Annotated in this window: 55 protein-coding genes and 2 tRNA genes (1 of these 57 running past the window's edge); 21 read left to right on the top strand and 36 right to left on the bottom strand. The window is 42.3% G+C overall.

Annotation, left to right across the window (positions count from 1 at the left end):
* The first annotated feature begins 8 nt into the window (after positions 1-8).
* The 5 genes from JWG45_RS01870 (at position 9) to JWG45_RS01850 (ending at position 4,660) form a co-directional block, all read left to right on the top strand.
* Positions 9-620, top strand: a complete 612-nt coding sequence (locus tag JWG45_RS01870) for a DUF1326 domain-containing protein (RefSeq protein WP_205278086.1) — start codon at positions 9-11, stop codon at positions 618-620.
* Positions 556-1,407, top strand: a complete 852-nt coding sequence (locus JWG45_RS01865; RefSeq protein WP_205278085.1) for a DUF2182 domain-containing protein — start codon at positions 556-558, stop codon at positions 1,405-1,407. Before JWG45_RS01870 ends, JWG45_RS01865 begins: the two co-directional genes overlap by 65 nt.
* Positions 1,408-1,773: 366 nt before the next feature.
* The gene (locus JWG45_RS01860; RefSeq protein ID WP_205278084.1) at positions 1,774-2,829 is read left to right on the top strand and encodes a class I SAM-dependent methyltransferase; all 1,056 of its coding nucleotides are present in this window, start codon (positions 1,774-1,776) and stop codon (positions 2,827-2,829) included.
* 808 nt (positions 2,830-3,637) lie between these two features.
* Positions 3,638-4,114: a hypothetical protein gene (locus JWG45_RS01855; protein ID WP_205278083.1), complete on the top strand. Its 477-nt coding sequence runs from the start codon at positions 3,638-3,640 to the stop codon at positions 4,112-4,114.
* Positions 4,115-4,294: 180 nt separating this feature from the next.
* A complete protein-coding gene (locus JWG45_RS01850; protein ID WP_232380463.1) occupies positions 4,295-4,660 on the top strand; it encodes a DoxX family protein in 366 nt (121 codons plus the stop codon).
* A 392-nt stretch (positions 4,661-5,052) separates the two neighbouring features.
* Here the strand turns inward: JWG45_RS01850 and JWG45_RS01845 are convergent, their stop codons facing one another.
* A complete protein-coding gene (locus JWG45_RS01845; protein WP_205278082.1) occupies positions 5,053-5,262 on the bottom strand; it encodes a hypothetical protein in 210 nt (69 codons plus the stop codon).
* A gap of 242 nt (positions 5,263-5,504) precedes the next feature.
* On the opposite strand from JWG45_RS01845, the gene JWG45_RS01840 reads away from it, so the two are divergent.
* A complete protein-coding gene (locus JWG45_RS01840; protein ID WP_205278081.1) occupies positions 5,505-7,001 on the top strand; it encodes an ABC-F family ATP-binding cassette domain-containing protein in 1,497 nt (498 codons plus the stop codon).
* 181 nt (positions 7,002-7,182) lie between these two features.
* On the opposite strand, the gene JWG45_RS01835 is transcribed toward JWG45_RS01840, so the two are convergent.
* Both JWG45_RS01835 and JWG45_RS01830 read right to left on the bottom strand, forming a co-directional pair.
* Positions 7,183-7,620 carry a carboxymuconolactone decarboxylase family protein gene (locus JWG45_RS01835; protein WP_205278080.1) on the bottom strand — a complete coding sequence of 146 codons (438 nt, stop codon included), beginning with the start codon at positions 7,618-7,620 and terminating at the stop codon, positions 7,183-7,185.
* A gap of 134 nt (positions 7,621-7,754) precedes the next feature.
* Positions 7,755-8,414: a TetR/AcrR family transcriptional regulator gene (locus JWG45_RS01830; protein ID WP_205278079.1), complete on the bottom strand. Its 660-nt coding sequence runs from the start codon at positions 8,412-8,414 to the stop codon at positions 7,755-7,757.
* Positions 8,415-8,554: 140 nt separating this feature from the next.
* Here JWG45_RS01830 and JWG45_RS01825 point away from each other — a divergent pair, with 140 nt between their 5' ends.
* Positions 8,555-9,943 (top strand): flavin-containing monooxygenase, encoded by a 1,389-nt coding sequence (locus tag JWG45_RS01825; RefSeq protein ID WP_205278078.1) that lies wholly within the window; start codon positions 8,555-8,557, stop codon positions 9,941-9,943.
* Between the two features lie 43 nt (positions 9,944-9,986).
* Here JWG45_RS01825 and JWG45_RS01820 read toward each other — a convergent pair whose 3' ends face one another.
* Complete coding sequence (locus tag JWG45_RS01820; protein ID WP_205278077.1) at positions 9,987-10,343, bottom strand: MerR family transcriptional regulator; 357 nt, start codon at positions 10,341-10,343, stop codon at positions 9,987-9,989.
* A gap of 180 nt (positions 10,344-10,523) precedes the next feature.
* Between JWG45_RS01820 and JWG45_RS01815 the strand changes: the two genes are divergently transcribed.
* Positions 10,524-10,955 carry a nuclear transport factor 2 family protein gene (locus JWG45_RS01815; protein ID WP_205278076.1) on the top strand — a complete coding sequence of 144 codons (432 nt, stop codon included), beginning with the start codon at positions 10,524-10,526 and terminating at the stop codon, positions 10,953-10,955.
* 320 nt (positions 10,956-11,275) lie between these two features.
* Here the strand turns inward: JWG45_RS01815 and JWG45_RS01810 are convergent, their stop codons facing one another.
* The 7 genes from JWG45_RS01810 to JWG45_RS01780 all read right to left on the bottom strand — a co-directional run bounded on the left by JWG45_RS01810 (position 11,276) and on the right by JWG45_RS01780 (position 25,019).
* Entirely contained in the window at positions 11,276-12,142 is an 867-nt protein-coding gene (locus JWG45_RS01810) for an SDR family NAD(P)-dependent oxidoreductase (protein ID WP_205278075.1), read from the bottom strand.
* A gap of 158 nt (positions 12,143-12,300) precedes the next feature.
* On the bottom strand, positions 12,301-13,062 hold the full coding sequence (locus JWG45_RS01805; RefSeq protein WP_205278074.1) for an ABC transporter permease: 762 nt from the start codon (positions 13,060-13,062) through the stop codon (positions 12,301-12,303).
* Positions 13,059-13,994 carry an ABC transporter ATP-binding protein gene (locus JWG45_RS01800; RefSeq protein ID WP_205278073.1) on the bottom strand — a complete coding sequence of 312 codons (936 nt, stop codon included), beginning with the start codon at positions 13,992-13,994 and terminating at the stop codon, positions 13,059-13,061. Before JWG45_RS01800 ends, JWG45_RS01805 begins: the two co-directional genes overlap by 4 nt.
* A gap of 114 nt (positions 13,995-14,108) precedes the next feature.
* The gene (locus JWG45_RS01795) at positions 14,109-16,481 is read right to left on the bottom strand and encodes a SpoIIE family protein phosphatase (protein ID WP_205278072.1); all 2,373 of its coding nucleotides are present in this window, start codon (positions 16,479-16,481) and stop codon (positions 14,109-14,111) included.
* Positions 16,482-16,573: 92 nt separating this feature from the next.
* Positions 16,574-18,433 (bottom strand): exodeoxyribonuclease V subunit alpha, encoded by a 1,860-nt coding sequence (gene recD, locus JWG45_RS01790; RefSeq protein WP_205278101.1) that lies wholly within the window; start codon positions 18,431-18,433, stop codon positions 16,574-16,576.
* Positions 18,433-21,609 carry a UvrD-helicase domain-containing protein gene (locus JWG45_RS01785; RefSeq protein ID WP_205278071.1) on the bottom strand — a complete coding sequence of 1,059 codons (3,177 nt, stop codon included), beginning with the start codon at positions 21,607-21,609 and terminating at the stop codon, positions 18,433-18,435. Before JWG45_RS01785 ends, recD begins: the two co-directional genes overlap by 1 nt.
* Complete coding sequence (locus JWG45_RS01780) at positions 21,606-25,019, bottom strand: exodeoxyribonuclease V subunit gamma (RefSeq protein ID WP_205278070.1); 3,414 nt, start codon at positions 25,017-25,019, stop codon at positions 21,606-21,608. The genes JWG45_RS01785 and JWG45_RS01780 overlap by 4 nt, the downstream gene beginning before the upstream one ends.
* A 109-nt stretch (positions 25,020-25,128) precedes the next feature.
* Between JWG45_RS01780 and JWG45_RS01775 the strand changes: the two genes are divergently transcribed.
* The 3 genes from JWG45_RS01775 (at position 25,129) to JWG45_RS01765 (ending at position 28,685) form a co-directional block, all read left to right on the top strand.
* Entirely contained in the window at positions 25,129-26,568 is a 1,440-nt protein-coding gene (locus JWG45_RS01775; protein WP_205278069.1) for a RecQ family ATP-dependent DNA helicase, read from the top strand.
* Between the two features lie 233 nt (positions 26,569-26,801).
* Complete coding sequence (locus JWG45_RS01770) at positions 26,802-27,806, top strand: hypothetical protein (protein WP_205278068.1); 1,005 nt, start codon at positions 26,802-26,804, stop codon at positions 27,804-27,806.
* Between the two features lie 336 nt (positions 27,807-28,142).
* Positions 28,143-28,685, top strand: coding sequence for an SRPBCC family protein (locus JWG45_RS01765; RefSeq protein ID WP_205278067.1), 543 nt, complete (start codon positions 28,143-28,145; stop codon positions 28,683-28,685).
* A 95-nt stretch (positions 28,686-28,780) separates the two neighbouring features.
* On the opposite strand, the gene JWG45_RS01760 is transcribed toward JWG45_RS01765, so the two are convergent.
* The 12 genes from JWG45_RS01760 to JWG45_RS01705 all read right to left on the bottom strand — a co-directional run bounded on the left by JWG45_RS01760 (position 28,781) and on the right by JWG45_RS01705 (position 35,443).
* On the bottom strand, positions 28,781-29,197 hold the full coding sequence (locus JWG45_RS01760) for a DoxX family protein (protein WP_205278066.1): 417 nt from the start codon (positions 29,195-29,197) through the stop codon (positions 28,781-28,783).
* Between the two features lie 26 nt (positions 29,198-29,223).
* Complete coding sequence (locus JWG45_RS01755; RefSeq protein ID WP_205278065.1) at positions 29,224-29,409, bottom strand: hypothetical protein; 186 nt, start codon at positions 29,407-29,409, stop codon at positions 29,224-29,226.
* 72 nt (positions 29,410-29,481) lie between these two features.
* Positions 29,482-29,679: a hypothetical protein gene (locus JWG45_RS01750; protein ID WP_205278064.1), complete on the bottom strand. Its 198-nt coding sequence runs from the start codon at positions 29,677-29,679 to the stop codon at positions 29,482-29,484.
* Positions 29,680-29,797: 118 nt separating this feature from the next.
* Positions 29,798-31,330, bottom strand: coding sequence for an MFS transporter (locus JWG45_RS01745; RefSeq protein WP_205278063.1), 1,533 nt, complete (start codon positions 31,328-31,330; stop codon positions 29,798-29,800).
* 8 nt (positions 31,331-31,338) lie between these two features.
* The gene (locus JWG45_RS01740; RefSeq protein ID WP_408611586.1) at positions 31,339-31,893 is read right to left on the bottom strand and encodes a dihydrofolate reductase family protein; all 555 of its coding nucleotides are present in this window, start codon (positions 31,891-31,893) and stop codon (positions 31,339-31,341) included.
* Between the two features lie 90 nt (positions 31,894-31,983).
* Positions 31,984-32,448, bottom strand: a complete 465-nt coding sequence (locus JWG45_RS01735; RefSeq protein WP_205278062.1) for an SRPBCC family protein — start codon at positions 32,446-32,448, stop codon at positions 31,984-31,986.
* A 68-nt stretch (positions 32,449-32,516) separates the two neighbouring features.
* On the bottom strand, positions 32,517-33,023 hold the full coding sequence (locus JWG45_RS01730; protein ID WP_205278061.1) for an SRPBCC family protein: 507 nt from the start codon (positions 33,021-33,023) through the stop codon (positions 32,517-32,519).
* Positions 33,024-33,572 carry an SRPBCC family protein gene (locus JWG45_RS01725; protein WP_205278060.1) on the bottom strand — a complete coding sequence of 183 codons (549 nt, stop codon included), beginning with the start codon at positions 33,570-33,572 and terminating at the stop codon, positions 33,024-33,026. It abuts the gene before it with no gap.
* A 15-nt stretch (positions 33,573-33,587) separates the two neighbouring features.
* Entirely contained in the window at positions 33,588-34,073 is a 486-nt protein-coding gene (locus JWG45_RS01720) for an SRPBCC family protein (protein ID WP_205278059.1), read from the bottom strand.
* Between the two features lie 47 nt (positions 34,074-34,120).
* Positions 34,121-34,606 (bottom strand): SRPBCC family protein, encoded by a 486-nt coding sequence (locus JWG45_RS01715; RefSeq protein WP_205278058.1) that lies wholly within the window; start codon positions 34,604-34,606, stop codon positions 34,121-34,123.
* Positions 34,607-34,674: 68 nt separating this feature from the next.
* The gene (locus JWG45_RS01710) at positions 34,675-35,067 is read right to left on the bottom strand and encodes a DoxX family protein (protein WP_205278057.1); all 393 of its coding nucleotides are present in this window, start codon (positions 35,065-35,067) and stop codon (positions 34,675-34,677) included.
* Positions 35,048-35,443 carry an ArsR/SmtB family transcription factor gene (locus JWG45_RS01705; protein WP_205278056.1) on the bottom strand — a complete coding sequence of 132 codons (396 nt, stop codon included), beginning with the start codon at positions 35,441-35,443 and terminating at the stop codon, positions 35,048-35,050. Before JWG45_RS01705 ends, JWG45_RS01710 begins: the two co-directional genes overlap by 20 nt.
* A 247-nt stretch (positions 35,444-35,690) precedes the next feature.
* Here JWG45_RS01705 and JWG45_RS01700 point away from each other — a divergent pair, with 247 nt between their 5' ends.
* The 3 genes from JWG45_RS01700 to JWG45_RS01690 all read left to right on the top strand — a co-directional run bounded on the left by JWG45_RS01700 (position 35,691) and on the right by JWG45_RS01690 (position 39,296).
* On the top strand, positions 35,691-36,122 hold the full coding sequence (locus JWG45_RS01700) for an acyl-CoA thioesterase (protein ID WP_205278055.1): 432 nt from the start codon (positions 35,691-35,693) through the stop codon (positions 36,120-36,122).
* Positions 36,123-36,771: 649 nt separating this feature from the next.
* Complete coding sequence (locus JWG45_RS01695) at positions 36,772-37,587, top strand: class I SAM-dependent methyltransferase (protein WP_205278054.1); 816 nt, start codon at positions 36,772-36,774, stop codon at positions 37,585-37,587.
* Positions 37,588-37,916: 329 nt separating this feature from the next.
* Positions 37,917-39,296: a PP2C family protein-serine/threonine phosphatase gene (locus JWG45_RS01690; RefSeq protein ID WP_205278053.1), complete on the top strand. Its 1,380-nt coding sequence runs from the start codon at positions 37,917-37,919 to the stop codon at positions 39,294-39,296.
* Here JWG45_RS01690 and JWG45_RS01685 read toward each other — a convergent pair.
* The 4 genes from JWG45_RS01685 to JWG45_RS01670 all read right to left on the bottom strand — a co-directional run bounded on the left by JWG45_RS01685 (position 39,274) and on the right by JWG45_RS01670 (position 44,188).
* Positions 39,274-40,851, bottom strand: coding sequence for an aldehyde dehydrogenase family protein (locus JWG45_RS01685; RefSeq protein WP_205278052.1), 1,578 nt, complete (start codon positions 40,849-40,851; stop codon positions 39,274-39,276). The two genes, JWG45_RS01690 and JWG45_RS01685, sit on opposite strands and share 23 nt — an antisense overlap.
* A complete protein-coding gene (locus JWG45_RS01680) occupies positions 40,835-42,202 on the bottom strand; it encodes a proline dehydrogenase family protein (protein WP_205278051.1) in 1,368 nt (455 codons plus the stop codon). Before JWG45_RS01680 ends, JWG45_RS01685 begins: the two co-directional genes overlap by 17 nt.
* 110 nt (positions 42,203-42,312) lie before the next feature.
* A complete protein-coding gene (locus JWG45_RS01675) occupies positions 42,313-43,554 on the bottom strand; it encodes a M48 family metallopeptidase (RefSeq protein WP_205278050.1) in 1,242 nt (413 codons plus the stop codon).
* Between the two features lie 256 nt (positions 43,555-43,810).
* Entirely contained in the window at positions 43,811-44,188 is a 378-nt protein-coding gene (locus JWG45_RS01670) for a hypothetical protein (protein WP_205278049.1), read from the bottom strand.
* A gap of 290 nt (positions 44,189-44,478) precedes the next feature.
* Between JWG45_RS01670 and thiM the strand changes: the two genes are divergently transcribed.
* The 7 genes from thiM to JWG45_RS01635 all read left to right on the top strand — a co-directional run bounded on the left by thiM (position 44,479) and on the right by JWG45_RS01635 (position 50,833).
* Complete coding sequence (gene thiM / locus JWG45_RS01665) at positions 44,479-45,264, top strand: hydroxyethylthiazole kinase (protein WP_205278048.1); 786 nt, start codon at positions 44,479-44,481, stop codon at positions 45,262-45,264.
* A 240-nt stretch (positions 45,265-45,504) separates the two neighbouring features.
* Positions 45,505-46,641: a sensor histidine kinase gene (locus tag JWG45_RS01660; protein ID WP_205278047.1), complete on the top strand. Its 1,137-nt coding sequence runs from the start codon at positions 45,505-45,507 to the stop codon at positions 46,639-46,641.
* Between the two features lie 87 nt (positions 46,642-46,728).
* Positions 46,729-47,475, top strand: a complete 747-nt coding sequence (locus tag JWG45_RS01655; RefSeq protein WP_205278046.1) for an enoyl-CoA hydratase/isomerase family protein — start codon at positions 46,729-46,731, stop codon at positions 47,473-47,475.
* A gap of 53 nt (positions 47,476-47,528) precedes the next feature.
* Positions 47,529-48,422: a fatty acid desaturase family protein gene (locus JWG45_RS01650; RefSeq protein ID WP_205278045.1), complete on the top strand. Its 894-nt coding sequence runs from the start codon at positions 47,529-47,531 to the stop codon at positions 48,420-48,422.
* Between the two features lie 230 nt (positions 48,423-48,652).
* Positions 48,653-49,243 (top strand): CDP-alcohol phosphatidyltransferase family protein, encoded by a 591-nt coding sequence (locus JWG45_RS01645; RefSeq protein ID WP_205278044.1) that lies wholly within the window; start codon positions 48,653-48,655, stop codon positions 49,241-49,243.
* Positions 49,210-50,097 (top strand): diacylglycerol/lipid kinase family protein, encoded by an 888-nt coding sequence (locus JWG45_RS01640; protein WP_205278043.1) that lies wholly within the window; start codon positions 49,210-49,212, stop codon positions 50,095-50,097. Before JWG45_RS01645 ends, JWG45_RS01640 begins: the two co-directional genes overlap by 34 nt.
* Entirely contained in the window at positions 50,090-50,833 is a 744-nt protein-coding gene (locus JWG45_RS01635) for a phosphatidate cytidylyltransferase (RefSeq protein WP_205278042.1), read from the top strand. The genes JWG45_RS01640 and JWG45_RS01635 overlap by 8 nt, the downstream gene beginning before the upstream one ends.
* A gap of 35 nt (positions 50,834-50,868) precedes the next feature.
* Here JWG45_RS01635 and JWG45_RS01630 read toward each other — a convergent pair whose 3' ends face one another.
* From JWG45_RS01630 to JWG45_RS01595, 9 genes are all read right to left on the bottom strand, one after another.
* Positions 50,869-51,297 (bottom strand): cupin domain-containing protein, encoded by a 429-nt coding sequence (locus tag JWG45_RS01630; RefSeq protein ID WP_205278041.1) that lies wholly within the window; start codon positions 51,295-51,297, stop codon positions 50,869-50,871.
* Positions 51,298-51,376: 79 nt separating this feature from the next.
* Positions 51,377-51,598, bottom strand: a complete 222-nt coding sequence (locus JWG45_RS01625) for a hypothetical protein (RefSeq protein ID WP_205278040.1) — start codon at positions 51,596-51,598, stop codon at positions 51,377-51,379.
* Positions 51,599-51,614: 16 nt separating this feature from the next.
* Positions 51,615-51,893, bottom strand: coding sequence for a hypothetical protein (locus JWG45_RS22070; RefSeq protein WP_232380462.1), 279 nt, complete (start codon positions 51,891-51,893; stop codon positions 51,615-51,617).
* Position 51,894: 1 nt separating this feature from the next.
* The gene (locus tag JWG45_RS01620) at positions 51,895-52,128 is read right to left on the bottom strand and encodes a hypothetical protein (protein ID WP_205278039.1); all 234 of its coding nucleotides are present in this window, start codon (positions 52,126-52,128) and stop codon (positions 51,895-51,897) included.
* 160 nt (positions 52,129-52,288) lie between these two features.
* The gene (locus JWG45_RS01615) at positions 52,289-54,580 is read right to left on the bottom strand and encodes an NAD(P)-binding domain-containing protein (protein WP_205278038.1); all 2,292 of its coding nucleotides are present in this window, start codon (positions 54,578-54,580) and stop codon (positions 52,289-52,291) included.
* A gap of 517 nt (positions 54,581-55,097) precedes the next feature.
* Positions 55,098-55,170, bottom strand: a tRNA-Ala gene (locus tag JWG45_RS01610).
* A gap of 15 nt (positions 55,171-55,185) precedes the next feature.
* Positions 55,186-55,259, bottom strand: a tRNA-Ile gene (locus JWG45_RS01605).
* 73 nt (positions 55,260-55,332) lie between these two features.
* A complete protein-coding gene (locus JWG45_RS01600) occupies positions 55,333-56,688 on the bottom strand; it encodes a YncE family protein (protein WP_205278037.1) in 1,356 nt (451 codons plus the stop codon).
* Positions 56,672-57,376, bottom strand: the 3' portion of a protein-coding gene (locus JWG45_RS01595; protein ID WP_408611585.1) for an acyltransferase family protein. It continues 483 nt past the right edge of the window; only the last 705 of its 1,188 coding nucleotides appear in the window; the start codon falls outside the window, past its right edge; the stop codon is at positions 56,672-56,674. Before JWG45_RS01595 ends, JWG45_RS01600 begins: the two co-directional genes overlap by 17 nt.

The raw sequence follows: 57,376 nt of genomic DNA, 5'->3' as shown, positions 1-57,376 counted from the left end.
AGGATTGTATGGGTCAGGAAAGAAGATGGTTTTTGGAAGGGGATTATTTCGAGCACTGTAGTTGTGAAAGTTTTTGCCCTTGTCTCTTGAGCGGTTTCAAAGCGGAGCCTACGTACGGTCATTGTCAGAGTGTGCTAGCGTTTCATATTAAAGAAGGTGAATGTTACGGAGTTCAGTTAAAGGATCTGAACGTCGCGATGCTCGTTCTTACTCCGGGGCCGATGGCGGACGTATCTTGGACTACGGGCCTTTATATAGACGAACGTGCAAACGAAGAACAGTTCGATTCTCTCTTTCGCATTTTTTCGGGAGAGATGGGCGGGGCTCCGGAGTATATGAAATCCCTTACTACAAAATTCTTAGGCGCGAAAAGAGTTCCGATTCAATACGAACTCAAAGGGGATAAGACGAGAGAACTGAAGATTCCGAATCTCGTGGACGTTCGACTCGAGTCGATCCGCGGACATCGAGGGAGAACCGTCTGGATCGACAACGTCGCTCACGTAGCGCAAAAGATTGCACCTGGAATCACAGCAAAAGCGACGGTGAAAGATTATGAATTCGATTGGGAAAATTCCGGTAAGAACGGATTCTTGGGACCCTTCCAATGGAAGGGTTAAGAAAATGAAAGCCTTTGGTAGAGTATTTCAGTATCGTTTGAATTTGGAGCAGATTGTTCTTTTGGGGCTGATGCTCGTGCTTCTCTTTGTTGCTTGGATGGCGATGTATGATATGTCCTGGATGCACTGGGGAGGAAACTATCACTGCGGAAAACATTCTAACACTTTCTCATTTATCTCGGGGATTCTCAATTTTTGCATGTGGGTTCTAATGATGGTTGCGATGATGCTTCCTTCCTTTTTGAAATCGGTCCTTTTGTTTACGAAGATGGATCAAAGTAAAAACCGGAGGATTTCTTTTTTCGGAATCGGAAATGGAATTTATATCGTCCTGGGTTATCTTTCTGCTTGGGCGGGATATAGCCTTTTGGGAACGTCGCTTCAGTTTCTTCTTTTGAGGTTGAACTTACTTTCTTCCAATCTTTCTTTTTACTCGATGGAATGGAGCGGGGGACTTCTCATTACGACGGGAATTTTTCAGTTTAGCGGTCTCAAAGACAAATGTCTTTCTCAGTGTAAATCTCCTCTTGGTTTTTTTCTCACCTCTTGGAAGGAAGGTGCGTTAGGCGCATTTCAGATGGGTTGGTCTCAAGGGGTTTACTGCGTGGGATGTTGTCTCCTTTTGATGGCTCTTATGTTCGTCGGAGGGGTGATGAGTCTTTCCTGGATGATCGGTCTTACCGTTTTGGTCTTGGCGGAAAAGTGGATCGACGGTAAATTTTCGATTCGAAAAACGACTGGAATCGCCTTGATCGGTTGGGGTTTGTTCTTATGGATATCCAAGTGATTCTGCAAGGAACACTTGGGATATTCGGAAAGAATCGAGCGTTCCTTAGTATTCGCGGCCTTCTTTTATCCTTATTGCCGTTTTAAATTCTAAACTCGGTATCGACTTTCATTCCTTGTGAGATATGTTTAATTCCGAATATTCTAAAAATTGAATTTATCTGATTTGTGTATAAATTGTTTGGATATTGAACTAAATTCAGGTCGTTTCCATTTTTGTTACGTTTGTTCCCTATATGGTTTTCATTTCGAAAAGCAATCAACGAAAAGAAATTGGGAAGATAGTCTGCCAAAATACTTAAGTAGAGGATACTACTTTGAGTTTTCACGTAACCAATATTGAATTAGAATTTAAGGACAGATGATTATGACATTTGATCAAACGAAATTAGAGCAAATCGTTGGAAAAATTTTCGGCGAAATTTCCGCCGGATATAGCGGTGCGCTTGTGCTCATGGGAGAGAAGTTAGGTTATTATAGAGCTCTTGCAAAAGGTCCTCTAACCTCGTCTGAATTGGCTCAGGCTACCAATACAAACGAACGTTATGCGCGCGAGTGGTTGTCTGCTCAGGCTGCCGCGGAATATCTTCAGTATGATCCGGCGGAGAAAAAATTTTCCATCTCACCGGAGCAAGCCATGATCTTTAATAATGAGGACAGTCCCGCTTATTTGATGGGAGGATTTTACGGTATCTCCGCGATGTATGCCGCCGTTCCCAAGTTGGCGGAAGCATTTCGAACCGGAGAGGGTGTTCCTTGGGGTGATCAGCACGAACATATTTTCTGTGCAACCGCTAAGTTTTTTAGACCTACCTATCTTTCTCAGCTCATTCAAGTATGGCTTCCCTCTCTTGAAAATGGTATGGTGGATAAGTTGAAGAAGGGTGCAAAAGCCGCGGATGTTGGCTGTGGTTTCGGTACTTCCACGATCATTTTGGCTCAAGAATTTCCGAATTCTCATTTTTACGGTTTCGACGCTCACGCTCCTTCCATTGAAAAGGCGCGCGAAGCAGCGCGTAACGCGGGTATTCAGAATGTAACCTTCGAAGTTGCGACCGCTAAGGATTATCCGGTTGGAGGGTATGATTTAGTTGCGATGTTTGATTGTCTTCACGATATGGGAGATCCGGTTGGGGCTGTCACACACGCGCGGAAATCCTTGAACAAAGACGGTTCCGTCATTATCGTAGAGCCTTTTGCACACGATCAACTCGAACAAAATTTGAATCCTATCGGAAGAGTCTACTATGCGGCATCGACTATGTTTTGTACACCTAGCTCCTTAAGTCAAGAAGTGGCTTTAGGTCTGGGTGCGCAGGCCGGTGAAGCTCGTCTACGAGAAGTTGTTACCAAGGGTGGTTTTAGCCGATTCCGTAGAGCCTCTGAATCTCCTTTTAACATCGTCTACGAAGCCCGTAATTAGAAGGATTGATTAGCCTAGCCATCCGGAACGTTAGTCGAAATTTGCCGGCTTGGCTCAGGTTTCTCTTTAGACAACTAAGAGCGAAGTCATCTCCTCTTTCGAATCTTCCGCATTTGAACGATAAGCGTCGTTGGATGAGGGCATAACCTTACTCACAAGTTGAGAGGGGATATAGCGAGAATCGTCCCGAGGAAAAGAATTTGTCGGAGTTCCTACACAGGGATTTGTGCTTGCAAGATTAAAATTTTGTGATATAGGAAAGTCCGCCGTGGTTTTTTCCACCACCCGCCCCTCCACCCGAAAATCGGGCGGGGCGCGCGACTTTCATGGGGGACGTCGTAGTTCCGACAGATTTTCTTCCGATCCAGATAACTTCTTGGTAAGGTTATGGATGGAGTGGAAGGGCCTTTTTTTTATTCGGATTTTAGCATCTCGATTTTATTTCAACGCGAGTTTTGTAAGAATCGATCCTCGAGGCTCCGGTCTTATCTTGAGCCGCTTCGAGGATCGAATAAACTCCGTCCGATATATTTTCTATTTTCGATCTCTTGATCGATGCGGCGAATCTGAAAAATTCTTTCGATTCAATCTTTAGGCTCCATTATTAAGGTTTGTTTCTGTATCAGGCGGCACTGATTCCAAAAGGATTTTAAATGTGAAAAAGTTGTGTCTTTATTCTTGAATCGAATTCGATTTGGTCTCTAAAAAATACAAAACGATTTTTGAATATAATAAAAACAAGTAATGTTCGTTCTATAAAATAACGGACTGCGCGAGTAATGATGAAAAACATCGTAAGGATAAATCTATGAATGTAGATCGAAAAAAGAAGTATTTAGCCGTGCTGATCGCGTTATCAGTTTTGGTCGGTTGCGAATCGAGAGCCTCCGGAGAATTGGGCCGGGAAGGAAATTCTATCCTTGCCTTGGTTTTAGAACCTTCCAAAGAAACGCCCAAGGAGTCTGTCGCTAAAGAAAACAAGCTGAGCGGAGCCGAAAAGAAAACGGTCGATAACAACCGCACAAAGCTAAACGTTCTTTCTGAAGAGCCTTCTCCACAAGCGGATTGTGTTACTAGTTGTGTCGTGTTCCGGCCAATGTTGTGTGATGCAGGTTATCAGCCTTTGATATGCGAGGTAACTTATTTTCCGGATAATGGTCCCCCGGTAAAAAAATATCCTCCGGCCGATTGTTTTAGGGGTAATAATCTTATCGAAGCATCAAAGAGCGCAAAATCGTATTATGCGTATGTTTTCTGTCGTGGTGACGGAGGAAAGGTTCCGTAAGATATTTTTTTGAGGTTGTGGCGGATTCATAGATTCTCTCTGGATCCGCTCCGACGTTTTCTTGGTTTCCGGGTTACGAGGTTTTTAGAAATTTTCCATCGGAATGTATTTATCGATAAGTCTGTAAAATATATTTCCTTTTTTAGCTTAACATACGATCCTTCCTCAATCGGAGATTTTATGAAAAAAATTCTTTTGTTTGCGATGGCTGTTTTTTACGTTTTTGCGGGCCTCAATCATTTTCTCAATCCGCCTTTTTATTTGAGAATGATTCCGCCCTATCTTCCTTACCATTCTCTTTTGAACTACGTGAGTGGAATTGCCGAGATCGTATTGGGCTTGGCACTCTTCTTACAACCGCTTCGAAGATTGGCAAGTTTTGGAATCATCGCGCTTTTGATCGCGGTCCTTCCGGCAAACGTCTACATGCTCCAAGCCGCGCTTTCGGGAACCGACTTTGGAGTTCCCGTCTGGGCTCTTTACGCACGTCTTCCATTTCAACTTGTTTTTATCTTTTGGGCTTGGAGCGTCAAAGACGTAGAATGATCCATTGCTCGGATGTTTGTCTTTACGGAAGAAAGGTTAAACGACGCTATGGCCGTCCCTTTTCGATTTGTTGAAACTTTTTTTGGGAAGTCATAGATGGTCTCTTTCCGCGATTCTTCCCGGTTTATTTAACCTTTCTCTCTTTCTTCCCCCGCGTTAGGGATTCGGAAGGCGCGTTAGCGGCCCGTGAAGGGCCGGAGCGAAGCGGAGCCTGGAGAAAGCCCGACCCACACGAATCGAAAATGTGGCGCCTTTTCTTTTTCGGACCGATTCTTTTATCATTAGAATTCGTGTGGGGAACGCCCAAACCTTATAAGGATAAAGGATTGCATTATAATATTAGAATATTTAAATCTTTATGAATCCCTTGAACGGCATTTTTGAGAACGAAATTATCTCCACGTAAGGAGAAAGCCGGAGATGTTAAGATTTTTATAGCGACTCAAATGTAAAAATTTTCCGCTTCTTTTTGTTATCTTCTCGCTTCCGTCAAACTCGTAGATCTTTTGTATATCATCGAAAGATAGCAAGGCTCTCGATGCGATCAATCTGTCATCCTGATCATTTTTATTTATCGTATTGTATTTTTGTTTGTTTTCCATTCTGAAAATCCTTTCCTTTTTTTCGAGTTCCGCAATCAAGTATTCATTTTCCTTTCTTTGAAAAGGGGGAAAGGGACTATTTTTGAGTGAAATACAGGGCTTCTCTATAAATTTGGCTAGAAAGGGCCTTCTCGGTAGGTTTCTTTTTTGTTTTTTCTTTCTCTTTGTTTTTCTTCGATCTTGTTTTCAGAAACTCGATCGGACGCGGTAAATTTTTTTGTTTCTTTGCGAGTATTCTTAAGATGATTAAAATTACAGGCCTGAATAAGGCGTTTACTTCGAAAGTTCTCTTTGACGATCTCAGTCTCACGATCAATCGCGGAGAAAGGGTCGGCCTGGTCGGCCGCAACGGTCACGGAAAATCGACTCTCTTTCAGATGATTCTTGGGACTGTGGAGGCCGATTCCGGTACGATTTCCGTTCCCAAAGGTTATAAGATCGGGCATCTCCAGCAGCATCTTCATTTTACAAAACCGACCGTTTTGGAAGAATGTGCCCTCGGTCTTCCGGAAGGGGAAGAATACGAAACCTGGCAGGTGGAGAAAATTCTTTCCGGTCTTGGTTTTTCCGAAGCGGATATGGAACGGAATCCCTCCGAGTTTTCGGGAGGTTATCAGATTCGGATGAATCTCGCAAAACTTCTCGTCTCAGCTCCCGATATGCTCATGCTCGACGAGCCGAACAACTATCTCGATATCGTTACGATTCGTTGGCTGGAAGAATTCCTTAGAGAATGGGAAGGCGAAATCATATTAGTAACTCATGATAGAAGTTTTATGGACGCAGTCGTAACTCACACCGTTGCGATTCACAGAACAAAGGCGATCAAAGTTCAGGGTGATACGGAAAAACTCTACAGCCAGATCAATCAGTCCGAAGAAATCTACGAGAAAACTCGTCTGAATGAGGCTAAAAAAAGGAAGCAGGAAGAAATTTTTATCGCGAAGTTCAAAGCAAAAGCAAGCTTTGCGAGCCGCGCTCAGTCTCGTGTGAAGAAGTTGGAAAAACAAGGAGAGATGAAGGCCCTTGAACAGATCCAGGATATGGAATTGTATTTCAACAGCGCCCCCTTTGCCGCGAGTCAGATGCTTTCCGCAGAGGATCTTTCTTTTTCTTACGACGGCAAAGAACCTTTTTTGATCGAGAATTTTTCGATCAGCGTTGGAAATCGGGATCGTATTTGTATCATCGGTAAGAATGGAAAAGGTAAATCTACGCTTCTAAAGATGTTCGCGGGTGAAAACGTTCCCTCTTCTGGAACGGTCAAAAAACATCCTATCTTAAAAGAAGGATATTTCGGACAGACGAACAAACTCAATCTAAACGAGAATGCGACCGTCGTGGAAGAGATTATGAGTTCGGATAAGTCCTGCACGGAATGGCAAGCGAGAAATATCGCTGGCGGTCTTATGTTTTCCGAAGATCAAGCCCTCAAAAAGATTAAGGTTTTATCCGGTGGTGAAAAAAGTCGAGTTCTTCTGGGTAAAATTCTTGTAACTCCTTGTCATCTCCTCTATCTGGATGAACCTACCAACCACTTGGACATGCAATCTTGCGATTCTCTCATCGAAGCCATAGACGAGTTTGAAGGTTCCGTGATCATGGTGACTCACAACGAGATGCACCTCCGCGCCGTTGCGACGAAACTGATTGTTTTCGATAACGATACGATTCGGATCTTCGACGGTTCTTATGAGGATTTTTTAAACAACGTAGGCTGGTCCGACGAAGACTATTGATGAGGAGTTCCCACTTTCGTTCGGTTCTGCAACGATGTCTTTGTTTTAAAAAAGAGGGAGTTCCCACAAACCGGAAAATCCAATTTTTATGAGTCGTCTTTGCAGACGGAGAATTATTTCTAACGTCGGCAAAGTCTTCTTATCACATTCTAAAAAACAAAAGTTCTCACATAAAAAAACTTCAGTTTGCGTGCATTCTCGTGGCGATCGCGAGTCGATTCCAAGAGTTGATCGTGTTGATCACAAGGATGAGCGCTACGAATTCTTTTTCTCCGAAATGTTTTCTCACTCTCTCATAGGTTTCATCCGGAACTCCGACCTCCGAAATTTTCGTAATCTTTTCGGTTAATTCGAGAGCGGCCTTTTCTTTTTCGGAATAGAAAGTTGCTTCTCTCCATGCATCCAAAAGGTAGATCCTTTTTTCGGCTTCCCCCATGGCTCTCAGATCTTTGGTATGCATATCGATACAATAAGCGCAACCGTTGATCTGAGAAGAACGGATCTTAATCAATTCATAAAGAACGGGCTCGATTCCACCTTGTTTTGCAAAGTTTTCCATCTTCAACATAGCCTGTAACGACTCAGGATAAACCTTCGCGTAATTCAATCTGGTTTCCATAATATCTCCTTTTCTAAAAAAGAAGACGGGTCTCTTTCGGTTCTGTGACAAAAAAGAAGAATGTTTTGAAAATCGCAAAAACACTCAGATCAAAACGGAATCATAGAATAAGAATTTCGAAACAAGCGATGACGCTACTTCGACCAATTATGAAAATAAGAGATCACGGCGTTTGCGGCTTGGGCCCTCATCATCTTTGAAATTTTATTCTCTTGATAATAACCCCTTTTCATACACGCAAAAGCGATTTCCACTCCGAGCGTCGCAACGTCCGGCTTCTTGGGAAGAATCAAGGGAGAATCCAGATTTGCCAGTTGAACGCGAACTCCCTCACCGATATGGTCGATCGTAATCTCCTGAGCGAGATAGGCGTTTCTGCTAAAAGGACCGCCTAACACAAGCATGCTGGCGACCGGCGTAGAATCGTAATAATCCGAGGCCGCGTTTACCAAAACGCCGACCAATTTCTCCCATTGAACTTTCGGATTTTTCGCGCCCTTGGTCGCGAGAATCTCTCCGACTTTTGCGAGATGTCTTTCGGCGAGATATGTAAAAAGCGCATACTTGTCCGGAAAAAATTGATATATGCTCGCCCTTGGAATTCCGGAAACCTTTGCAATTTCCGGGATCGAAGTCTCTTCGGGGCCAATCTTTTCTAAAATTCTCTCTGCGGTTTCTAAAACGATCGCAACCCTTTGTTGGGAACGCTCCTGCAGAGGAACTCTCGACTTTGTCTGAGATTTTAGATTCTTAGAATTCGGATGTTTTTTTGTTTTTGATTTAAGGTCTAACATCTGTTATTTATAGTTTCTTTCCAAGGTTCAAAAAATTCTTGCGCTCAAATGAGAATTCACTAAGGTCTTTCGAAAATGTAACATTTGTTGGATTTGAGAATTCGTCAACGAATGTTCTCGGGAAAGTAAAGGAGAATTGGATGAAGCCGAATATCAAAGTTTGCGTAGTGGGAGCGGGTCCGAGCGGAATCGCCGCCGCAAAGAATTGCGTTCAATACGGATTGGAAGTGGTCGTTTTCGAAAAGAACGATAAGGTCGGCGGAAACTGGGTATTCAATTCTAAAACCGGACATTCCAGCGTTTATGAAAACACACATATCATCAGCTCCAAAGCTTGGTCCGAATACGAAGACTATCCGATGCCCGAAGACTATCCCGAATATCCGAATCATAAACAACTCCAAGCTTATTTCGAATCGTATTCGAAACATTTCGGAGTGTATAAAAAAATTCGATTCAATCATACGATCCAAAAGATTACAAGAATGGAGGATGGAAAGTGGAAGGTCGATTATTTGGACGCTTCCAAAAAGAAGAAGGTTGAGATCTTTGACGTTCTTATGGTCGCGAACGGACATCACTGGAATCCGAAATATCCGGAGTATCCGGGAAAGTTTACCGGAAAATTTATACATTCTCACGATTTCAAAGGAGTTACAAACGAGTGGAAGGGAAAAGACGTTTTAGTCATAGGTGCGGGGAATTCCGCGTGCGACGTCGCCGTAGAATCCGCGCGTGTCGCCAATACAGTAAAGTTATCGATGAGAAGTCCACAGTGGTTCTTTCCAAAGTTTCTCTTCGGAATGCCTTCCGATGTTTTTGCCGCGTTGACTCCGAGCTGGATTCCGTCCAAGATAAAACAATTCGCTCTGACCAAGCTTCTTCATATTCTCCAAGGACCTTATAAGAATTACGGTCTTCCGGAAAACACAACTTTGGCTTTGAGCCATCACCCGACCTTAAACTCAGATCTTTTGGATTTTATACGTCATGGAAGAATCAAACCGCGACCTGCGATCAAAGCTCTTCACGGAAAGGAAGTCGAGTTTGTAAACGGAGATAGAGAACACTTTGATATCATCTGCGCTTGTACCGGGTTTTGGACCACGTTTCCTTTTTTTGATAAGTCTTTCATCGATTTTCAACATGTGGAAAAAATTCCGCTTTTTAGAAAAATGATGCACAACGATTATAAGAATCTTTATTTTATCGGACTCTTTCAGCCCGTCGGTTGTATTTGGCCGATGGCGGATTATCAGGCCAAACTTGCTTGTATGGAAATATTAGGAAAGTATGAAAGACCAAAAGATCTAAAAGCCGCGATTCAAAACGAGATCGAACATCCGCATTTTTCATTCGGAGGAGGGCAACGTCACGCGGTGGAGGTCGACTACCACGCGTTTCGAAAGGAATTGAAAACCGAACTTTTGAAAGCCGGGATCGATATAGGCAAACCGCCCGGAGGAAATAAATCGCTCTACAAGGTTTATTCCAAGGTGGTTTCCCGGGAACCGGCTGCTTCTAAATAGGTTTTAAAAAACTCGTCTTCCACTTTTGAGGACGAGTTTTGTTCTAAATTTTCGGCTTTTTAGATTGTGTGAGCCGTTCAAATACCGAATTGACGGTTGCGATTCGATTTTCCACTTTAGTAGCCGCCGCCTCGAGAGTAAAACCCTCGTCCAAAAGTTCCTTAATCAATAATATTTTCTTTATATTCAAATAATCGTATCTTCTATTTTTTCCCTCTTCTTCCGTGACGGAACTGATAATTCCTTTTTCTTCCCAGTAGCGAATCTTTCGAATCGGGATTTGAGTGATTTCCGAAACTTCTCCGATCCCGACCACAAGTTTCCCGAGGATTTCTAAATCGATGTCCAAATCCTTCCGATCGGAATTGTTTTTATCTTTCAAATTGGAACTCTTTTTCATCCTTATCTACCTTCCGTCTCTGAATCGAGGTTTCTTTAGTCATCGGATCGCACTTTCCAGGTTTTTTAAAGAACAAAAAATTGAAGATTTAATGAAATAATTGTAGATTATCTGCAATTATTTAAACGGAAATAGTCTATATAATTGTAGATAATCTACAATTAAGGAGAATTAAATACAATGGAAAACACAAAAAAAAGCGCCGAGGTTGTGAAGAGCTTTTTCAACGCATTCGGAAAGGGGGATTTTGAGGGAATTTTAAGCCTTTTTCACGACGACGTTTCTGTCGTCGCGGTAAGAAATGATCCGGCCAGATCTGGTTTACACGGCTCCTACAACGGGAAAGAAGGACTTCAAAAATTTCTTACCAACTTAGGAACGTTTTTTGAAACAAAGGCGTTTTCGGTCGATTCGGTAATAGGAGAAGGAGACGTCGCATTCGCGAGCGGAAGTTTCGTCCACAAGTTGAAGACAACCGGAAATTTATTCAGCAGTGATTGGGCTTTGAAATGTATTATCAGAGACAACCGTATTTTGGGTTATCACTTTTACGAAGATTCCGCGGCTTTCGAAAAGGCTAACTTCTCTGAATCGAGGATGACTGAAGTTTGAATTTATTTTCGGTTCTTCCCAAAGGAAACGGACTCGTTGATCGATTGAGATCCGAATAAAAACATCCTTTTCTAATATTCAATCTTTCCAGAGAAGGGAAGGGCGGCAGGTTCGTTTTGAGACTTTATATGCATTGAACGAACCGTAGAAACGGAATTGAAGAAAAACGAGTGAGTTCGTTCCCTTGGTCGCACATTGGAAGGGATCCGATCAGTGGTCCCTTTTTTTGGGCAACGGAAATGTTCCGAACAAATTTAGGAGACAAAATCCATTTCAATTTTACGAGAACGATAATAGATTTTAAAAATAGAATCTATTATCTATTGCAAGTCGTCCGCCTTTCTACGATCCAATCTTTTTTGAGCCGATTTCAATTCTCCATCCGCAAGAAGTAGGGTCCATTCCGGAAAATGTCTCACTAGAAAATACTGAAGCCAAGAATCCCAAGTGGCGTAACCGATAAAACGTTTTTTGGGAAACCAGGAGAGGAACGCTTTGGAAACCTTCTCTACGGAATGTGTGGCGTTGAGAGCTGAACCCATTTCGATTTCTTTTACGAGGTCGGGTTTATCCCGGTTTTCCTTTACGAGCCCCGGCGTTTCAGTAGTAGGAGGAAGAAAAATTTTCACTCGAACGTTGTGAAGCATCATTTCTTGACGCAAAGACTGCGCGAATCCGGTAATCGCAAATTTGCTCGCGGAATAGGCTCCGTACCCGTAGATCGAAAATGTGGCGAGCATGGAAGAAATCAAAACGATATCTCCGGAATTTTGTTTTATAAAGTGATCCTGAAACGCTCGGATCACGTTTACGTGACCGAAAAAATTAATATCCATCAGATTTCGAAAATCGGACTCTTCGAGATCGTTTACCTTTCCCACCTTCGCATAACCGCTGTTACAAACCAACAGATCCAAACCGTTCAGAGTTCGGAGTGTTTTTTGGGCGGCCATGTTTACTTGCGAAATATCGGAGACGTCCGCCACTGCAAAATCGTAGATCGCGTCTTGAGGTCCGACCGTTCTAAGTTCCTTCACGGTTTCTTCGAGAGTTTTTTTACTTCTTGCCAAAATTACGATGCTGGCCCCATTCTTTGCGAACTCAAGGGCAAGACCTTTCCCTATTCCGGTCGAACCGCCGGAAATGAATATCTTTTTGCCCGAGAACGAAGTTTGATTTGCTTTCATAACGGCCACTTTTGAATTTAAACTTGGAAGCAAAAGCGACGAGATCGATCCCGCTCACTTTTGAGGACGTAGGAAAGCGAGAATTATAAAATCGATCAAGGCTTTTATTACATTCCCAGAAAAAAAAGAGAACGTAATAAAAATTGAATATTCTAAGATTATTTTTTGATCTTATAACCGGTTTTGAAAATCCACCAAACCAAAAGCAGACAAACGCTTAAAAAGATGGAGACCATTCCTAAACTTACGCCGACGCTCACGTCCGCAATTTCATAAAAACTCCAACGAAAGCCGCTCACAAGATAAAGCACCGGATTGAAAAGTGTAACCTTTTGCCAAAAAGGAGGGAGCATGCTAGCTGAATAAAAACTTCCACCGAGAAATACGAGCGGGGTAATAATCAACATCGGGATGATCTGAAGTTTTTCGAAACTGTCGGCCCAGATCCCGATGATAAAACCGAAAAGACTAAAAGAAATCGAAGTAAGAAGAAGAAAAAGAATCATCACAAAAGGATGTGCGATTCTCACGGGAACAAACAAGGATGCGGTCGCGAGCATAATCGTACCTAGAATTACGGATTTCGTAGCCGCGGCGCCGACAAAGCCTATCACAATTTCAATCATAGAAATCGGAGCTGCGAGAATCTCATAGATCGTTCCGGTGAATTTTGGAAAATAAATTCCGAAGGAAGAATTCGAAATACTTTCAGTCAATAAGGATAACATGATCAGACCAGGAACTATGAAAGATCCGTAATCGACTCCGTCCACTTTTTGGATTCGAGAGCCGATCGCGGAACCGAAGACGATAAAATACAAGGAAGTCGAAAGGACGGGAGAAGCGATACTCTGGAACAGGGTTCTCCAGGTTCTGGACATTTCAAAGATATAAATGGATTTGATTGCGTGCAGATTCATTCTGACTCCTTTACCAATTGGACAAAAATTTCTTCCAGAGAACTCTGAGTCGTATTCAGATCCTGAAACTCTATCTTAGCTTTTTTTAATTCTTGAAGAAGGGCGGAGATTCCGGTTTGTTTCGCGTGAGAATCGTAAGTATAAACGAGTTGTTTTCCGTTTTTAGAAAGCTCCAACCCTTTTGTCTTTAGAGTGGAAGGTAATTTTTTTAAACTCTGGCTGAGGTCGAGGATGATCTGTTTTTTTCCCAGTTTTTGCATTAGAATTTTCTTATCTTCCACTAAGATCAATTCTCCTTTGTTCATCACGCCGATTCTGTCCGCGATCTCTTCAGCTTCCTCGATATAATGCGTGGTTAGAATGATCGTAACTCCGTTTTCCCGCAGATTACGGACGATGTTCCACATATCTTTTCGAAGTTCGACGTCGACGCCGGCCGTGGGCTCGTCCAAAAAAAGAACGGCGGGTTCGTGCGAGAGGGCTTTTGCGATCAGAACTCTTCGTTTCATTCCGCCTGAAAGTGTAATGATCGTACTGTCTTTTTTATCCCAAAGAGAAAGCGATTTTAGAAGTTTTTCGATATAACTCGGGTTAGGCGCTTTTCCGTACAGACCGCGCGTAAAACTTACCGTCGCCCAAACGGATTCAAACGCGTGAACGCTCAGTTCCTGAGGAACCAGTCCGATCTTCGAGCGCGTAAATCGAAAATCAGTCAGAATATCCTTTCCGGCCACGTGAACAAAACCGTCGCTCGGATTTACGATTCCGCAGATGATTGAGATGAGCGTCGTCTTTCCGGCGCCGTTGGGTCCAAGTAAGGCTATAATTTCGCCTTCCTGAATTTCCAAAGAAACATTTTTCAACGCTTGGAAACCGTTCGAATACGACTTCGAAAGATTATTGATGGAAACAATGGAGGATTGCCGTTTCATACTTTTAATTCTTCTCTGACCTTGTTTAATACAATGGATAGAATGCCAAAAATAGCGGAACCTATTTTTCAGCCCAGCAGGATTTCGAAAAACTCATTAAGAAAGAAATTGCATTCATTCCCCTAACGTGATCGCAAGGAGAGTAAGATCGTCCGTTAATTCTCGAGATTCCCTAAAATGATAAAGACTTTTCAAATGAGAATCCAGAATTTCGGAGATCGGAGTCCGCGAGTTCTCGTGTAGATAAGAATGAAATCGTTCTTCTCCATAGAGCTGCATTAGATTCTTATCAAATACTTCGAAGGCTCCGTCCGAAAAAAGAAAAAGCCGAAATGGAGAATCGAATCGATACGATCGAGTCTGAAACTTCGCCGAAGACTTCAGGCCTAGGATTGGACCCGTTTTCGGCAATACAACCTTTGTGTTATCGGCAAGAATGATTTGTTCCGGATGTCCTCCGGAAGCGTAATGAATTCTTCCCGAATCCGGATCCCAGTCAAGAATAAAGGCGGTAAAAAGAGAATTCAGATTATGAAACATAGGATGGATCTTTTGATTCAATTGTTCTAATATAATTCCGGGTTGAGAATCCGTTTCCTCGACCGTATCGTAGTCTGCCTTGATCGCCATCGTCAAAAGGGCCGCTTGCGTTCCGTGTCCGGTTGCATCCGCTATAAAAAATCTCCAAGAGCCGTTCTTGGTTTTTCGAATGTCGTAGAGATCGCCTCCGATTGGTCCCATAGGAAGATATAAAACCGACCAAACAAACGGCCAATCCTGTGTATGAGGACTGGGAAACATGGACTTCTGCAATTTTTCAGCGGTATGAAGATCCGATTGAAGAAGGTTGAGAGCCCTGTCTCTCTGAGATTCCAGATTCTTTCTCTGAGTTACGTCTCGGATGATCAGTCCGATATACCGTTCTTTTTCGAGGATCCAGTGTGTGAGCGAAAGTTCTAAGGAAAATTCAGTATTATCTTTTTTTAAACCGATCAATTCTATCGTTTGGGAAGGATTGTTTTTTCTTCCGGATGCAAAAAATCTTCGAAATGCTTTCTTATGTTTATTCCGAATCCTCTCGGGAAGAATTCTTTCCAACGGAGAATCGAGTATTTCCTCTCCTTCCCATCCGAAAATTTTCACGGCTCCTTCGTTCCAAAAAAGAATTTTTCCGGATACGTCCGATACGAGTATCGCCTCCTGGATCGAAGCGGAAATTGCTCTGAATTTAACTTGAAGTTCTCGATTAAGAGAATCGGTAAACTTTAAAAGACTTCGATAGCGAATCGAAATCAAAACCGATTGGAACGCGATAAATAATAAGAAGGTGTAAGGTACGATGTAGGGAGTGGGGATCAATCCCAAACGAGAGAGGGTATCGTTCAAAGCTCCGATTAAAAGAAGAAGACAGGATATTAAGAACACGACGGAGCCGGTTCTTCTACGCAATGCCGCTTGTATCATTACAACAAAAACGACTAGGATAAGAAGGAACATAAAGATCAGATACGCTTCAAAAAGAGTTTCCAATGGTTTTCCCTGGAACATCCAAAAAATTCCGAGCATGAAAAAATTAGGAATAACGAATATACGATACGGTAAAGTTTTAAATTCTTTAGGAAATAATGAATGGATATAACTTAAAAAAACGGCCGCGAGAAAAAATAGACTTCCTTGATCGATTCTGAATTCGAGCAAGGGGGGGAAATCCGGGAAAGCTTCGAAGATATAATGTTCTTCGGTAAAAAAGATCCTTAAACCCAAGGTCGCGCAAACAAGGGAAAGATAAATGGAGGACGATTCCTCCTTTGTCAAAAGATAGAAAAAAAAACTCGAAAATCCGAAAAAAAGCAAGGCTCCAAACGTAAGAAAGTCCAGTTTTCTTTTTGTTTTATCAGTGTTCAGGATGGTTTCAAAATTTCCGAGCTCCGGGGTTCTTCGAATCCCGCCGACCGCCTCAAACCAATTCGAAATTTGTAATATGATTTCAAGAGGAGCGTTTTGGTTTTCAACGCGAAAGTGAACGATCGGTTTTCCTATTCTTCTTACTTCCGTTTCCGGATTTTGGGAAGGTCTTCCGAATTCCAGAAGCAATTTTCCGTTGATAAAAACCCGATACGCGTTGTGGATCTCATGAAACTTGATCGCGTATTCTCCAGGATCGAGGCCGACAACTTTGAGTTTGTAAGTCGCCGTACCGAACGCCTTGTTTTTGAAAGCAGGAAATCCGCTATTTCCCCAAAAACCGGGAACCGATATATAACCTGCGGCTTCCTTTTTTTCAAAACCTTCCTGAAATTCCCATTCTCCTTCCAGCGGAACGACCGTATTTTTTGCCAGCAGATCTTTTGAAAGAATCAAAACTCCTTCTTTCGCGGTCGGGCCCGATTCCTGGATCGGCTTGCAGTGGACCTGCCCAAGAATCCATCCGGAAATGGAAATCCAAAAAAAGAAATGTGGAATCTTTCCACTTATGAGCCGATTCATGACGGTCCTTCATAATATAAAAAGAGGGAATTCGCAATCTTTTTATAAATGAAATCTATTTTCTTGTAATCGGATGTTTCGTAAAAAAGCGCTTATCGATTCTGATTCCAACGAAACCCCGTGTTTCTCTTTTGGACGTTTTCGATTCCGAGTTCCCATGTCTTCGGGTTTCCAGCAAGGATAACTTGATTTTTTGCACGAGTGATTCCGGTATAAAGGATTTGCCGGTTGAGTAATTTTTGAGAATTGGACTCGGCGGACTCCGCTCTATCCGGAAGGTAAATTAGAATTGTGTCATATTCGGATCCTTGACTTTTGTGAATGCTCATCACGAAAGCCGGTTCGTGTTCCGGAAGTGTATCCAAGGCAAAAGAATAAAGTCGATTTTCGATCGGAAAGACGGCCCTTAATTCTCCGGTGTCACCTATTCTGAGAACGAGTCCGATATCTCCGTTAAATAGTTTTCTGCTTTTGTCGTTTTGTGTGATCAAGACAGGGAGTCCTACAAAGTAGAGTCGTTTTGCGAGCCTTTTCGGAAATAAATTTTGAGAAGGGGAAGACGTAATTCTTCCATAAAGATCCTGCGCCGCAAGATTTATGATCTTGGATTGAATCGATTCCACTCCCCAATATCCGTTTCGAAAAACGGTGAGACAGCGAAATCTTCCGAGTTCTCTTTGGAATGTTCGGATAAAATCAAAGTCGGTAAACTCGGTTCCATCCTTGACTTTCCAAAGTCCAATCCGTGAAATTTGCGGTAAAAAAATTTTTTCCCAAAGTAGTTCTACAACCTCGTCCCTTGTTAAAACATCCTGATCGGGGGCCGAGGTCTTTTGCAGCCACACGACCTGGCTTTCGTAGACGACTTCTTCTCCGATGCTTTTCGTCTTTGGAAACGTATCGTTTATTTTTGTCCCAAGATTCAAATTTTCAGGGGCATACTTTAAAATTTCCTCCGCTAAGGTGACGATCTGTGAAACTTCCCCTTGGGCGTTTTTCTTTTGACGGTTACTTTCTTCGAGTTTGGAGATATAAGTCCCTTTTTCGGATTCTAAGATAGATAGGAAGTCGCTTAACACGGCGCCTTTTTCAACCGAAGGAAGTTGATTCGGATCTCCTATGAGAATCAGGCGGAACGATGAATTTTTCGGTAAGGCCTGAAACAAGGAAAGCATTAGATTCAAATCCACCATGGAAACTTCGTCTACGATAATCAGTCGATGGGGAAGGTATCGTTCTTGATTGTAGTAAAAGCCGCCTAACGAATGTTTGTAGGAAAGAAGTCCATGAATGGTTTGTCCTCTCAGAAGTGAATTCTCTTCCGTGTTCGAAATTTTTTTGAGATTTTCCTGAATGGACTCCGTCAATCTTTGAGCGGCTCTGCCCGTCGGCGCCACGAGGGCAATCTCGTCCGGCGGCGGGAGTTCGCCCAGTTCATTCAAAATTTGTAATAAGAATGCGACTACGGTCGTTTTTCCGGTTCCTGGCCCGCCGCTTATGATTTGAAACGAGGAGGAAAGACAGGAGCAGATCGATCGAACCTGGCCTTTTTTGAGAGGAAAACTTTTGGATTCCAGGGTTTTGAGAATTCGGTCGGCCTTTTCTAAATCGGTTTCGAGTCGGACGGTTTCGCTAATGATTTCGTGAAGGCGAGTTTCAAGTTCAGTTTTGGTGCGGAACGTCTTTTCAAAAAAAATCCATTCGGTATTTCCGATCTTTTCGACGATCAAAGCCGGAGGTTTTGTTCTGAGAAAATTTTTCCATTCTTTCCGGACAGGAATACACAAATTTCCGTCTTCACCGGCTTTCCAGAGTTCATTCAGAATTTCTAATAAACTATCCGGAGTCTCCTCGGAAAATTTCGAATTAGTTTTCTTTTTGGATTCGAGCTCGGTAAGCGCAAGGATGTCTTCTTTTAACTTCGTAGTCCAGGACGGGAACAATTCTTCCATCATAGAAAATTCTCCCAATTCTGACTTGTCAAAAGACGTAAGTCGTCCTTGATTTCGTTTAATCTTTCCAAGGACCAATCGAAGTCGGAATAAATTCCTTTGTCTTCTCCGGGTTTCATTCCTCGGAGATAGAAGTAAAAAACTCCTCCGAGTTTTTGAAACGCCTCCTTTTCCCCGAAAATATTCTTTAGATATTGGAAAAGGATCATCGCGTAGATATCCCTTTGAAGATTGTATCTGCTTTCCGGACTTTCGATACTTTTTTTCAACGAGGATAGGGAATAGTCCTGAAGAAGATTGGATTTATAATCTGCGAGATAAAATTTATTCTCAAATTCGAAGACGAGATCGATGGAACCTTTTAGATAATTGCCGGGGCCGTTTCTTTCCGGATCCAAGTCCAAGTGAAAATCCATCTCTGAAACTCTTTTCGTTTTTGGAATGTCCAAAAGACGAAACGAGGTTTGATTCAAAGCCGGGACTTTTGCATTCAAAGAGTTCCAGAGAATTTCGCAGGCTCTTCTTTTGTAGACATCCTTTTCCGGTTCGGTATCTTTCTGTTTCGTTTTAGAAAGTTGAAAATAGTCGAGATGAAAGTTCATCCTAGAAACGATAAGTTCGTTGTTGAGAAGTTCTTTCGAAGTTTTTGTTCCAAAAAGCGAGAAGTCTAATTCCTCCAAAAGGAGATGTAAAAAAGAACCCGTCGCAGCGGACGACGGAAGTTCGTCTTCCATTTCCAAATGAGAATCTTCGATTTCGTCCGACTTTAAAAAACTTCCTCCTTCCAAAACGGAAAGAGCCTCATCGTTTAAAGCGACATTCGCCTTGGATTTTAAGGAAGAATAACTGTGGATCCATACCGTCTTTGGAGAATTCGATTCCTGCAGGATCAACGGAGTAAAACGAACTTCCGTCGGCACGGTTCGTTTATGAATGATTTGTTCGCTTCGTTCCAAATTCCGCGGAGTCCAAGATACGAGTTGAAAAAACTCCGGATTCGGTTCGTTCTCCAGAATCGCCTGGAGTCTCGGATAAAGAATCTTGAAATAGGCGGAGTCTCTCGTCTTCCAGTTGTTAAGCGGAGTGAAAAAAGGAAGATACAATCTAATCTTGGGACGTGTAATACCCACATAGAGAAGTCGCTTGTTTTCGTTGAGATTTTGATAAGAATATTCTTCTTTACTAATTTTCAATTCTTCTTCGGTATCCCAAAGACTCAACTTCCAAGTCCTACCGTTTTCAGGCTCCGCAAAAGGATAGTCGTAGACCTCTGGCGTGAAATTTCCGGAAAGATTGAATAAGAATACGACAGGCCATTCCAAACCCTTGGATGCGTGTAAGGTAAGAATTTGAACGGCGTCTTTTTCGGTTTCCCTTTCGAATAGGGGAAGTTCCTCTTCGTTTCTTTTTTCAGACTGAAGTTGTTTCAATTCTTCTAATACTTCTTCGAGCCCGGCTTGGTTTGCTATTTGAAACTGAAGAAGTTTTCGAAAGATCTGTCTGTAGTTGGTTCTTTTTCTTTCCCATGCTATGTCGGCTTCTTCTTCGGTCAGAAAGATTCTGCTGTCCTCTTCGATGGATCGAAAAAGTTCCGCGAACTTACGATCCATCGCCAATACTTTCCAGCGGTCAAGTATGGATTTTTCATAGGAATCGATGGAGTGTTCGTCGAAAAATGGAAGGTTATTCGGATGAACTTGAAACAAATCTCCAAAAAGAAGTTTGCGATACGAAGAGGGTTTGTTCGGATCGAGAAGGCATTCTAAAATATTTAAGATCTGAATCGATTCGGGCGATTGATAGATTCCTTCTTGTTTGTAAAAGGAACAAGGAATCGCTCGAAGCTTTAACGCCTGTTCGACGAGTTTTCCTTCGGCCTTGCTTTTGACCAGAATTGCGATCTCTTTGAAGTTGAGTCTTCTTTCCTGAAAAGTTTTGGAACGTTCGTCGTAGGTTTCATAAGAGAAAGAATTTTCGGGAGAGGCTAATTTGAGGATCTCCTCCGCGATAAATTGTCCCCAGGCGATTCTCGCATCGTCAGTCTTCCAGGTTTCTCTTCCCTGAAAACGAACGATCTGAATCGGACCTTCCTTGTGTCGACGGCTCAGGCGGATCTTCCCTTCGTTTGCGGGATGTTTTACGTCTGTGTAAAGAATCGGTTGTGTTTCGAATCCTTTTTCTATAATTGGGAAAAAACTTTTTTCTCCGGTTTTGCCTCCGAAGATTTCGTTATAACCTTTTATCAGTTCGGGAACGGATCGGTAGTTTATATCGAGCGGAATTTCTTCGGCGTGAATTTTTTCGAGGTCTTTTTTTGCGCTCAAATAAGTCCCGATGTCGGCGCCGCGGAAACCGTAGATCGATTGTTTCGGATCTCCTATGAGATACAAAGCTCTTTGGGATTCTTGCGGATTGGAATCTAAGAATAACTGTGAAAAAATCTCATACTGCGCGGCGTCCGTATCCTGAAACTCGTCTAAGATCCCGATTTGATATCTGTTTTGAAGCGCCGTTTTTAGAAACGGATTTTTCAGAGAGTCTTTCGTTTTCAGAATCATCTGATCGTAACTCATCCATTCCCCGTCTTTGAATTCTTCTTCCACCATTTCCTTTGCGATCAGTGCCGTTTTTTGTAGAAAATTCTCTCGGGATATTGTCGCAAAATCGTTGTTATATGAATAATTTTTTCCGCTCAAAATTTTTGCCCCCGCTGAAAGGATCCGATCCCGGTTCTCCAAATAATTGGATTCGGAAAGTAAGGACTCCAATTCGTTAGGATCCACCCGGTTTTTCCATTCTTCGTGTTGAAGGCGATAGAGTGCGATTCTCAGTCTTTCTTTAGCATCCGTCAAGATCCAGTTGGAGGGTGTTTCGGTTTCCACGGGATATTCTTGGAGAATCATATTACAAAATCCGTGTATAGTTGAAATCGTAACCTGATCGAGCTCTCTGGCCTCCTTGGTAAGATCCGATTGGAGTAATTTTTTTCGAAGTCGTTCTTTGAGTTCGCCGGCGGCTTTTTCGGTATATGTTAGAATCAGGATGTTTGTAAGTGGAATTTTATATTCTTGAACCAGATCCCCTACGATCTCCATGATCGTATATGTTTTGCCGGTTCCCGCGGATGCTTCTATAAAGCTGGATTTTAATTTATAAGGACGAGTCAGTCCGCTCATAGATCCTTTCTCCAGTCCAAGAAAGGTTTGTAGAAGTCTTTAGCCCAACGAATCTCCGAGCTCAAAATCAATTCGGACGTTTGACGATAAAGTTTTACGAGGGGAGAAAGATCTTCTTGGATCGAATCCAATTCTTCCTTGAGATAGTTTTTCCACGCGATTTCGTCGTCGAACTTGGCTACGTTATCCGGCGTCGCCTTTTTTCCCGCGGCCCCCTGGATATTTTTTACATAGTAACCGAGAAACGCTTTTCTCGGAAAAAAAACGGGTTCTTCTCGGAGATAAAACTCCATAATCTTCCGAAAGTATTCCCGTCCTTGCGAAGATTCTTCCGGTATATATTGTATCGGGAGAAAATTTTTCTTTTTTGTATCTTCGGAAGGCCGGGCCTTAAAGGAATAGATTTTAAAATTTTCACCTAATGCGGAAAAGGCGACTCCCGTAAGGAACGGAAAACTCATCACCTTCCAATAGTCTTTGTAGCCGTAATAATTCTCGGAAGGTTTGTCTTCGAGGCTCTTGGGAAAAAGCCAATAAAGAACGCCTTCTTTTTCCACGACGTGTTCCCATTCTCCTTTTATTTTTAATGTTTTGCCGGATTTCGACAACACTTCTAGTTCGGGGAATTTTTTACAAAGTTCTTCGGGCAATCCGGTGTCTCCCAAACTCAGATAAGAATAATATTCTCCGCCTTGGAAGAGGGTTTTCCAGCTCGATAGAAGTTCACTCGTAAGACGAAGATATCCTAGAAGTTCGGCTTCCTGAATTTTTCCGAAAACCGACTGAGGAAATCGAGCCGATCTTTTTTCCAATTCTAATATAGGAGTCAACGCATCGGATATCGTTTTTTCGTCCCATGCCCAGGGGTCCTTTGAGACTATATTCGGCATCATGAGTGCATGCATTTTTTTTAATATATTGGTTTCTGCGATCGCGTCCAGATCGAAGGGCTCTTCCTTCGTTTCGGCGGATTCTTCCTCGTCCAAATACATGCCCAGCTTCTTTTTTAGATACGCATCCAGAGGATCGCTTAAAAATTGCGAAATTTCACGGAGGTCGATTTCGTTGACGGAAAGGGTAGTCTGGCTCTTTTTTAAATCCTCCGGCTTTTGAAAACGGCCTAAAATATTTGGATCGTTTCTGTCTCCGTTGATCCATACTCTTGAAAAATCGAAGCTCACCAGTCCTTGTGCAAGTTCTTCCGGGGTATGTTCGTATTTTATACTATACGAATGCAGTGGAAGTTGAATCGCTTCGCTGGTTTCGAACGATTCCATGATTTCGAAAAGATGCGAGCAGGGTTCGAAGGTTTTGTCTTCCTGAAGATTTTTTCCGACGTAACTCAAGGTAAGGGATTCCTTTGCGGAATGAATCGTCTCCCATAAAAGTGATTCTTGAATCTCCTTTCGGGAGATATCCCATTCTTCTTTGAAATCCTTTCTGAGATTGAGTTGTGAACGATCGTTGTTTCCAGGGAATTTTCCTTCTCCCAATCCCAGGATATAAATGTGTTTAAATGGAATCGGCCGCATCGGTTGTAGGAGAGAGATGGTTACTCCGCCGGTTAGATACGCTCCTTTTCGATACGGAATTTGATCGAAGGTCTGTTCGGTGATGAACTTGAGGAGCGCGACCCCTTCCTTTTCGTTTTCAAGCCGGATTCCTTCCCATCCGCCGAGGGATTCCAGCCAGCTAATAAAAAGTTTTCCTTCCTGTTCGTATTCTTCCGAAAAATCAAAAAGTTCTTCTAAAGAACTTCTTAATATTCTAAAGTATTCCTGGGTCCATTGGTTATTTTTTTCCTTGTAAACTGAAAGAATGTTTCTTTTAGTCTTGAGTATGATTTCCCAGAAAGTGGAAAGATAAAAAGAGTTTTCGTCCGATTCGAGATCGATTGGAGGAATTTTGTATTTTGTCCACGCGGTCTCTTTTGAAAGAATCGACGACAATCGGATTCTTCTCATAACGTTCGAGATCTGAAAAGAATCGGATTCACGTCCTTCTTCTTCGTAGATCATTCCGGTGGAATCAATCATGTTCTCCAGATCGAGAATTGTCTGTGATTGGATCCGAAGTTTTTTCTTTAAAAGGGGATTTCTGAGCAGACGAAGCAGGTTATTTTTTTCTATCGTCGCGCCGGAACAAATTTCCCAGATGCAGATCAGAGCCCTATACAATAACGAAGCGTCGTTTGCCTTGATGTCGGTGAGGGAATACGGGATTTTTTTTCGTATCGGGAGCGGATCGACGGTCTTTCCGTCTTGCGAACTTTGCAAAAGAATTCCACCGTCAAACACCCATTCAACGGCGGGGCGATAGACTTTCATATCCGTTACAAGAATCGCAAAATCCAAATACGTTAGTCGTGGATTTCGATTCATCTTATAGAGGATATCGTTTGTGGCGGCTTCCATTTCGCGATAAACGGAAGGCGCGTTCCAAAAGCGCACCGATGAATCCGATAGGATTCCGATTTCTTGTTTCGGTTTTCCGTCCAGCAAGGCTCTGAGAGAGTTTAGTTTCGGAGGAAAGGGATCGGAAGTTTCGATATTTTTGGATGCGCCTTGCTCTAAGTTTTCCATTCTCGCGGCAAGATGAACTTGCGGACCTGACCAATTTCGAGGACCGTAAGAATCGCGCTGAATTTTTTTTGCGCCTGTATGAAATTGATAGAGATAGATCGGGAGTTGATCCCGTTTGGAAAGAGATTCTAAAATTCCAAGGTAAGTGTCCGAAAGATTGGACAAACAAAAAAGATGAAGCGAAGGAAATTCCTTCGGAGAAACTTTTGGATTTTTTTGCGACTCTTTCAGTAGAAATTGAACCAAAGTGGCCGCTTCTTTCGAACTAAGAAAAACTTTTTGATAGAGTTCCTTTTGGAAAATATAATATTCGTCCTCTTTCGGAAAGGGAGATGGACGGTGTGAAATCGAAGGGAGTTCCAGTCCTTTCTCTTTCGCCCAGGAGGAAATCCAGCTCGATCGGTTCAACTCGTAATCTTTGATAAGCGAAGTCAGTTTTACGCTGAGTGAAAACGCACGGGGAATACTTAGTAGATAAGAACGTAGGAATCGAAGTTCCTTTTGATCTTTATTTTCCATCAGATACGCAAGAATTTTTCTTTGATTGGCTTCTTGACTTGGAAACTTTCTCTGGAAAGGATCAAAATCGAATCCGGCCCTTCTCAGATAAAATTCTTCAAGGGCTTTTTCTAAATATAAAAAACGGAGATTGGCAGTTAACCCGTCGATACGGGAAAGATTGAGGTTTAACCAGAGTTTCATATTCGTGCTGGGAATCACGATCACGGGAGCGCGCAAGGGAGAATCTTTCCTTTCAGCGAGGATGTTCTTTGAAAGTTCGACCGCGATATTTTCGAGCGATAGACTTGTGATATGAGTAACTGGCAAACGTTTCCTCTTTTGGTCCCGGAATTACGAGCATTCTAAGAATTCGGAGAGATGGCAAGTAATTACATTTTCTCTTGCTCTCAAACATCAATCGAAGAATGTATTCTGAATGCCCTCCGTCGCCGAACTCAAAACTTTTTTCGGAATTTCTTCTTTTAGAACTTCGCAGGAAAAGATTATCTCCGACGTTCTTTCCGGAAAGAACTGCCTCGTCATCATGCCGACTGGAATGGGTAAATCGATCTGTTATCAGTTACCCGCTCTGGCGATGGAAGGATTGACCATCGTTATTTCTCCCTTGATCGCGCTGATGCAGGATCAGGTTTTCAAATTAAGAGCCCTGGGAATCGATGCGGCTTTTATCAATTCTTCCCTTTCAAAAGAAGATCGAATTCGGAGTTACGAAGATCTAAAACGAGGTAAGTATAAGATTTTGTATGTTTCTCCGGAAAGATTTCGCAAACGTGCATTTTTGGAGGCACTTCAAAGGAGAAAAGTTTCTCTTCTCGCCGTCGACGAGGCTCATTGTATCAGTCAGTGGGGTCATGACTTTCGGCCGGATTATACTAAAATTTCCGAATTCAGGGAGATTCTTCGCAAACCCGTTACGATCGCGTTAACCGCAACCGCAACGAAAGAAATTCAGAAAGACATTGTTCGTCAGATAGGATTGGAAGAATCGGAAATCGAAGTCTATAATGAAGGAATCTGCAGACCAAATTTGTTTTTGGACGTCCGCACCTTTGTGGACGAACCTTCCAAAACGGAAGCGATCGTGGATCTTTTAAAAACTCAAAAAGAAAGTACGATCGTATATTTTAATCTGATCAAGAATATCGAAAAGTTTAGCGAGAAACTCGACATTCAGAAAATTCCTCATAGAATCTATCACGGTCAGCTGGCTCCCGATCAGAGAAAACGTGTTCAAAATCAATTTCTGAAATCGGAAGATACGATTCTTCTTGCGACCAATGCGTTCGGTATGGGCGTGGATAAGCCGAATATAAGGACGATCATTCATGCGGAACTGCCTTCTTCCTTGGAAAGTTATTATCAAGAAATCGGTCGCGCGGGAAGGGACGGAGATCCTTCCGATTGTCACGTATTTTATATCCAAGACGATCTTTCCGTATTGATGGAATTTATAGAATGGCAAAACCCGGACGAAGTTTTTATCGGAAGGGTTTTTCAGGCGATGCAACATCTCGGAGACAAATTGTCTTCCCTGACTTACGAAGAGCTGCAAGCCAAGGTGGTTCATAAGAATCGGGGCGATCATCGTCTTCAAACTGTTCTTAATCTTTTTGAAAGACACGGAGTCACTTCGGGAGAATTGGAAAGAAATTCCTTGAGACTGAGAGCGCCTTTGCCGGACGCGCTTGTTTCGCAGGAGTTATTGGATTTAAAAAAGAAAACAAGTCTCAAACGTTTGTATCAGATGCTTCTTTATCTCAAGTCCGAAAAGTGCAGAAGGGAATTTGTATACGGATATTTTGATACGATCTTTCCCGGTTGCGGAAATTGCGACGTTTGTCTTTTGGGGCGCTGAACGATTCTTTAATAATCTCTTTCGTCGTTTTCTGACTGTGATTTCGAATCGTATGATTTTTCGGAAAGAGCTAATTTCCCGAAACGATCGAAGTTCTATTCCGAAACAGCCGGTGTACGGCCATTCGATTCTTTCTTTTTAACGTTTGGAAATAAATTTCGAAATCTCTTTTTTAAAGGGAATTTTGTCTGTCTTAAAAGCGGGCACGATACCAATTAGAAACAGAGGTAATTATGAGTATTCGGATCGTTTGGATTCTTCTTTCGTTTGTAGTTTTGAATTGTGCGAGTTGGGAGCGTCTTATCTCTTCTCAACGAGAGGAATGGATCGGAACTTCCCGTTACAAACAGACGCAGATCTTCGTTATCGATCTAAAAAAAGATTCCGAGATCGAAGCCGACGAAGGAACAAAGATTCAATTCCCAGCCGGGAGTCTTGTGGATACCGATGGAAATCCTATTTCGACTTCCGTTCGTATTGAAGTTTCCGAATATTATAAAAGTGAAGATATTCTTTTATCGGGTTTGACCACCGCCTCCCTCGGACGACCGATTCAGACAAAGGGGATGATTCTTCTAAATGCGTTTGTGGAATCCGGAATTCAGGCGAATGTGAATCCCCAAAAACCTCCTAAGGTTTCCTTTAACGGAACGATCGAACCCGGTTTTAAAATTTTTTACGGTAACAAAACCAAAGAAGGAATCGTGGATTGGTCTACGGAAGTATCAAAGGCGACTAACGTGTCAAAGGTGAATTTTGAATCTAATCAACCTTCGTTGTCCAAGAATCAGACCGCGACACAACCGAACGATCGCTTAGAAATGCGTCTTACGGAAGAGGTTTTAATCGTATCGGGAAAGACAAAGCCGGTTTTTTTTCCGATCTTGACGCTCGGTTGGATTAACTGTGATCGATTTCTTTCTATGGGGACTCGTCTGGTTTCTCTGAACGTAGAAGCGAATTATCCCTCTTTGGAAGAAGAAACCGCTTATCAATTGATCATACCTTCGATTCGTTCGGTGATGCCTGCGTATAGGGATTCGTCCAATCATATCGTTTTTCCCAATCTTCCTCCCGGAGAAAAAGCGATTCTCTACGCACTGAGACGATCCGGCGCTACACGCTGGCAGATCTGGACTCAAGAAGCAGTTGTCGGACAGGAAGAAAAACTCGTCCCTCGTTGGGAGCTGGTGAAACCCAAGGAATTGGTGAGAAGAATCCGCTCGTTGAATTTCTGAATCGAAGGACCGCTTCTTTGGGAATCGTCCTTCTTACGCTTCCCAAAAAACTTCGTTGTTATCAAAAAACGAAACACATCGGATCGGGAAATTCCCGCCAATCTTGAAACGTCTGACGTTCTAACCTTGTGATCGTCTAAGCTCGTTCCGACTTCTGCGACCGCCTCTGAAATGTCGGTTCGTCTTGCTTCCGCATTGGACGATTCGTTTTGGAAGAATCGCCTTTTTAGAATCGATCGATCACGAAGCGTAAACCGCATTCGATTTTGCCCACTGATTTTTTCATTTACAATCGATTGGTTGTCGGATTGGATTGGGCAAAACGGAGAATGGAATATGAAGATTTTATTATACATCGCCGGCGGATTGGTTGCGCTCGTCGTTGTCCTTGCCTTGATTGCGCCGAAAGATTTTCAAATAGAAAGGGAAATAACAATCAACAAACCGAAAAAAACGGTCTTTGATCAGATCCAATATTTAAAAAATCACGAACAATGGAACGCTTGGTCGAAAAAAGATCCCAACATGAAAAAGAGTTTCAAAGGAGTGGATGGAACCGTCGGTTTTACGAGTTCGTGGGAAAGCGAAAATCCGGAAGTTGGAACGGCGGACGAGGAAATCGTCAAGATTGTGGACGGAGAAAGATTGGAAACTCGACTTCGTTTTAAAAAACCTTTCGAAGCGAGTTTTACTTCTTATATTACGACCCAAACCGTTGGAGAAAACCAGACTAAGGTTTCTTTGGGAATGTTCGACCGTATGTCGTTTCCTATGACCGTGATCAGCTTTGTCGTCAATGTTTGTTTGAATCAGCAAAAGGAAATCATCGATAATATGGATGAAAGTCTTAAGAACTTAAAGACGAATCTGGAAAAATAAGAATTCTTTGTATCTTTTTCGTATCCGGGCGGAGATCGTTTTCTTTTTTGAAACGATTTCCACCCATTTTTGAAAAGGAGTTCCTTCTTTAAAATTTATCTTTTAGATTCAGAGAGAACGTATCGATCCAAGGAGAATTTTCCGCTCCCCAAAACGAACACAACAATCGAGACCAAAAGATAAGTGAAGGACAAACTTTTTATTTGAAACGGATCGTTCGCGTGCGCTATAAAAAACGCGACGAACATGGTTATAAAAATTGGAATCACCGTTAAACGAGTCACGAAACCGAGGGTTACGAAAATTCCGCAAAAGAATTCCGCGAAGACCACGAGAATCAGCGAAGTTTTGGATCCTATCCCGATTAGATCCGGAAACAAGGGTAACATCTGATCAAAACCGATCAGTTTTGTGTAGCCGAAGTGGATAAAAAGTCCTCCGAAAATCAGCCTGAGTAAAAGCGCGGCAAAATCCGTGCTTATGGGCTTAAGTCCTAAAATTTTTTCTTTCATTTTAAATCCTTAGAATTTCCATTCGTTTAAAATAAAAGCGATTGTATCATAGAAATGTAATCTTCTTTCATTTCTTTTCGGGAGTTTTTCACGAGTTGGTTTTCGTTTTTTACAAAAGCCGGATGAAACAAAAGTTTTCCCGTCTCCTTTTTTTGAAAGGAGGTCTTTTCCGAAAGAATCTTCGAAGTCTGCATGTCTATTTCCGCTTTCATTTTTTCCTTAGACCGTTCTTGCGAAGGATTTTGAATTCGAGTCTTTCTTTTTTAGAACTCTCATTTGGCTTTTTATTCTCCTCTTAGATTCTTTCGAACGTTTGCTCGAAGGCTTCGTATGAAGGATTTTTTATAAAGAATTTTATCGAAAAAAGTTTCCTTAATCGAAAAGCTGAATCCCTCGGAAGATCGTGTAATGTAAGAATCGGATCCTTCCGCAGATAGGTCGGTTTTGCGGTTCGGGTTCGTGAGATGTTTCTCGATAATCACAAGTATGACCGGCCCCGGTGTTTCCGGACGGGAAAGGCTCGATTCTTAGGAGTATCGAAAATCCGCGCAAGAACTGGAGTTTTTTCCGGAACTTCCGAAAGAACCGGATTCTTAGGATTCATACTTCTTCTCCTTTCCCCAAACTTTTGCGTAAGACGATCACCGTGATCGCTAAGACAAAGGCGATGGCCGCACAAAGGATGGAAACCAACTGAAACGATTCGGTAAACGCTTGTTTGGCGGGAATGAGAAGAGCGTTGCCTAAATGTTCCGGCAATTCTTTCGCGATCGCAACCGCTGCGCCTAACGTGCCTTGGGCCGCCTCTACGGATTGCGGAGAGATCCCTTCCGGTAGAATGCCTTTCATCTGATTTTTGTAAACTGCGGTCCCGATACTTCCCAGAACCGCGATTCCGAGTACACCTCCGAACTCGGCTCCGGTTTCGGAGATGGACGCGGCCGCGCCGGCTTTTTCAGGCGGTGCGGAGCCGACGATGATATCGGTTCCGATGATGACTACTGAACAAATTCCTAATGAAAGAATTACCGATCCGACGACGATGTAAACCAAACCGCTCTCTTCGTTGACCAGAGAGTAGAGGGACATTCCGATCACGGTTAGAATCAAACCTCCCGCTACGACGAAGACGGGACGTATTTTTCTTACGAGCATCGGCACGGTCATCGAACCCGCCACATTTCCCGCCGCGGACGGTAGAGTCCAAAGTCCCGCTTCCATCGGAGATAAGCCGAGTACGAGTTGAAGATATTGAGCTAAGAATAGAAAACTTCCCAACCCGACAAAAATCGTAAGACTGTTTGCGATGAGCGCCGCACTGAAAGCCGGAACCTTGAACAGCTCGAGGTCGATCATCGGATCCTTCAATCGTTTTTGTCTGCGGATAAAAACCGTTCCAACAAACAATCCTAAGGTGATGGAAAGAAGAGATAGGATTCCCCATCCGTATTCCGCGACTTGTTTTAATCCGAAGATGATCGATAGAACCGATACCAAAGAAAGAACCGCGCTTAGAACATCCAAACTTCCGGCGTTCGGATCCTTAAATTCAGGTAAAAGTTTAGGGCCGACGATCAAAAGAAGAATCATAACCGGGACGCTCAGAAGGAACACGGATCCCCACCAGAAATGTTCGAGTAACAATCCTCCGATCAAGGGTCCGATGGCGCCCCCGATGGAAAAACTTGTTCCCCAGATTCCAATCGCAACCGTCCTCTGATTCGCGTCCAAAAACATATTACGAATCAATGATAGAGTGGAGGGCGCTAAAGTCGCGGCGGTGATTCCGAGTAAGGCGCGGGTTGCGATCAGCATTTCCGCGGTTTTTGAAAACGCGGCGAGAACGGAAGCTACGCCGAATGCGAATGCCCCGATCATAAGAAGTTTTCTTCTTCCGATTCGATCCCCTAAGGTTCCCATCGTTACTAAAAAACCGGCCACTAAAAAGCCGTAGATGTCAACGATCCAAAGAAGCTGGGAGCCGGACGGTTTTAAGTCTTCCGTCAAATGTGGAACTGCAAGATAAAGAACTGTGAGATCCATTGCATAAAGGAGACAGGGTAGAGCGATCACCGCTAAGCCGATCCATTCTTTTTTTCCGGCGAGGTTTGAGTTGATGTTTGTCTGATTCATTTTTTTTCTTAAATCGGCCGATAACTTAGAAATACATTACCGGATTTGAATATTTTTGTTTGTTCTAATTTTAGCTTCTGAGCTTCAGGTAACCCCTGAAACAAAGATTTTCCTTTTCCTAAAAGGATTGGGTTGATAAGAATTCTGAATTCATCGATCAATCCGGCTCGTATCAGAGGAAGTGTGAGATCGGAACTTCCGAAGATCGCGATATTTTTTCCCGTTTGTTGTTTGATCTTTCGGATCTCTTTTTCGAGATCCCCTTGAATCAGTTTGGAATTCTTCCATTTCGGATTTTTGAGCGTGCGGGAGACCACAACTTTTTCAACGTCGTTCATCCTTTGGGCGACTTGCGGATCGTTCTCGATCGCTTCTTCCGAAGTCCAATAATTCTCCATAAGTTCGTAGGTGATTCTTCCGAACAAAAGAGTGTCGATTTGATTTAGAAAATCGAATGCGTATTCGTTGAATTCATCGTCGACGAGATGCCAGTCGATTTCTTTGTTCGGTCCCTCGAAGTATCCGTCTACGGAAACCATCATTTGAAAAATAATTCTTCTCACTTCTTTCTTCCAAATCGCATTTTATTCAAGAATTAAAATGTATTCCAGTAACGGCCTAGGTTTCAAGGAAACTGATTTTTGGAGAACGGATCAACCCATCATTCTCGCGAGCACTTCTTCCAATCTGTCGAAGTTTTGTTCGTTCCCTACGGCGATATATTCTTTGATTCTATCGAATTCCTCCGAAGTATCGAAAACCATTTTAAAATCTACACGAGTTCGGTTTTCGACTTCTTCAAAAAGAATCGTGGCTATGTAGTGATGTTGTGATACGTGTTCGAATAGAATTCGTTCCGGTTTAAGAATCTCGACAAAGACGCTGTGGTTTTCATAGTCTTTGCCGTCCGGTCCGTGCATCACAAATTTCCAGTTGCCTCCCGGTCTTGGATCGAATTCGTGAAACGTGTTCGTGAATCCTTTGGGCCCCCACCAAAGTTTTAAATGATCGGCTTCGGTCCATGCCTTAAAAACGAGTTCTCTCGGCGCATCCAATATACGTCTGCTTACGATTCCCTTTTCCAAGATCGTGCAGGAAAGCGGTTCGTTTTTTTTCATAGTTTGATTCTCCTGACGCGGGCTTCCTTGAAAAAGTATTTGAACGACCCACATTCCGTTTCTCTAATTTACTGTTTCGCAAGATACGTTTCGAGTTGATCCAGAGTTCCCGTGAAACCTTGATCCATCGACGGAAAGTTATCCCCAAAAATCTTGATTTCTTCCGGTGAAGCGTTTATCGGCGATCCTTTCAGGAGCAGAGTAGTTTTCCCTTTTTCTTCAGTGAAAACTACGGTATTGAGAATCTCCAGGGGCCATCCTTCCGCCATCGGATGACGGACCATTCCGGCGTTCTCATCGGAAAAGGATACGACGAACATAAGTTTTTCGGGAGGGGTGATTTCTTTGTAAATGAATCTTCCCCACATCACTTCACCGGTCGGAGTTTTCATGCTATAATGAAACAAACCGCCCGGTCTCAGATCCAGATGAGCCACCCCCATCGTAAGTCCTTTCGGTCCCCACCATTCGGCGAGTCTCGCCGGTTCAGTCCAGGCTTTCCAGACGAGTTCACGCGGAGCGTTGAAGGTCCTTAAAAGAGTAAATTCAGGAATTGTAATGTTATTTTCGTTCATTTATTTTCTTTCGCCTATCGTTTTTAGATTATTCAAACCGGTTTCGAATTGTTTGCCGATCATTTCGTCCATATTTAAGAATATGCTCATAATCTTGGAAATGAGCTGATTCTTTCCAAACATGACCCATGTGACCTGAGTGGAATCGCCCTTTTTTTCCAAGGTGAATTCCGCGGTGTTGTGTGCTTCGAAGGGAGCCATAAAATCCAGTTGAATCGTAATTTTAGAAGAAGGGATCGAGTTCGTAATTTCCATTCGGCCTTTCCCGATGTTTTTATCACCGTCCCATTCGTAGATCGTACCAACTCCGTTTACGGGACCGCCGTATGTTCTTTTCATGGAAGGATCCACTTTTTCCCAAGGAGACCATTGCGCCCACGTATGAAAGTCGTTGATCAAAGGAAAAATTTTTTCAGGCGACGCTTGGATAGAAATCGATCTTTGATAGCGAAAATCGTCCGGCTTCATGCTTGCGATCAAAAGTAGAATCGCGATTACGACGATCAAAAGACCGGCGATGGAAAGTAGAATGAGTTTTAACATAGACATACAATTCTCCGTTTATTAATTTGCTATCTTCGTTAGATAGTTTCTGAGTCTGTCGAGAGTTTGATTCATACCTTCGATTGCTCCATACTTTTCTACGACTTCGTCGCGAGCGGCCGCAGTCTGGAATAGGGAAAGCATCGTTAGTCTTGTTTTACCGTTTTCTTCTTCGAAGGTTACGGTTACGTGAAAATCGCCGGGGTGATCTTCCAAGTCCGAGCCGTGTTTGTAAACGAGACGTTCCGGCTTTACTACTTCGATATAAACGATTCGATTCGGATAATCCGTTCCGTCCGGTCCGTGCATGATGAGTTTCCAGATGCCGCCCGGTTTTACTTCCATCGTTTCGATCGTATTCGTAAAGCCGTTCGGTCCCCACCATTTGCCGATGTGATTCGGGTCGGTCCAGACCTTCCAGACCAGCTCTCTCGGGGCGTCAAACACGCGTGAGGCGGTAATCTCACGATCCTTCGTGTTTGATTTGTTATGGTTCGATAGGTTCATCGTTAACTCCGCTTAGGTTTTGGATCCGATCAAAAGGCAGCCAAAGATTATTGTAAACTTTCATCAAGTTTATCGACCATCTCGTTCCAGCTAGCCTTGGTCATTTCGCTGATCTCGCCTTTAGGAAGTCCGATATGTCTCAAAGTAAGTTTTGTCTTATCACCGACAGTTTCGAAAGTCAGAGAGACGGTTGTTTCTTCCGGAAATTCTCCAGTGAATCCGTAATGAGACGCCGGGACCTGATTTCCTTTTTCGTCAGCGAATGAATCCGTATAAACGAGTTTTTCAGGAATTACGATTTCACGAAAGATTCCGGTGCTCCAGAATTCCTGGCCTTCGGGAGAACGCATTCCGAAGACGTATTTCCCTCCGACTCGAAGGTCGAGTCGGCACGCTGGAGAGGTGAAATTTTTCGGCCCCCACCAGCGTATCAGATGTTCCGGATCCGTCCAGGCCTTGAAAACGAGTTCTCTCGGTGCGTCGAAAATTCTTGTGATAACAACTTCGTTTATCGTCTGATCCTTGTTAGCCATTTTGATTGATCCTTTTGGAATTCTAAATTTGATTTTTTCCCGAGGGTTTCGAATAGATTCGAATTTTCTTATAAACTCCAGACTCCGGAGAGTCTTCTGCTTTCGGGACGGAGTGCCCAGGAAACCGCGACTAACAAGAGACCGACGAGAGGCATCACGATGTGAACTGTTTCAAAACCGGAAATGCCGTTGGAAATGGAAGCGGATGTGAGATTGATAAACATACCTGCATAGGCCCATTCTTTAAGAAGGGGAAATTTAGGGACGCTGATTGCGATCGCACCGAGGAGTTTCCAAACTCCGAGAAGGGTCACAAAGTAAAGAGGATAACCAAGTTTGGTCATACCTTCCACGACTTCCGGACCTTGCACCGTATATGCGTATGCGGCGAAAGTGTAGTTTGCCGCGACAAGGGTTGTCGTCACCCAATAGATAATAGTTTTAATTTTTTCCTTGTTCATTGTCGAATTTCCTTGGATTTGTTTGTTCGTTTTTCTCGTTTCGCTGGAGTTCCCGCAAATAATCATCCAGTCGATCGAGTCTGGCTTCCCAGATTTGTCTGTATTCGTCGATCCAATCGGCCACTTCTTTTAATGGCCCTGTTTCTAAACGAGAAGGTCTCCATTGTGCCTCTTTGCCCCGGGAAATGAGTCCCGCCTTTTCCAGAACTTTCAAATGTTTGGTAATTGCGGGAAGACTCATCGCAAAGGGTTCCGCAAGTTGTTTCACAGTAACATCTCCATACCGGAGTGTAGCCAAGATCTTTCGCCGAGTCGGGTCCGCGAGGGCGGCAAATGTGAGGCTGAGATGATCTTCAGTAACTTCTTGTTGAACCATACGGTTAATTAACCTTTTGGTTAAATTATCCCTTAAGGCAAGGTTTGTCAACCTCTTTGTCAAAAAAAAGCCGGAAAAAAGGATCGGGAAATGAGAAGAATATTGAATATACTTTAGGAGGGGATCTGTCCACCGGATTCTAAGGTTTTAAGAACAAATTAATAATTTTATATCCAATTAATATTCTCATGGAAACAGAAACTGTTCATTCTGCTTTATGAGTACAGGATTATAAATGGAGTAGTTTATGAATTTGATTTCGAGAGAGTTTCAATCTGAGATCCGGGTGCTTTGGAGTCAATGTGATCCGAATGGACATCTCAATGTCGGGAATTTTCAGGTTTTTTTACATGAAGGAAGAATGGTGGCTCTGGAAGAAGCCGGGCTGAGTTATTCTAAGATGAAAGAAGAAAATATTGGCCCGATGATTCTTCGATCTGAAACGGATTATAAAGCGGAAATTCGATATCCGGAATCCATTCTCGTGACTACGAGTTTTGGAGAATTTCAGGGTTCACGTTGTAAGATCTTTCAAAAGCTTATTCGGAAATCCGACGGGAAGGTTGCCTGCGATTCTCTTTCTATTTGTATTCTTTTTGATTTTGCCAAAAAAAGACCTTGGAAGTATCCAGAGGAGTTGCTAAAGGTTTTGGAGTTGCATCCGAGTTCTTCCGAATAAAAAGAGAATTTTGGGAGTTCCTACTTTCGGTGGGATACAAAATAAAATCCACCTTGTAGAGAAGAGGCTATATCCTTACCTACAATTTGTCTGGATCTTAAGAAGAATCTGTCGTAACTCCTACAATCCTCCGTGAAAGTCGCGCGCCCCGCCCTGATCTCGGGTGGAGGGGAGAGGTGGCGGGAAAAATCTTGGGAGACTTTCCTCTATCAGAAAATCATACTTTTTGCAAGCGCAAATCCCCGTGTCGGAACTCCGACAAAGTAGTTTTGCTTCAAAAAGCTTGACTTCGGATCACCGGTCATAACTGGGAAAAATTTAAGAAGATTTTTTTTAAAAAAGCCGTCCGCCTGCCGAATCTCGAAATTTCTCTCCGCCGGATTCATTTTTTTTGTTCATTCTGAAACTGGAGAATGGAAGTTTATCTCTGAAGATTCGAATTCTTATCCGGAGAGGAAAGAGCAAAAAAACCGTTTTTGTAAACGTTCGCTTTCAAAGTCCGTTCCATTTTGGAAATAAATTATAGGCAGATATTGATCGTTGCGTCATATTGTTGTTAGCTCCTTGTCATCTCGGATTCCGGTTAATCGGAGGAAGAATTTAAGATTTTGCTGGCAATATTTTGCGACTCTTACAAAGAATAGGAATCATGTCCAATCCTCTTTCAACCGTTCCACCTTGGTCCTTAGTCGCGGAAGGATACACGAAGTCCACCAAACAATTCTTAGAAGCATATTCTCTTAAGGCGATGGATTTGCTCGGGCTAAAATCGGAGTGCGTCGTTTTAGACATAGCCGCGGGGCCCGGAACGCTCGCGATCCCTCTTTCGAAGTCAGTAAAGGAAATTTACGCGATCGATTTTTCGGATGCGATGATCGAACAGCTCAAGAAAGGAATGAAGGAAGCTAACGTTCAGAATATCGTTCCTCTCGTGATGGATGGCCAGAAACTGGAGTTCCCTGAAAATCGATTCGACGGAGCGTTTTCGATGTTCGGTTTGATGTTTTTTCCGGATAAACTCCAAGGCCTCAAGGAGATGTATCGAGTTCTTAAACCGGGAAAGAAGGCGGCGGTATCCGGTTGGGCGCCCGTTGCAAATTCTTCTCTGATGCAATTTTTATTCTCTGCACTTCGTCAGGCTAATCCTGAAATCCCGGAACCTCAGACCAATGTTTCCAGTTTTGAGAATCCGGAATTCTTTCTTGAGCAATTGGAGGCTGCAGGTTTTCGAGAGATCGAGATTCATCCGTTTTCAAATTCGCTCGAAGTGAAAGGAGCGGAAGAATTTTTAGATTCCATGATAGAAGGCGGTGCGCCGCTTCAATGGATGAAAAGCAAAATGGAAGAAACGATCTGGAACGAAAAAAGAAGAATCATGTTGGAGCACATTCAAGCGCAACTCACACAACTTCCGATTTCTCTTTCTTCCGAAGCTTACATTGCGGTCGCAAAAAAGCCGAACTGATTGATTTTAATCTTTTCGGTTTTCCATTGATAGAGATTTCATTGTGAACTTTTCACTCGCCAAAATCCATTTTTGAAACGTGTCTTAGAACCCGCTTCGGAAAGAAAACGCACCGTTCACAAACTTGGAATTTTGATTTTTTTAAACTGCGATACTCAAAGAAAAGAGTGTATATCGTAAAATATATGATACTCAGAAGACCGTTTCTCGATTCTTTTTAAGGATAAGAATTTAAGAATCCTTTCATTGAATTGTCTGATTCCCCGCGAGAATCGAGTCTGAAATGTCGAGCGAATATCTTTGGATCATAGGATGAAATTCAGGAAAATATGACTAAGTTTTTTCTTCAGTTGAAAAAAACTTTGAAAAGCGAAATCACTTTTTCTCTTCTTCAAGGAGCTTTCGGGGTTGTCGTCTTTTGGATCGTATTACGTTTTTATCTCCGCGATTCCGTCACACCCGAACCTCAGTGGGTTGTTCTCAATTTCTTATATACCGTCGCCGTAACCCTTTACAGTAATTTTAGAATGATCACGGGACGCTGGTCGGCGCTTCTTTGGGCTAATCGATCGCTTCTTCTTTCTTTACCGTTACCTGCATTCTACGGATACTTTACGTTTCTCGCACCTGAATACTTCCCGGTGATGTTTATTTTTGTGATCAGTATTCAACTTCCGGTGCTGGGGCTCGCACGAAGCGTCTATCTCACTTTGTGGTTCGTAACATACTACTTTGTCTTTTTCGGATTACTCCTCGCATATAATCCGGAATATTTACAGCTTCATATCAAATCGATTTTTGTTTTCTGGATCGTATTCTTTTTTATGCATATTTGGCTTTTGCGCGCGTCAGAAAACGTGCGAAATATGGGAAATCAACTCACCCGCCACCTCGTCGAAACCAAAAAACACAAACGGAACATCCAAAGACTGAATCGTGTTCAAACGCTTGATCTGACGCTGGCAAGAAGATTACAACAGGACACACTTCCGGATTTAACAAGGATTAAACGACCGGATCTGACTCTCTCGGCGAAATATTTTTCCTTAGAAAAAATCGGAGGGGACTTTTACGACGTGGTGGATTTGGGAGACGATCAGATCGGTTTTTTTATTTCCGACGTTTCCGGGCACGGGGTCGCTTCGGCCCTAGTGACGATGATGACCAAAGCGGCCTTTCGAAATCACTGCCAAGAAGTAAAGGAGCCGGATTTGCTTCTGAGTTTGGTCAATCGATCCTTGTGCGGAATATTAGAAAAACAGGATCTTTTTGTGACCGCTTTCTATTGTATCTTGAATAAAAGCGGAATGTTGAAATATGCAAGTGCGGGACATCAACCCGCTCTGGTAGTTCGAGGAAATTATACCGAGATCCACGAATTGAAAAGCGAGAATACGTTTATCTTAGGGATCGAACCGGATTGGAAGTATTATTCCTCCGAATATCAATTAAAAAAGAATGATAAACTAATACTCTTTACCGACGGATTGATAGAAGCGAAGAATAAGATGGGACGGGATTATGGAGAATCTTGTTTTGAGGAATTTCTTTTGGCGAACGCAAAACAACCTGCAGAAACTTTTTTGGATCTTTTGTTCTTTGATTTGGAAGAGTTTATGAAAGGGAAAAATCCGGACGACGACATCGCGATTCTCTGTATCGACTATCGTCCTAACGATTCTTCTTTTATTGAATTAGATCCGCGGTAAAACCTCTTCTCATCGTATTCTCGGTGATCGTTACCGGTTCCAAAAAACTTTTGATATAATCGGGGCCTCCCGCTTTTGCGCCGACTCCGGAAAGTTTGAAGCCGCCAAAAGGTTGTCTTTCCACAACCGCGCCTGTGATCGCTCGATTGATATAAAAGTTACCGGCTTCGATTTTCAGTTTTGCTTCTTCTATATGCTCCGGGTTGCGGGAATAAAGTCCAGCCGTGAGAGCGTAGTCGGAATCGTTTGCTTTTTGGATCGCTTCTGAAAACGTTTTTGTTCGGAAGATCGCAACGAGAGGACCGAAAAATTCCTTTTTAGCAAGATCGCCGTTCCAGTCTTCTTCTTCAAAGATCGTCGCCGGCACGTATTGGCCTTTTGTCTTTAATTCTTCGGATATATTAGTTTGAAAGAGAATTTTTGCCTTATGTTCGGAAATGATTTTTTCCAATCTCAGCCTTGATTCTTCGCCGATGACGGGCCCGATTTTTGCGGAAAGAATTTCCGGAGGGCCGACCTTCAATGACGAAACCGCTTCGATAAATCTGGCTTTGAAAGTTTCATAACAAGAATCTAATACGATCAATCTTGAAAGAGCGCTGCACTTTTGTCCTTGAAAACCGAAGGCGGAAATAAGCGCTCCTTCTACCGCAAGGTCCAAATCGGCGTCTCCGTCGACGATGATCGGATTTTTCCCTCCCATTTCGCATAACGCACGCTTGATTCTTTTTGCAGCCGGTTTTATGTTTCCGCATTCTTTGAGAATGGAAACTCCCACTTCTCTGGATCCGGTAAAGTTGATCAGTGCGACGTCTGGATGTCTTACGATTTCGGCCCCGATCTCTTCGCCTTTTCCCGGTAAAAAATGAAAGACCTCGTTCGGGATTCCCGCTTTTAAGAAAAGACGAAAAAGATAAAACGCGGTCGCAGAAGATTGTTCCGCAGGTTTTAAGAGAACCGCGTTTCCGCAAACAAGGGGACCGGCGCACATCCCCGTCAAAATTGCCGCAGGAAAGTTCCAAGGGGCGATCACACCTACAATCCCTTTCGGTTTATAAGAATAGAAATTTTCTTCGCCGGGAATATCGACTCTTTGTCCTTGGAAAATTTTTTCGTATTCGCTCGCGTAATATCTGCAAAAATCGATAGCTTCTATGATATCCGCTTCCGCTTCGGGAATATTTTTTCCAGTCTCCAAAAGAATAAGCGCACAGAGTTCGTCCTTGTTTTCACCGATCAAGTCGCCGACTTTCCGAAGAATCGAAATTCTTTCCTTAGGATTGCGGACGCTCCAATCGAAAGAATGTTTTTTTGAAATCAGGATCGAGTTTTCCAGAGTAGAACGATCGCTGAGCGAATATTCGGTCGTAATCTCTTTTTTGTTCGCGGGGTTTGTATGTTTTTCTTTTGAAAGATTTTTGATTTCCTTTCCGGAAATGATCGTCGGTACAAAAATCGGAAAATTACTTCGGACTTTTTGAATCGAATCGGAAATCCATTTTCTATTTTCCCCTTTGGAAAAATCTCGGATAGGTTCGTTACGAAAGTTTTGCATGGATCGATTCCTCGGGATTTTTTAGAAGACGTGAGTAATCCATTCTCCCCGTGATGAAATTTTGGAGAAAACCCTGATTGGAGGTGTTCTCCAAAAGTCTCCGTACGAGATAAGCCATTCCTGGGAGAAACTCGCCTAACGGCGTATATTCGCGGATTCGATAACCCATTCTTTTAAAGACAAACTTATATGAATTACCCATTCCGTATAACATCTGAATTTCAAAATCTCTTTTGGGAATTTCTTTGATTTCCGCGTAGGCGAGAATGGCGGAAAGACTTCGGATGTTATGGGACGCAAAAGCTGAAAGAATCCGAGGATATGAATCTAGGAGCATTTTCGCGCACGTTTCATAGTTGAAATCCGTTTCCTCTTTATTTTCGAAAACGGGGGTTTCCCAGCCTTTTTCTCTGGATCGAATCACTTCGTATTCCCAATACGCGCCTTTGACTAAACGGACCGTAATAGGAGTATTTCTATTTTTAGAATATTCTAAAATTCGAATGAGATCTTTTTGGGAATTTTTTAAGTAGGTTTGGATTACGATTCCGAAATGCGGATAAGCGGCGAACTCCGGTTCGGAAAAAATTTCTTCCGCAAGGGAAAGTAGAATTTCTTTGTAGTCAAATTGTTCAGCGTCTAAATTTATGAAATAGTTTTTTTCCTTCGCAAGTCGTAGAATCGGTCTTAGTCTTTCCTTAAGAGCGGATACTGATTCTTCCGTCGCCAAAGATGAAATCTGAGAATACAAACTCGAACATTTGACGGAAACGTTTACGAAAGGACAGGTTCCGTAGCGGGTGGATTCCGATCCCGCAAACGAATCCAGACTTTTTAGAATGTCGAGATATTGTTTTTGATAAGCGACCGCTTCTTTTTCGGAAAGGGCGGCTTCACCTAAAACGTCGAGAGTAAAAACGGATTCTTCTTTTCGTAGGTTTTGTAATCGCGTTTTCGCATCTTCGAAATTTATTCCGGCGATAAAGTTTCCGGAGGTTCTAAGAACCGCTGCTCGTATCATCATTCCAAAAAAGTAAGAGATGGGAAAAGCTGAGAGAACGTTTCGAAGAAACGGTCGGACCCAATTCGAAATTTCAGTATCTTTGTTGATAAGATAGAGAACAAAATGTTCAGTAATTTCTTTTTTTGTCCGCAAGGAAGGGAGAACATCCACAAAGCGGAACATTTCCACTTTGAGTTTAGGATAACGAAGCGAAAGTTTTAGAAACGTTTTGCTCCAGAAATGTTCGGAAAAAAATCGGGAGGAATGACTTTCGTCTTCTTTTAAGATCCGCATACCCAAGGTTTGAGTCTTGAGTTCGATATTTTCTTCGGATGAACCTGCTATCATCTATCCTTATGATCCCAAAAATTTTAGAATTTGAAACCATAAAAATAGGATTTATATGAATTCTTAGTAACAAGTTTCTTCCAATTGGAAGACGATTTCTTAACGGGAGGTTATTCTTTCCAAGCTTCTGCCAAATGGATTCTTTCCAGAGTGGTCGGGTGAGAATGGTAAAAGAAGACTTCCGCCGGATGCGGATTCAGCCTTCCTTGATTGTCTTTGGCCAACTTGATTTCGGTATTGATAAACGACTTCTTATCATTTGTCAGCACTAACGCTTCGATATCGGCTTCTATCTCCTGCGTTCTGCTCAAAGCACTCCAGACCGGCCTTGTCAAAGAGCCAAAAAGGGAAAGAAGTAAGAATAAAAATGGAAGTGTAGAGGGAGAATAAAATTCCCGCAATGATATGGATCCTTCAGTTTTGAACTTTTGAAAAAGATAACTCAATATAAAGCATAAAACCAGGGTTTCCATCGTACCGATTACTATATCTTTGACCTGATGATTGTGAGTCCAGTGTCCGATTTCGTGCCCGAGGACGCTGATGATTTCCTCTTCGGTATGATTTTGAATGAGAGTATCGTAAAGAAAGATCTTTCTGTTTTCTCCCCAGCCGGTAAAATACGCGTTTGTATGTCCAGAATATTTACTTTCGTTGATCACATAGACGTTTTCGATTTGGATTTCCGCTTTTTCACAAAGTGCGACGATTTTGGTTTTGAGATTTCCTTCCTCGATCGGTTTGTATTCGTAAAAAAGAGGTGTGATTACGATCGGAAATAAAATGGAAAATAAAAGGCCGAAGACTAAAGAAATCATCGGAAGTAAATATTTCCATGACCTCCGAAATTTTTTGAGTAAGAATGCGATCCCGACGACTGCGATGCTTCCGCCTAACGCGGCTATTCCCAAGGATTTGCCCGTATAAACGACCCAATCCGGAAAGGTCATTTTAGAAAAACCGAATTGGTGCTCAAGCACGAATCCGAAATAATATTGAAACGGAATCGAAATCAAAAATTGAACCGCGCTAAAAATCAAAAAGAAAAATAATACTGTGAGATAAAAACGATTCCCCGTTTTTTTTTCCAAATAAGATTCCAACTTCATGGAAAGAGGTGAGAAAACAAAAAGCCCGGCGACCACAAAATCCAAAAGATCGGATAGGACGGACGCGAAAAATCCGCTTCTTGCGTATTCGATTCCTTTTTGAATATCGACTTCGGTGAAGTATTTTAGAATTTGCTCATGCAGTTGCGACGAATTGTCGCCTTGATACGATAAATATTTCATCGCGAGCGTAAATAGAATTTGAATTACGAAAAGGAACAGAAGGATTGTTTTGAGTTGCATCGTGAATCTCGGATTTTGAAGGCTGAGTGATTTTCTAATTCATCTTCTTCGAGTCAAGTAATTTCCGGTTTTGGAAAACGCATTAGGGATACGGAAAGCGCGCAGCGTCTCGAACCTCATCGGGTCGATTTGTGATTGGGGCAATCCCGTTCGAGATGAGTCGCTTTGCGACGAACTTGGAGTAGCCCGACCCGCTTGCTTTTTCTTTCGTTCTTCCCTATGTCGAAAATTTTGCAAGCGGGGAATGCCCAAATCTTTAGCGTTTGTCCGGAAGGGGTGGGAGCGCATCTCTACATTTCGCGCTTAGCTCCGTTTCGTGCGATTTGAGGCAACGGATCGGTCCTCCGTTTTCGCGGGAGGATTCTTTGCAGAATTTTTGTTCGTCATTCGCACAAGCTTCTTTTGCAGCCTTGTGTCTTGTTTCCATTTCTGCGAGATGCGCTTTGCATGAGTCGGAGAGTTTGGATTCGTTTTCTTTGAGACAACGGTGTATTTCCGGTCCTGGTCTTGAGTCTTTACAGTAGGTTTCTCTTTCCGTTTTGCAGTTGTCTTTCGGGGCTCCGCTTTGTGCGTAGTCGCTTAACAAAAAAAGGAAATAGATTCCTATGACGATCGTATTCCTGAAAAGATTCATCCGTTACTCCTTTGATTGGGTCGATATGAAATTTATTTTCATATACAAAGATTTGGACCCGATGTCTTCGAAGTTCGTTTCTTTTTGTTCTTTGCGGAAGTAATTCCTAAAGAAGTGCTTCACTCCGATTTTTAGTAAGACCGATTCAGTCTTGTTTTCCGGCCTCCGACTCACTGGCGCGCTCCTCGAAAAGACGGTTTCTCTTTGAAAAAGAAACCGAAAACGATTATAGACCGTTAAATTCTTTACAGATTCGTTTCCGGTGTTATGAGTTGTGGAAGAAAGAATCAATGTCAACCACTTCGATGATAGAAAGAATATGGCCCTCTCGCGAGATCGTGGAAGATCTTTCCGAGCTCAGAAAGAAAACTCCCCTAACGCATGTTATAACGAATATCGTGGTCACCAATTGGACCGCTAACGTCCTCCTTGCAATCGGAGCTTCGCCTGCGATGGTGATAGCCGAGGAAGAAGTCGGGGATTTTGCAGCGATCGCGAACGGTGTTTTGATCAACGTCGGAACCGTAACAAACGCCGATGCAAAGGTGATGAGGATCGCGGCGACTGCGGCTAACGAGGCGGGAACTCCCTGGGTTCTGGATCCTGTGGCCGCTGGGGCTTTGCGTTTTAGAACCGAGGTTGTAAAAGAATTAATGAATCAAAAACCGACCGTCATTCGAGGGAATGCTTCCGAAATTCTTGCGTTAGCCGGAACAGGTGAAAGCGGGAAAGGTGTGGATTCCACGGCTCGATCCTTTGAGGCCTTGCCCTTTGCAAAAGAACTTTCTAAAAAAACCGGTGCAATCGTTGCGGTCAGCGGCGAAATCGATTATATTACGAACGGAAACGATACGATCGCCGTTCCGGGCGGGCATCCGATCATGACAAAGGTGACTGGAGTCGGTTGTTCCTTGGGGGCTTTGATCGCCTCGTTCTTGGGTGTTCAAAAAGATCCGTTACGTGCGGCAGTTTCGGCTTCTGCAGTCTTTGCGATCGCCGGCTCAAAGGCGGCACAAGAATCCAAAGGAACCGGAAGTTTTGCCGTCGCCTTTCTGGATCAATTGACTCATCTTTAACTCGAATCCTTAAAACGTCTTTTTGTTTCTGCGATCGATTTCGTCTTAATTTGCTCGCTTTCTAAACGGAAGTCGTATTTTCTCCTTTCGTTGTACGTTTTGAAAGAGAAAAGACATCGAATTCTAACTAAAGAGTATAAGGAAATTGTGTTTTAGAAAAACATTTGAATTTTGTTAGGCGCTGAAGAATCATGTCCCACGTTTCGAAGGGCCTCCTTCATCTGAAAAGTGAAAAGCATAATGTTTTTTGAAAGAATCAACAGAATTTACGGAAGAAGGGATTATCTAACCCGCAAAAAAGCTTATCATCTCTATATAACCGATCTTGTTATTTTTATCGTTTCGATTCTCGCTTGTCTTCTTTATATCCGGCAAGGAATTCGAGTGGGTTTTTTGATCTTTGCCGTGTCCGCTCTCATATCGATCTTTTTTCTTATGATCAATCGATTGGAAGCGGCGATTTATTCGATCCTGTATCTGAGTTTAACGGCTTTGACGTTCGGAATATTTTTCGGAATGCAAACCGGTAACGTTTATTTTTCGATGGCTACGATCATCGTATTATTCTTACATTTTTCCAATAGTAAACTTACGATCGCCGTTTCTTGTTATACGGGGATTTTGATGGCGATTCGAATGTATCAGTATTGGGGAAGGGGAGAATTGAGTTCCGCGTTTATTTTCGATACGATTCTCAAGTTTATACTCTTCTGTACCCTTGCCATCATAACCGTTCGAGTTCTTACGAGCCATAAAAAGGAAAAAGAAGTTTTTATTCGTGAGATTCATCATCGTGTCAAAAACAATCTTCAGATTTTGAGCGGTTTCGCGAATTTACACCAGAACAACGAAATCCAAAGCAGCGATCAACAGATCAAAAGTTTTAACGAAAGAATTTTGATGTTATCGAAAATTCACGACGCGATCTACAAGTCGGAAACCGATTACGAAGTCGATCTCAATAAGGTCTTGGAAGAAATCGTAGGTTTGATAAGAATTCAGGACGGCTCCTCGATCGAGTTGATACGGAGCAAAAATGGCGCTCCGCTGAGTATAGAAATTTCGGTTCCGTTTGCGATGATCGTGTATGAGTTGTTGAACAACGCGGTTCTGCATTCCGGTAAAAAAAATAAAGAAAGTAAAATCACGGTAGAATTGAACTTTTCAAAAAATCGCTATATGCTGATCGTTTTGGACGCAGGACCCGGGATTCAAAACAAATCGACCTGGTCTCAACCGAAGACGACCGGCTTCACATTGATTTCCATAATGACACAACAATTAAAGGGGACTTTTCGATTCGATTCGAACGAGGTCGGATCGAAAGCGGTTCTTGAATTTTCGAATCAGGATTTGTTTGCAAGCCTGCTTCAGTGATTTGTTGGTTTAGAATTTTCCTTGCTTATGGATTCCGTGGAATTAGAATCGCCGCTTGTTTTATTTCTTCGTTAAGCGGGTATAAAAATGAGTTACGAGTGTTTATTGACTGATCTGAATGATAAAATTCTCGTTGTTACTTTAAATCGACCTCAAAAATCCAACGCTCTTAATATTCGAATCCGAGACGAGTTGGAGGAAGTTTTTGATTCCAATCGGGAGAATGACGACGTTCGTGCGATCGTCCTGAATTCTTCCGGAAAACATTTCTCAAGTGGATATGATCTTGAAGAAGTGGTTCGGACTAATCTGCAATCTTTTCGACATAGGATATTAGAATATCATAATTCTCTCTATAACTTTCCGAAACCCGTCGTCACGGTTCTAAAAGGATTTGCATCCGCAGGTGGTTTCGATCTTGCCCTCTGCGGGGATTATATCATTTCGGAAAAGAAGGCGATGCTTTTTCGTCCGGAGATCAGGTTTGGCGCACCTCCGCTTTTGACGACGCTCGCACGAAAGGTCGGTCCGTCCAAGGCTTTGACTTTGACGTTAAAAGGTGATCCGATACGATCCGTTTCCGCCCTGGAGCTCGGAATCATAGATGAGATCTACGAAGGCGAGAATATTCTTCAGCACGCCATTCAGACCGCGTCGCGGCTTTCTCAGTGGAGTCCCAAAATGTTAGGAATTTTGAAGGGAATTTCAAATAATTATTTTCTCGGAAGTTTGTACGAGAATTTAAGAAAAGAGTTCGAAGAGTTCATCTTTTTTTTGGAGGATCCTTCCTTTTTGGTCCAAGTTCAAAACTACGCAAAAAATATCAGTCAATGAAAAAAGCTAACTTTCCGGTCTAATAAAACATAAAATAGGAATATTCCATATATATGAAATATCTAAAACCAAATTCTTCGCTTCCATTTCCAGAAGACGATTGGGAAAGGAAATTCGAAAAAAAACTAAGAAAACACACCGGACTTGTGTTGGGTTTCAGTCTTCTTACTGCTTGCGGATTGTTGGCCGGAATTCTTTGTTTCTATCTAATGTTCCAAAACGGCCTTTATTTTGTCCTTCCGTTCTCCGGATTGTTTCTGCACGCTTGGATGATTCTTTTGGTACACGAAGGCGCTCATAGGAATCTTACTCGATCTTGTCTGGATCGATGGATTTTGAATCTTGCCTCCGCTTTTGTCTTTCTTCCATTTTACGGAGAGCCGTTTCGAAAGATCCATCTTTATCATCACGCACATACGAATGCCGCCGACGATCCGCTCTGGCCTGAGTGGAAAAAGAATCTTTTTCAAAGTCGGAGAAAACTTTACGTTTTTGTGGAATTGGTTCCTTTGTTTTCCAACGTGGCAGCGATTCTTTTTAAAAAACGAGACTCGGCGAATTTAAAAAAAAGACTTTCTTCCATAAGACTGCATTCGGCGGTGCGTTCGATCTTGTTTTTATGTTTTTCTTTTTCGGTCTCGATTCTTCTTTATATCGAATTAAAGCCGAATCTTTGGTTTGTTTTCGGTTCCTTTCTTTTTGCAAATGTCTGGGGCTCCCTCAGGCACTGGTGCGAGCATACGGGACTTCGTACCGATTTGGAAAGTAATACGTTTTCTTTTCCTTTGGGAATGGGAATCGGAAATCATGAAACACACCACGCAGATCCGAGTCTTTCTTGGATTTCCTTGAGCGCAGGTTTAAGAAGAAGAATCAAGACTATGAATATCCGAGATTGCGTCCGAGGGATCTGGTCGAATCCTAAATATTTCCATTACGAACCTTAATTTCAGGATGTAATTCGATCTTTCCGATGGCTTACTTTCCCCTTTGCGGCGATATAAAGATAAGATTGATTCCATAAGAAAATCACGTTTTATTAAAGCGAATTTCGAAATGAATTGCTTCCCTTTGAAATCGATTTTCAAAAAAGGATTGCAATCTGAAGCGGATTCTTTAATTCGGATGCACTTTGGGATATGTATACCGTTTTCGTTTCTCGCAAGGGAGTTAAGATATGTCTGATAATACTTTGGTAAAAAATATTCCCAATACGATCACCTTTTTCCGGATTATCCTATTTCCCGCTTTGATTTATTTGGTTTTCCGTGAAGAAAGGTTCCTTTTTTCATGGATTTTCTTTTCCGCATTATTATCGGACATTTTAGATGGTCTTCTCGCGAGAATGTTAAAGGTTCAGTCTTCCTTCGGAGCAAAAGTGGACTCGATCGCGGATTTGCTGACCTTTGTTTCAGGAATTTATGGAATTCTAATATTTGAACCGTCATTCGTTTCAAATTACTTCCCGTGGATTACAACCGTCCTTGGTTTGTATTTCGCCGAGATGATTTATTCTCTTATTAAATTCTCATCCATATCCAGTTTTCACACATACGCGAGCCGCGTTGCGGCTTACGCGCTTGGAATTCTTTTTATGACATTGTTTTGGTTTGGAGTTTGGAGTCCGTTTCTCTATCTTTCTTTTTTTCTTTGTTGTTTCGCTTACATGGAAGAGATCGCGATTTTATTCTACTTAAAAGAACTAAAGCCGAACGTTCGAGGAATGTATTGGATATGGAAACAAAACAAGAACGTTTTGCAATCTTAAACGGAAAGAGCGGTTCAAAGAACCAAGCCGAAAATCTGATTTTAAGAACATATTTGGAAGGAAATGGTATTCCCTGTAAGGTAACAGATTTTCCCGGACATGCAAAGGAGATCGCAAGAGAAAGATCCGATGTCCATGAAATTATTGTGGTGGGAGGCGACGGAACCTTACACGAGGTTCTTTCTTCTTTACGTTTGCCCTTGCCGAAAATTCGTTTAGTTCCTGCGGGAACCGGGAATTCCCTTGCGAGAGATCTTGGTTTGGGAAGTTGGAGAATGTCTTTAGAAAAATTGATCTGGGGAAAAGAACTCACGATCGATTTGATGAGTTTGGAAATAAAGACGAAAGAAGAATCGTTTTCCTGTGTTTCCGCGAGTACGGTTTGTTTTGGATTTCCGGCGAAGGTTACTCAAATGGCGAATCGATCCTTCAAACGTTTTCGAAAATTCTGTTATCCGATCGCGGCAGCTCTCGGTTCTTTTGTGAATACTCGGGATTCGTATCTGATTTCGTACGATCGATTTCCCGCTGAGAAAAAATCCCTTTCCGGCGGAATCATCAATAACAGCAGACACGTAGCGAACTTCGTTGCCTTTCCGGATGCGGAACTTTCGGATGGAAAATTCGACGTGGCTGAACTCGACGCGGGAAGCATCAAACAATCCATTCACAATCTCTCTATCTTGAGCAAAACCTACTTTTACGATCCGCCTAATCGTCTTAAGGCGATTAGTTCCTCCGTAAAATACGGACACCCCGGTCTTTTGATGGTGGATGGAGAAGTTTATGAAGATGTAATGGAGTTTTCAGTAAAAATTCTTCCTGGAGCTTTGAGGATACATTCGCTTGGATAAAGAAATTTTACGGATCCTTCTTTTTATTTTTGTAGGTTTTTTGGGCGGTGGGGTTTGGTTTTTTATTTCAGGAAGAAATAAAGATAGGAAAGAAAGACATAAGAGAACCGCAAAGTATTGGTCTTACGCCGGAATCGTTGTCGGAACCACTTTTATTTCTACGTTAGGCGGAATATATTGGATTCTATTTTGTCTTTCGGTTTCGATAGGAGCCGCTTTTGAAGTCGGAAAAATTCTTCTCGATTTTCAGATTCAATTTCGAGTCGTTGCGATTTCGATCGGGATTATTGTTATCCTCCTATTCTGCGTGAGCGGTCTTATTTTTTCAAATCGAGTTTTGGTTTTTACCTATCTCAGCGTGGCCGTCTTCGACGCGTTCAGCCAACTCACGGGACAGAGTTTCGGAAAAACGAAAATGGCGCCTCGAATCAGTCCTAACAAGACTTGGGAAGGATTTGCAGGAGGGATCTTATTTGCAACGTCGTTTGGTATTTTCTTCTTTTGGGTCATCGGGAAGAACGTGATCGAATCTTTACCGCTCACGTTTGGAATCTCGATCTTGAGTTTGAGCGGCGACTTGAGTGCGAGTTGGTTGAAGAGAAAAGCGAAGATCAAAGATTATTCGAATCTTCTTCCCGGTCACGGTGGAATTTTGGATCGTTTCGATTCTCTGATCTTTACTTTGACGGGTCTTGTTTTGTTAAGAATGGTCGGTTTCTTCTACACGAAGCTGTAAACCTTAGAAGAAAAATTTAGAAAATTATGTTTTCGTTAATCCAAATATTCGATTTCAGATTCATTTGAGCTCTTAATCATCAAAATTTTAGATTTTGAAACGGATGAGGAAATCGAATGAATGACGCCAGCAGGAACAAAGAGCACTTCTTCTCTTTCAAGAAAGATTGGTTCTTTTTCTGCGAGCTTGAGTTGTAAATTCCCGCGAATTACATAATAAGCGCAGTCGTCTTGTCTAAGTACGAAATTGATTTGGCGCGGGAGTTTAGGAACGTTTAGAACGTTCACATCTATTTTTCCCTTTGCTAATTCGATGGAGAATTTTTTCGACTCGGCGGAATTTAGAAAAGTCTGGAGATTGATTTTTCGCAAAGGAGACGATTTAGCCGGATATGAATTTTCTTTCTGACAGTTAGAAAAGCTGAAAGTAAGAGTAATAAATATTGTAAGACTGTATTTGTCCATTGAATATTTTCTTATGATTATAAATTCAATGAGGAGGTTCGTTTCATTTAGGCGCCTCCTTATTGAATTAGATTGATTATTAGAATCCTAAATTGACAGTAACATTCTTACAGGTGATTGCGTTTGTCTTCTGATCAACCGAGCAAAATTCTACTTTAGAGTTGTATCGATCCGCTGCAGTTTCATAGAATCTGTAAAAGCCTTTTGGAGTTTTTACGATTTCAGAACTAGCTACTTTTATACAATTAACTGTCGAGAGAAGTGCAATGAATGTGAAAGAAAGTTTATACGATATTTTCATTAAAAGATCCTTGATTTTAAAGCTTTGTACTAGGGTTTTTATACTTCTCAGTTACATCGTTGCAACTTAATTCCCCTGTCTTTTCGACTACACACACGTAATCTTCTACATAGTAGGCGTATGGATTACAAACTCCATAAGTAGTCGTTGCAAAAGCGCGCATTGAACAGTAATTTTTGTAAACAGTAATTTTATCGTTATCAAAAACTTGCACTTTTGCGATATGCGTAACACATTGAGAAAAAGAGAATAATAAACTTGTTAGAACGAGAAGTTTGCGGATACTTTTTTTCATATTATTTGATTCCTTTGACGATAGCTGGTTTGCAATTTAGTGAATCGTCTGTTTCTATATTGCAAAGAAGAAGTTGACTTGAAAAACGTTTAACATCGTATGGATTTCCTGTGTCTTTATGAGCTACAAGATAAAGGTGGTCTCCAGCAAAGGCCCCTGATCCAACGTGATATGATACACAATTTACAAACATGAGTAGTGGGAACAAGGCTACCCCAAACTTTATTGAACGCATGAAATCTCCTAAAAAATAATAGTTTGAGCATCTTTTTGTCAAAGATGTTTTTGGTCAATAATTTACATACTGACTGGATAAGTTTTTGTAGAAGAGCAACAAGATGGCCTAATCTGTGTATCTATTTTCTAAATATTGGATAATCTTCTCTTAATGTCGTTTAACAATCTTTCTCTAATTCCCCAAAAGAAAGAACGTTGGTAGGACAGCTTACGACACAAGCCGAACAACGGACGCACTGAACGTTGTCCATCGGGATTCCTCTGTTTGCATAGCTCATAACGTCGATCCCCTGGTGACAGACCTTGGTACAGATATTACAAGATATACATTTTTTCTTTTCGGAGAAAATTCTAAATCGACTGAACTTTGCGTAGATATGCATGAGCGCGGACAAAGGACAAAAAAATCTGCACCAAACTCTACCGCTTAAAAAGAAATAAGCGCCGACTCCGACTACTCCGGCTAACATCAAATCAACGACGACGTCATACACTTTCTTTCCGCCGTCTCCGATACTTCCTAAAATGTGGGTAAATGGAAACCAGGAAGAAAGGAAAATTTCGCTTAACTTCAAAATCGTAATGACCGTCGCAAAAAGAAGAATCCACTGTCCCGCATTCTCTAATTGATTGGCGAGTTTTCCATGAGGCATCTTGGTTCTTGTCTCGTCTCCTAAGGTTTCCGCAAGCCCGCCGCAGGAGCAAATCCAACCACAATAAGCTCCTTTTCCGAAACGATAGACGAGATAAGGGATCACTACAAAGGTTTGTAGAATCCCGTAGACCAACCAGAAGGTTGTAATTCCCGTATTGTAAAAAATTCCCATATTCAAAGGCCACGCGAGAATCAATCCGTACGCGTTCCAGTAAGCCCCGTATGGAAAAACCTGCGTTAGTAGAAATCCGTTCGGATCACCTAACAGACCATTTTGCCCTAAGAAGGGAAGGATGATCTCCGGTAAAAGAAAGAGCGGAAATACTTGGATCAGAATTAAAGTCCAGGTTTGTTTTCGAATATACTTTGTGGGCCTTGCCTTCATTCTTCTCAAACCAAAAGTGAGAATGGTGAGAGAATACAAAAGAGTATAATGAAATCCGGGTTGTTTTCCTAAAAACAAAAAGTCAAAATATTTAGCTCCGGCATATACGGTGATAAAATAGGCGGCCGCGGAAAGTATATAAATATTTTTGAATGTATTCCAGGAATCGGAAAACAATTCCTTCCTTTTTTTAAAGAGATGAATTGAAAACGGAAGTCCGAGGCCTAAAAAGGCAAATAGAGATACGAGAGCGATCAGAGAGTAGGTTGCACTTCCGTAAAAAGACGCTTTTCCAAAATAGACTACGTTTGCGAAAAGAATCATCTCGATAAAACCGATCCAATCCCAAATGCGTTTTTGATTTTGAATTCTAAGGCCGATATTTTTTAAAAATTCGATCGGTGCACTGGAACCGATTTGGATCAGGACGCTTGAGTTAGTAATCGTTCGAGAGGCGTCGGTCTTGTTTTTCGATTCGGTCCTTCGGAGTTTTACTTCTTTTTCTCCGATTTCTTCCACTTCGCTTTCCTTTAAGAATTCTATCTTTCCTTCTTGGATCAGAGATTCTAATCTCTCTTTATTCTCAAATTTAGGGCGCACGAGTTCTTTCCCTCGATAAGAAAGTCGAGTTGAGTTTGCATAATCGCTAATTGCGATCGCCGCCTCTATCGCGGAATCTCCTCCGCCGACGACGAGAACGTCCTCTTTTTCAAAGTCTTTTGGGTCGATCAATCGATGATAGACTTTGGGCAATTCTTCTCCCGGCACTTGAAGATTTCTTGCGTCTCCGCTCTTTCCGATCGCAAGGATCACTTCTTTTGTTAGAAAATTCTTTCCATTTTCGCATGATACCGAAAAGCCTAAGCTGTCTTTTCGAATCTTCGTTACTCGTGCTCCGATTTCCAGGGGAAGATTCCATTTTTTGAACGAAGATTGGAGGTCTTTTAAAAGACTTTCTTTGGTGCCGTTGAGAATCTTAATCTCCGAATTTGTTTTTAAGTCCTCCGGCTCGGCAAAGATAGGTTTTCCTTTGGGGTAACTTTTAATCGTGTGAAATGGATCATTGGATTCTAATATAATAAAATTGGAATGTATTTTTTTGAGTTCGATTCCGGCGGAAACTCCGGCGGGGCCGGCCCCGACAATCACGACGTCGTAGACGTGTTCGTATGTTTTTTTTGTTTGTGAAGAATTTTCGTTCTTTTTTTGGATTTCCCTAACTACTTTGTATCCGCTTTCCACGGCGAATTTGAGAAGAGGCAACCCGGTAAGATCTCCAATTACGCGAACTCCGGGAAGCGAACTCTCGAAAGAATCCGTGACTTCCGGGTAGATCTCCACAGACCCTTCGGGTGCGTTATTGTGTAACCAGGAAAAATAACGGGAGAGGAGGGGGATCTGCATCTTCATGGATTTGCCTTTTTGATCGGAGATTGGATTCTTTTTTCAATTTGTTTTTTTGTCCGGAAGCCCGACGTTTAGCCGCTATAAGATTCTAACGGATTCTAAAAAAGTTACAAGGTCTTTTTCGTCATAGGATCCGTATTGAAGGAAATAATTTACGAAATTCTAATATACTTCCCAGTTTGTATAAAGGCTGTTTTCAGATTTTTGGCCTCAGCAATGGACTTTTGTGTTCGCCATTTTTTTGGTAATTTTCCGGGGGATTTAATTTTATCCTTAGACGGATTTACGTCCGAAGTCGGGAAATTCTAAGACAAAATTTTGCTGGCAGGGTTGCGAAGAGTTCGTAAACGGACTTTGCGATAGAAAATGGGCGAGTTGAAAAACAGAATCTTATTCTTTTTTTCGAATTTCAAAAATACATTCAAAAAACAGAATGTATTTCTATTTCGGAAAACGCAAAAAAATCTAAACTATAAAAAGAAGAAGGGAAGATCACCGAATTTTGGAGGAAAATTCGGTATGGAGCTTGTCGGGATCGAACCGACGACCTTCTGAATGCAAATCAGATGCTCTCCCAGCTGAGCTAAAGCCCCTTATCAAATACCGGATGGGCCTGATGTGATTTGAACACATGACCCCACGCTTATCAAGCGTGTGCTCTAACCAGCTGAGCTACAGGCCCGGTAAGAGACATGTTTTTAACTGAGTTCTCAAAAGCAACAGTTTTTTATGAAAAAACGTTCTTCATTTTCAATCTAAAAACCGTCCCTTCGATAAACTCGGATCTGATTGTCTAAGAAGTCCGAAATTACAAGATAACGATTGTCTGGTGAAACGTCGAGACCGGTCGGCTGATTTCCGGCTTCCCAAAATTCTTTCACCGTATCGGTCGTGGTGTCTATGACATAGACTCTTCCAAGGACGTGTCCTTTTTTGAGATAACCTTCTGTCGGATTGTTCGGACCCCGGCAAGAAACATATAGATACTTTCCATCCGGAGAAAGCGCAATCGTATTCGGTTTATCGAATACTTGTATCGACTTCTGAACTTTTTTTTCTTTTAGATCGTAAACTTCGACCTTACTACAGCACATATCGGAAACGTAGATTTTATTTTCGACAGGACCGGGAACGATATGCCTTTTGTTGCCGGGTGGGCCGATCGTATCGATGAGTTTTTCCTTTTCCATGGAATAGATTCCCAATCTTCCGCCGCTCGATTCCTGATTGCTCGCGGAGAATTGAGCAATATACAATTCCTTTCCGTCTTTGGAAAGAAGAAGCCCTCTCGGAAGTCCGATCTTCTCCGTCTTTCGAATTTCGGTTTTTGTTTTTCTATCGATCACTGAAATGTCTTCGCTGATCCAATTCGAACAATACACAAGATCTCTCGTCGAGTCATAGAGTAGAATTTTGGACCACTTTCCGGTTAGATCGACTGTCGCTTTATACGCGAGAGTTTTTAAATCGAAGACGTGCACTGCGTTCGCCTGCATCTGGCTCACCCAGAGTTCGTTGTGTTCGGGGATGGAAATCGTCTCCACAAACCCGAGCTTCTTTTTGTATTTTTCCGGAGGTGCGAGTCGAACGGTTTCTCCCGTTTTGATGTCGAGCACGTCCATTCCTTCGTCTTCCAAAAGAGGAATCGCTAGTCTTGTGTTGTCGATAAAACGAACGCTCTTGGGTTGTATTCCCGTTTTTAAACGTGCCGTAAAACGATGAGTCACACCTTCCTTATCCAAAGCGATCAACTTCTCGTTTAAGTCCGCGGCGCTCTTAGCGTAATGTGATGAATTTTGAAAACCGGGAGAGGAAAGTTTTAACTCGATTCCCTTTTCGTCGTTGTAAACCGGAACTTCCATTTCTACGAGAGCTATGTTTTTATCCGTCTCCAAAACCTTAAACGGAAGAATTTCTTCTCCCGTTTTTACTACGGTGCCCTTGTAAGGATGGATGCTGAACCTTACCGAAGCGGTTCCATTCTTTTTCCGATTGGCCGGCGACGATATCAGGGAAGAATTTCCGCTCTCGCAACAAACGAGAAACAGAAAAATCGGAATCAGCAAGAATGCTTTCGGTTTTAGATATGATTTTTTAGGTTTTGAGTTCATTCGACACTCCGGAGTATTGTTTTTTTTGCGCTGGAATTTGGTTTCCAAGAACGACGTTCACCCATCGAAAAGGACGTATTAGAAAATGATAGAATGCTAATGTAATGGTTAGGACCAAAGCAAGATGAAGAAGGAATTTTTCGACAATTCCAAAAGAGCTGTGAACCACGTAAAAACCTGAAAGCAGAGAAACCGGGTGATGGACGAGATAGATCGGAAGACTCGCCGTTCTCATGTATTCAGTGTATTTGTTCTTAAAGTCGAAGAACCTTTGAAAAGTTCCTATCAAAAACCGAATCATAAGCCAGCCAGCCGCGCATTTCAGAAAGATATGAAGAACTCTTCTCCAATTTCCCGTATAACCGAAGTAGGACCAAAATGGATCGATTCTGCTGATCTCGTAAAAACCCCAGAAGCTCAATGCCGCTAGGCTTCCCCAGATCCAAAATTTATCGGATTGAGGTTCCAGCAAAAGAAATTCCTTCGAAACGAGAAGGCTTCCGCAAAGAAAAAAAGTATAGTTGTAAACGAAGTTCACGGGTTCGATCGCATACCAGGAATCGTCCTTCATGTAAAAAAGATTGATCGTGCAAGTTCCTACGACGCTGATCAAAGTAAAGATCGAGAAGGTTTTGAATTCTTGAATGAATGTCTTTTGATTCGGTTCCTTTTTAAGAAGAGCCGCGAG

The sequence above is a fragment of the Leptospira ainlahdjerensis genome (assembly GCF_016919175.1).
GTDB classification, from domain to species: domain Bacteria; phylum Spirochaetota; class Leptospiria; order Leptospirales; family Leptospiraceae; genus Leptospira; species Leptospira ainlahdjerensis.
This window is presented reverse-complemented; position numbering and strand designations above follow the sequence as displayed.

Excerpts from the sequence above, each read along its gene's own strand:
- JWG45_RS01870 (WP_205278086.1), top strand. The coding sequence starts at position 9 with ATGGGTCAGGAAAGAAGATGGTTTTTGGAAGGGGATTATTTCGAGCAC.
- JWG45_RS01865 (WP_205278085.1), top strand. The coding sequence starts at position 556 with ATGAATTCGATTGGGAAAATTCCGGTAAGAACGGATTCTTGGGACCCT.
- JWG45_RS01860 (WP_205278084.1), top strand. The coding sequence starts at position 1,774 with ATGACATTTGATCAAACGAAATTAGAGCAAATCGTTGGAAAAATTTTC.
- JWG45_RS01855 (WP_205278083.1), top strand. The coding sequence starts at position 3,638 with ATGAATGTAGATCGAAAAAAGAAGTATTTAGCCGTGCTGATCGCGTTA.
- JWG45_RS01850 (WP_232380463.1), top strand. The coding sequence starts at position 4,295 with ATGAAAAAAATTCTTTTGTTTGCGATGGCTGTTTTTTACGTTTTTGCG.
- JWG45_RS01845 (WP_205278082.1), bottom strand. The coding sequence starts at position 5,262 with ATGGAAAACAAACAAAAATACAATACGATAAATAAAAATGATCAGGAT.
- JWG45_RS01840 (WP_205278081.1), top strand. The coding sequence starts at position 5,505 with ATGATTAAAATTACAGGCCTGAATAAGGCGTTTACTTCGAAAGTTCTC.
- JWG45_RS01835 (WP_205278080.1), bottom strand. The coding sequence starts at position 7,620 with ATGGAAACCAGATTGAATTACGCGAAGGTTTATCCTGAGTCGTTACAG.
- JWG45_RS01830 (WP_205278079.1), bottom strand. The coding sequence starts at position 8,414 with ATGTTAGACCTTAAATCAAAAACAAAAAAACATCCGAATTCTAAGAAT.
- JWG45_RS01825 (WP_205278078.1), top strand. The coding sequence starts at position 8,555 with ATGAAGCCGAATATCAAAGTTTGCGTAGTGGGAGCGGGTCCGAGCGGA.
- JWG45_RS01820 (WP_205278077.1), bottom strand. The coding sequence starts at position 10,343 with ATGAAAAAGAGTTCCAATTTGAAAGATAAAAACAATTCCGATCGGAAG.
- JWG45_RS01815 (WP_205278076.1), top strand. The coding sequence starts at position 10,524 with ATGGAAAACACAAAAAAAAGCGCCGAGGTTGTGAAGAGCTTTTTCAAC.
- JWG45_RS01810 (WP_205278075.1), bottom strand. The coding sequence starts at position 12,142 with ATGAAAGCAAATCAAACTTCGTTCTCGGGCAAAAAGATATTCATTTCC.
- JWG45_RS01805 (WP_205278074.1), bottom strand. The coding sequence starts at position 13,062 with ATGAATCTGCACGCAATCAAATCCATTTATATCTTTGAAATGTCCAGA.
- JWG45_RS01800 (WP_205278073.1), bottom strand. The coding sequence starts at position 13,994 with ATGAAACGGCAATCCTCCATTGTTTCCATCAATAATCTTTCGAAGTCG.
- JWG45_RS01795 (WP_205278072.1), bottom strand. The coding sequence starts at position 16,481 with ATGAATCGGCTCATAAGTGGAAAGATTCCACATTTCTTTTTTTGGATT.
- recD (WP_205278101.1), bottom strand. The coding sequence starts at position 18,433 with ATGGAAGAATTGTTCCCGTCCTGGACTACGAAGTTAAAAGAAGACATC.
- JWG45_RS01785 (WP_205278071.1), bottom strand. The coding sequence starts at position 21,609 with ATGAGCGGACTGACTCGTCCTTATAAATTAAAATCCAGCTTTATAGAA.
- JWG45_RS01775 (WP_205278069.1), top strand. The coding sequence starts at position 25,129 with ATGCCCTCCGTCGCCGAACTCAAAACTTTTTTCGGAATTTCTTCTTTT.
- JWG45_RS01770 (WP_205278068.1), top strand. The coding sequence starts at position 26,802 with ATGAGTATTCGGATCGTTTGGATTCTTCTTTCGTTTGTAGTTTTGAAT.
- JWG45_RS01765 (WP_205278067.1), top strand. The coding sequence starts at position 28,143 with ATGAAGATTTTATTATACATCGCCGGCGGATTGGTTGCGCTCGTCGTT.
- JWG45_RS01760 (WP_205278066.1), bottom strand. The coding sequence starts at position 29,197 with ATGAAAGAAAAAATTTTAGGACTTAAGCCCATAAGCACGGATTTTGCC.
- JWG45_RS01755 (WP_205278065.1), bottom strand. The coding sequence starts at position 29,409 with ATGAAAGCGGAAATAGACATGCAGACTTCGAAGATTCTTTCGGAAAAG.
- JWG45_RS01745 (WP_205278063.1), bottom strand. The coding sequence starts at position 31,330 with ATGAATCAGACAAACATCAACTCAAACCTCGCCGGAAAAAAAGAATGG.
- JWG45_RS01735 (WP_205278062.1), bottom strand. The coding sequence starts at position 32,448 with ATGAAAAAAAACGAACCGCTTTCCTGCACGATCTTGGAAAAGGGAATC.
- JWG45_RS01730 (WP_205278061.1), bottom strand. The coding sequence starts at position 33,023 with ATGAACGAAAATAACATTACAATTCCTGAATTTACTCTTTTAAGGACC.
- JWG45_RS01725 (WP_205278060.1), bottom strand. The coding sequence starts at position 33,572 with ATGTCTATGTTAAAACTCATTCTACTTTCCATCGCCGGTCTTTTGATC.
- JWG45_RS01720 (WP_205278059.1), bottom strand. The coding sequence starts at position 34,073 with ATGAACCTATCGAACCATAACAAATCAAACACGAAGGATCGTGAGATT.
- JWG45_RS01715 (WP_205278058.1), bottom strand. The coding sequence starts at position 34,606 with ATGGCTAACAAGGATCAGACGATAAACGAAGTTGTTATCACAAGAATT.
- JWG45_RS01710 (WP_205278057.1), bottom strand. The coding sequence starts at position 35,067 with ATGAACAAGGAAAAAATTAAAACTATTATCTATTGGGTGACGACAACC.
- JWG45_RS01705 (WP_205278056.1), bottom strand. The coding sequence starts at position 35,443 with ATGGTTCAACAAGAAGTTACTGAAGATCATCTCAGCCTCACATTTGCC.
- JWG45_RS01700 (WP_205278055.1), top strand. The coding sequence starts at position 35,691 with ATGAATTTGATTTCGAGAGAGTTTCAATCTGAGATCCGGGTGCTTTGG.
- JWG45_RS01695 (WP_205278054.1), top strand. The coding sequence starts at position 36,772 with ATGTCCAATCCTCTTTCAACCGTTCCACCTTGGTCCTTAGTCGCGGAA.
- JWG45_RS01690 (WP_205278053.1), top strand. The coding sequence starts at position 37,917 with ATGACTAAGTTTTTTCTTCAGTTGAAAAAAACTTTGAAAAGCGAAATC.
- JWG45_RS01685 (WP_205278052.1), bottom strand. The coding sequence starts at position 40,851 with ATGCAAAACTTTCGTAACGAACCTATCCGAGATTTTTCCAAAGGGGAA.
- JWG45_RS01680 (WP_205278051.1), bottom strand. The coding sequence starts at position 42,202 with ATGATAGCAGGTTCATCCGAAGAAAATATCGAACTCAAGACTCAAACC.
- JWG45_RS01675 (WP_205278050.1), bottom strand. The coding sequence starts at position 43,554 with ATGCAACTCAAAACAATCCTTCTGTTCCTTTTCGTAATTCAAATTCTA.
- JWG45_RS01670 (WP_205278049.1), bottom strand. The coding sequence starts at position 44,188 with ATGAATCTTTTCAGGAATACGATCGTCATAGGAATCTATTTCCTTTTT.
- thiM (WP_205278048.1), top strand. The coding sequence starts at position 44,479 with ATGTCAACCACTTCGATGATAGAAAGAATATGGCCCTCTCGCGAGATC.
- JWG45_RS01660 (WP_205278047.1), top strand. The coding sequence starts at position 45,505 with ATGTTTTTTGAAAGAATCAACAGAATTTACGGAAGAAGGGATTATCTA.
- JWG45_RS01655 (WP_205278046.1), top strand. The coding sequence starts at position 46,729 with ATGAGTTACGAGTGTTTATTGACTGATCTGAATGATAAAATTCTCGTT.
- JWG45_RS01650 (WP_205278045.1), top strand. The coding sequence starts at position 47,529 with ATGAAATATCTAAAACCAAATTCTTCGCTTCCATTTCCAGAAGACGAT.
- JWG45_RS01645 (WP_205278044.1), top strand. The coding sequence starts at position 48,653 with ATGTCTGATAATACTTTGGTAAAAAATATTCCCAATACGATCACCTTT.
- JWG45_RS01640 (WP_205278043.1), top strand. The coding sequence starts at position 49,210 with ATGGAAACAAAACAAGAACGTTTTGCAATCTTAAACGGAAAGAGCGGT.
- JWG45_RS01630 (WP_205278041.1), bottom strand. The coding sequence starts at position 51,297 with ATGGACAAATACAGTCTTACAATATTTATTACTCTTACTTTCAGCTTT.
- JWG45_RS01625 (WP_205278040.1), bottom strand. The coding sequence starts at position 51,598 with ATGAAAATATCGTATAAACTTTCTTTCACATTCATTGCACTTCTCTCG.
- JWG45_RS22070 (WP_232380462.1), bottom strand. The coding sequence starts at position 51,893 with ATGAAAAAAAGTATCCGCAAACTTCTCGTTCTAACAAGTTTATTATTC.
- JWG45_RS01620 (WP_205278039.1), bottom strand. The coding sequence starts at position 52,128 with ATGCGTTCAATAAAGTTTGGGGTAGCCTTGTTCCCACTACTCATGTTT.
- JWG45_RS01615 (WP_205278038.1), bottom strand. The coding sequence starts at position 54,580 with ATGAAGATGCAGATCCCCCTCCTCTCCCGTTATTTTTCCTGGTTACAC.
- JWG45_RS01600 (WP_205278037.1), bottom strand. The coding sequence starts at position 56,688 with ATGAACTCAAAACCTAAAAAATCATATCTAAAACCGAAAGCATTCTTG.